The sequence below is a fragment of the uncultured Butyricimonas sp. genome (genome assembly GCF_959596855.1).
Lineage (GTDB): Bacteria > Bacteroidota > Bacteroidia > Bacteroidales > Marinifilaceae > Butyricimonas > Butyricimonas muris.
The window spans coordinates 1-57,671 of sequence record NZ_CAUFYA010000030.1 but is presented as its reverse complement, the minus strand read 5'-3'; the positions used below and the strand labels follow the sequence as shown (position 1 = coordinate 57,671).

Here is a 57,671-nt window from a genome sequence, read left to right as displayed (position 1 = left end):
TGACTTTTTGAAGCGGAAGGCTATTCCAGCTCTCCCTCTGTTTATAGAGGGAGTACGGCGAAGCCGGGAGGGAGTTTTTGTATATCGTGATAAGAACTCCTCCGGCACTCCGTGCCACCTCCTCTATAAACAGAGGAGGAGCTGAAATAGTCTTTGGCTTCGGGAATTTTCTCATTTTCAATTTTCAACTTTCAATTTTCAATTGTTATATCGTTCCCCCGCCGGCGCCTTGCGTGACGCGGATGGTTTTGCGGGCGATATTGCCGCCGGCATCCCGGTAGAGGATGTTGATGTTGGCGGAGCGTTCCGCCCCTCCTGTATTGGTGTCCATGCGGATGCGGCGGACGTATTTTCCGTCGTGTGCCGGGTAGTATTGCATCGTTTCATATAGGGGCACTTCCAGCCAGAGCCAGTCTTGTCCCGGGGTGACGGTGGCGATGAAGCCTTTCTCGTCCGTACTGACAAGCAACAGGGCGTCGGTGTACGAGGGATTGGTTGTGCCGGAGTTGTAGTTGTCTGGGAGCGTGACGGCATCGTCGGTCACGGTAATGCCGCTGAGCGTGGTGCTGTTCACGGTCACTCCGGTCGTGAGGAGGGCGGGATCGAAGTTCCCGGCGGATTGGGTAATCGTGTAGTCTTCGGTGATGATTCCGGAGGTGGCATCGTCCCATACCCGTATGGTCAGCGTGACACTGCGGGGGGAGGAATTTTGGAAGTTATCGTCGGCGTTGAGGTTTACCCTGAGATTTTCTCGTTGGGGGTGGAGCCAAGATTGGTCTTTCAGTATTCCGGCTACCGGGTTTCCGGTATAGTAAAGGTATCCTTTCTGGAAGGGCGGGAGGGTAATCGTCCGGGTGTTTTGGTCGAAGGTGCATCCCGCGGGTACCGCGAAGGTTCCCCGGGCGAGTTGCGTGCTTAGCGTGAATACATTGGGGAATATCCAATCCTGTACTACCCGGTACTCGTGATGTATGTTTTTCCCGTCGGCGTTGGTGACAAGGGTAAGGGTGGTTTCCCGGGGCGGGGTATAGGGCGGGGTGGCTTTATCGTATTTTTTGCTCGTGCTGTATGCTTCGCTTTCGCGTTCAGGATTTTCGGCAACCGCGGTGACCGTGACAGCGTAGCTTCCCCCGTTGGTGTTCTCGCTCGCTTTGTCTGTGACAAGCCATTTCACGTCGTCGGGAATGATGATGCCCACGGGACGCGTGTTGCCCGCTGCACCGCTGATGTTGATGCCCGGGAATGGGTTCGCGTATGAGGTGGCATCATACAATATGGTAATCACGTTGTCTTTTTTACTGATATAGCTGTCGTATCCCTTTCGCGGAATGGAGATGTTGGCTTCCGGGTTGAGCCTGCCGTAGAGGTCGTCGCTGTCGATGTTGCTGTTGGAGTCCGTCCAGTCGGCAAGGGTGATGTTGGCGGAGACGTTGGTACCGGAGTTGATGATGTTGATGACGTAGCGGGTGTTGGCATTTATCCATTCTGTTGTCGCGGTCAGTTCGATGTCTACGCCGTGAAAGGTGCCGTTAATGAAAATGAAGAGCGGATTGCTGCTGCTGTAGTAGCCGTAGGGAAGATACAGTGCCGCCGGGATGAAAGTGGCGTTGGCTAGAGGGTGCTTGTAGAGATACGTCCTGTCCCCCTCCGATATAGAGCCCCCGAACAGGAAGCAGTTCTTGTAGTCGACGTTGGCGGCGTGGATGCCGGTGATGGTAAATCCTGTTGCGGCGGGGTTGCTGATATCGAAGCGTGCCACTCGCCGGGAGAGGGTAACGGTCAGTCCTTTGGCAAGGTCGTTGGCGGAGAATATATCGTGCTCCTTGAAGTAGCCGCCCGTGAGTTCTTCTTTCCAGAAGGCTATGCCGCTGGCGGGAAGGGGTGGGCGTATGGCGTCTGCCTGGTCGGTGGTGGGGAGGATAAGTTTGTCGGTATTTGTTAACAGATTAGAGTGTGTGTGACTCATCTCGTTGCATCTGTCCACGGTGGCGTTTGTCCGGTCGGCGAAGCTGGGGGTACCCGTTTGGTATATCGGGACGGCAACTGCCGAGGCGGGGGCATCGCCGGCGTTCGCCTTGATGTAGAAGCGGCGATAGTACGAGTCCTTTTGCACGGGAATGGCGACGGAGTAGCCGTTGCCGTCGGCGGAGAGGAGCATATCGTTGTTGTCGCTGCCCGCCTTGTAGCGGTACACCCGCTCGAGGGTGAAATCGAATGTATATAATCGACCGTTTTCCGCTGCCGCGGGGTCGTAGGTGCCGCCCTCGGGGTTGATGCCGACGAAGCTGTATATGGTGAGTTCCTCGATGGCGTTCTCGGCAGGGGTAGCCGGTGCGTCGTCGCCTGCGCGTCCGACGGGTACGGCGGTGTTGCCCATGCCGTCGAGACGAATGGACACGAGCTGCTCGCCTTCGCGGAGGTCAATGCCGTTGTCGTCGATGATTTTCTCGGAGGTGCAGGCTATTAGCGCGAGCGCTAATAGCAATTGAAAATTGAAAATTGAAAGTTGAAAATGAAACCGCTTGGTTGTTCCTCGCGTTGTGCCTCTCCCCCTGTGTAAGGGGGAGTTGGAGGGGGTAGTTCCCGTTTCTATATTTTTAGGTCTTTTCATCTCTATGTTTTTAAATCTTTTCATTCTAAATTTCTTTTACATTTCTTCTCCGACATCCGTATCTCTTTCGGGTTCGGGGTGCTGTATGACGCGGTAGGTGGTGGTTACCTGTTTGCCGTCGACGAGGGTGATGATGTCGAAGTATGCTTGGCGGTCAGCCCCCGTGGTGTTCAGCTGGAGTAGGAATTGCCGGAAGAAGCCGGGAGGTGTTTTTTCGTTTTGGGAAATCATTCCGTCCGAAGGGACGTGCCGGGACGGGTAGAATGAAGTCTCGAGTGTAATCCAGTCCACGTCCGGCAGGTTGATGATTACCGGTTTGCCTCCCGGTGTAAGGATGGAGAATGGCGAGAGGTTGTCCGATAATGTTGAGATTCTTGTTGCCGAGGGGCGTATGCCGCCGCCACTGCTCATGTTCGAGTTTACCGGGGGCACGTGGATGGTGTTGTCCTTGATGTACAACTCGTCGGTTTTGTGCCCGCTTTCGAGGCGGATGGTGGCGGATGATGCTATTCGTGCCTCGTCTTCGGCGGTGACGGGGTGCTGTATGACGGTGTAGCGGCGTTCTTCTATGATGGTGTCGGTAGGAGAGTCCGTGTCGTCGTTGACGACGAGAGCCCGGCGGGTGACAAGTTGTGCTTGTCGTTCTTTGCCGGTGAGGTTGTCGCCGACGGCGTAGACGTAAAGCGGGGTGATACCATCCATTAATTCGATATCGGAGGATGAAACGTAGAGCCAGTCTTCGGTGGAGTATGCCGATAATGTTTTCCTGTTACCCTCGGTGGAGGATACACGGATATATTTTCCTGTCGGGATTACGGCGTTGGCGTCGTTGGCGGACGCAAACGCCGGCAGGTAGACGGCGGTGCTGAGCGTCATGTCCGGCTCGGTGATGTCCGTGGTTGTGCCGTTATCGAGTACCTCCACCGTGGGAAAATCGGATACCGGGGTGTCGTTATTACTTAAAATATCGAGCACGAGAGTCCATTCGTCGTATTTGTACGAACCGTCGGCGGAGCGGGTGATAAAGGTGAGGGCGCAGCTTTCAGGGCGTAGTTTTTGCGTACTGACGATGCCTGTCCCTGCTCTCCCGGATATGCCGCTACCGCTCGCGGGGGTGTTCCCGGGCGTTAAACTCACGCTTTGGAGGATGGGAGGCACTCCTCCTCCGCTATCGTCGCTTTGGACTTCACCAAGGGTGGTTTGCCATGCCCCGGACGGGGTGGTGGTGCTTGCCCCGATTTCAATCTTGTCTGCAAATTCGGGTGGGATGACGATGCCCACGGGGGCGGAGTTGCCGTCGGCTCCCGTGATGGTAAGGAAGGACGATGCGTCCGTACCCGAATATACCCGAATAACGCGGGCGGATTGTTCGATGTCGGCGGCTTTGTTATTACGGTTGATGATGGCTCTGTTCACGAGACCGCCACTAACGGCGGGCGCGAGCGTGTACGCCGTGTTGTACTCGCCGGGGAGCGGGGCGTCGATGTCGCTGCCCTCGTTCCACGGCGCCACCTCGATGGTGGCACTGACGTTGTTCCCGTCGTTGCGCACGCGGAGGAGGTAGCGGGTGTTGGGCTTGAGCGTTGCCTCGACGGTGATGGTTTGTAACGTGCCGTTGAGAGTGCCGGTGATGGTGATTTTGTTTTTCTCCTCGCCGGAATAAGGGTAGAGGTAGAGAGCACCCGCGATGTATTCGGCGTTGCTGATATCGGAAGACGTTCCTATTTGCATACCTCGTTTCTCTAACGTGTAGGGAGGAAAAAACATGATGTTGCTTTTGTAACTTCCGTTGATTTGGGTAATCGTGAATCCCGTGGTGGCGGGGTTGCTGATGTCAAGACGCGCGACGAGGCGGTAGAGGGTGATGGGAAGCCCCTCGGCGAGGTACTCGGCGGAGAAGGGTTCGTCCACCTCTGTATAGCTTCCGTCGTTCATGGCAAGGCGTTTGGGGACGGTGCCGGTGGCGGGGAGGTAGGTATCGATACCTGAGTTTGCACCTGTCCATGCCGCTATGTCCGCGTACGGGGTGGCGCTTGTCCGGTCGCTGCCGACGGGGATTGCCGTGTATGTCCTTGCCGTATTGTTGTCGTTTGCCACGGCGAGGAAACGGCGGAGGCGGTCGTCCTTGGGAATGCCGATGGCGGCACGGTAGCCGTCGGCATCGGGAACGAGCGTGAAGTCGTTGCCATTACCGCCGGGGGCGTACTTGTACACGCGTTCGAGGGTATAGTCCGCCTTGGCGGTGGCATCGTTGCCGCCCTGCGCGAGGTTGACGAAGCAGTAGATGTCGAGCGTGTTGACAACGGCTTCGGTTTCAATTATTTTATTGTCCGCCCGGGAGAGAATACCCGCCTCGCTTTTGGCTGTCGCCGCTTTACCCATGCCGCCGAGAGTGAGGGTGACCGCCTGCTCGCCGGGGTTCAGGCGGACGGGCAGGGTGGGATCGGTCGTGTCGAACGGCTTTTCGTCGGTGCAAGCTGCGGCTATTAGCACGAGAAGCAATTGAAAATTGAAAATTGAAAGTTGAAAATGAGGGGTTCGCCAAAGGGTTCGCCTGTGGCGAGTTGCAGGTTGCAGGTTGCCGGGAGGCGCGGGTATGGTAGGGTGTGCTTTCATGGTTGTTTATTTATTTTAGTTTCTATATTTTTGATTCCTTTTATTCTTTTCCTTTCTCTCATTTTCAATTTTCAACTTTCAATTTTCAATTGTTAATTGGCTCCGATGTTTCCTCCCTCTTCCCACCCGGAGGTGTTGGTTTGGAAGATGAGGGTTTGGTCTTTGCCGATTTGTATGGTGAGGTCGAATTCTTGTCGTATGTTGTCGGTGAGCCGTATACCCATTGTCCGGAAATAGGTGCTGAGGTCGACGGGGGTGATGAGTGGCGTGCCGTCACGGGTGAGGTGGACGGTGGGGCGACATTCGTCGGTGAGCCGCAAGGTGGTGAAGTTCGCCTTGACCTTGCCGCCGGCGAAGCCCGCCTGCACGGTGTACGTGCCTTTGCCTGCCTCGTCGTCATGACAGGGAAGGGTATAGTCGCCCCACGGGGAGCCTCCCGTGAAGCGGTAGCCGAGGGGTATGCCCTCGACGCACATGACGGGAGCGCCGTCGCCGCGGGCAATGGCGGGCAGCACCCCGTCCGCCCACTCGACGGTGAGGTTCAGCCGGGCGTGGGCGTGCATAAGCCCCACCCGGAGGCGGGTGACGCCGTGGCGGGGCACGGTGAACGAGGTGTTCCCGTGGTAGAGCCGCCCGACGCAGAGGTGGTGCGGGATGTCGTCGCCGCCGTGGCGGGAGGCGTTGTCCTGCGGTCGGGGATGCAGGTGACTCTCGGGCAGGTGGCTCGTGTCGGGGGTAACGTTCCGGAAGGTGCAACCGTCGGGCAAGGTGTTTGTCCATGTAATGAGGTTGTATTTACCCGGCGGAAGGCGGAACGTTCCCACCCCGGCACGGCATGAGTCACCCGGAAATTCGCCCACCAGCAAGCCGGTGGAGTCGTAAACGAATTGCCGGATGCCCGCCGCGGGAAATTCTCCCGAGGTGATGGATTGCCCGTCACTGCAAGTGTATTCCACCCACACGTTGTAGGGACAGACAGCCAGTTCGGGGTCGAGGGTGCAGCTGGTGAGGAAAAAAATTAATTTTAGATTTATGATTGACGATTTAAGATTAAAAAACCGATTGATTTTAGATTTATGATTTAGAGTCGCCTTCGGCGAGTTACAGGATTCATTCGCCTTCGGCGAGTTACAGGTTGCAAGTTGCATTTGCCTGCGGCAAGTTGCAGGTTGTTTTACCGGTGTTGGGGACGGTATTCCAGCTCCTCCTCTGTTTATAGAGGAGGTGGCAGTGGAGCTGACGGAGGAGTTTGTTGAGGCGGTAGTGCCACAACTCCCTCCCCCTTCCGGGGTGCTCCCTCTATAAACAGAGGGAGAGCTGGAATACTCTTTCGTCTTCGGTAAACTTTTCATCTCTATTATTCTAAATCTTTCTCATTTTCAACTTTCAATTTTCAATTGTTAATTGTTTTCTCCCACTCCACCACGAACTCCGTGCGTCGCAGGCGGGGGAATATATCTTTGAGCATATCGCGGTAAGGGTCGCCGTTGCGGAGGCGGATGAGGCGTGCTTCCCTGCCGTCGAAGATGTTGCATTCGCGGATGATTTGGAGTACTTCTTCCTTGTAGGGTTTGTCGGATTCGTGCAGAAGCCGGACTGTACCCTCCCAGTCTTCGGCGACGGAGTAGGCACGGAATAAGGTTTGGTCTATCGCGGGGTATGCCCGGCAGAGGTGCTTGAGCACGTTTGCCACCCGCAGGGCGGCGAGGCGCGCGTTGTGGTCGTATTTTCCCTCGGGGGAAGCGTAACCCGTGAGCGTGACGGAACGGATGGTGACAGTGGTATCCGCCAACAAGGGACGCAGTACGCTGTCGATGCGGGACAATTCCTGTCGATTGTCGCCGAAATCGGGCAGGAGGGGTGTCCTCCCGACGGGATAGGCGAGATACATGATTCCCCGGCAAGAATGGTCGGCTAGTGCGTCGAGGGAATCGAGTAATCTTTCTTTCAGCACGATGAATTGCCGGATGGTTTCGCGAGCTTGCCGCAGGCTGTCGGATAGTGCCGCGTGGTTATCACGCAACACGGTGTACTCGTCGGTGAGCGACACGTCGGGTATGACTGTCTGTACGCCTAGAATTTCGTCGGCGAGACATTCGCTGGTAAGGTAGCGAATGCCGAGAGCTGCATCGCGCATCCACGGGCTATAGGGTACTGTGACGGTATATTGCAGGGCGATGTCATGTCCCCGACGGAAGCGTAGTTCCCGGTAAATTTTGTCGGGAAGCCGGGTGAGTGCTGTTTCCCGGGCGTCGAGCTTTACCCTGCGCTTGCCGGCGATGATGACGGCGGGAAGGGGATTTTCCTTGCCCTTGCTCACGAGCAGGGGTATAATGGTGACGGATGCTTTCCTCGACAATTGAAGACCGCGCGTAGTTACCGACAGTTGTACCGTGACGCTGTCGTCGGCGAGCGATACCCGTTCGAGAGTCACGCTTACCCGCGGGTGGAAGAATGCGGTGTCCGGCACGGTGGTGTTCGCGGTGGCGGTTTCGGTAACGTTCGCAAGGAATAAGAATAATATAATATAAGGTATTATTTTCATTTTCTCGTGTTTAGTTGATAAAAAACATGAGTGTCACGGCGGCTTTCGTGGGACCGAAGTAGTCGCGTTTGTAGCGAGCTTTGATATCGGCACAACCGGAACATTGGTATTTGTCGTATCGCAGCCGAATGTAGCCCAGTCCGAATGCCGCCTCCACGCCCCACCGTTTGCCGACAACCCAATGGTAGCCGTAAGTGATACCCGCCCCGAAGAGAGGTCCCCGGTAGTGATAGTTTTTCAAGCTCTTGATAAAGGATACGCCCCCGATATCGAACCGTCCGACGAGAGCATGTACCCCGGCGAAGTGTCCCTCGAAAGTGCGGCAGAACCAATAGCGTAGTTCGGGTTGGAACAGGTAATGGCGCAGGGAGGTGTTGCCCTTGAAATCTACAAGGTTGTAGGCTCCCCAAAGATCCACGGTCAGGCGGGGATGGACGGCGAACTCGATACCGAAGTTTGGCGTCGCGGTGGCGGCATGCAGGAGATTGGTTTTTATCGCCACGTGGCGTTGTGCCTGTGTCGTGGTGACGGTTAGTAATAACAGTAAGCCGATACCTACCCATGTCGTGATATGATGGGACGCGTGTTTTTTCATAGTTCGAGGGTTTTAAGAAAAGGATAGAGAAAGTTAGCAATAACTGATCTGGGATAGTACACCCCAAAAATGGTGAATAACTCGTAGTCGTTTGACAGTTCGCGGGTTCTCTTCCTGTATAGCATTTCGACGACGCGCTCGACATACTCGTCAATAGCGGGGCAGGAGTACAAGGGTTGCAGCGTGTGAGTGATATCGTTGCAGAGAGGGAGTAGCGAACGGAAATACAGTTCGCAATAGAAATTATTGAGATCGGCGAATTGTATTTCCAAGGTTTGTCCCGGATTGAGTATTTCCACTTCCCATGCCGTGTTTGCCGGGATGAAAACAAGTTTACCTTTCCCCGCCCGACAACGGTCGAATCCGGGTATAGAAACTATACCGTCTCCGTCCAGAATAATAATCACAAGATTTTTATCTGAAGCCTCTTTTTCTATCCGACAGCTTTTAGGATAAATGTTTGCTGTTAAACACAATCCTCCTGTTCTGTCTTGATATTCAATGTTGCGATCCTCACTTGCACGCATCTTTTCAAGATTGTTTCACGTATTATTAAACGTTCGTTTAATAATATAAAAAAGAGTGTACTAAAATGCCATATTATAGCTATACAGGTAATATATGATTTTATATATTTAATGTAATATTATTGAGTTGATATATAATTGATATCAAGAATGTTAGATGTCAAACTCACGCAAAGGTTTGCGTTTTTTTGAATTTATTTAGTCCATTAACAAAAAAAACAATACCTTTGTATCATAAATTCAACGATTTTTGATATATTTTTAATCTCGTTTTTGGTACTCTATGTTTTTGTAAATCTTTACTTTAGGGGAGAGTAAGTTGTCGTTTTCCTATGCCTTTTATTATGCGAGAAGTATTTTGGACGCTGTAAACGAGTGTTTTGTAAAAATCGCCAGTGTGGAGTACGATTTTAATGTAAAAATCGCCATTTGGAAAAAATACCTATCTTTTATGATTATGGAATACAATTATGGAAACGATAAAACGAATACTTGAAGATCGGATTGTAGAATGGATAACGCCCGGTAAGGCTATATTGATTTTTGGCGCTCGACGTGTGGGTAAGACGATTCTCATGCGTAAGTTGGTAGACAATTATCCCGGACGAGCGATGATGCTGAACGGGGAGGATTTTGACACATTGGCTCTGTTGGAAAATCGTACCATAGCGAACTATCGTCATTTGCTGGAAGGAGTAGAATTGCTTGCTATTGATGAGGCACAGAACATTCCTTATATCGGCAATATACTAAAACTGATCGTGGATGAAGTCGATGGTATCCGTGTGTTGGCAAGTGCGTCATCATCATTTGACTTGCTTAATAAGACCGGGGAGCCATTGGTCGGTCGGGGTACACAGTTTTTGCTTACGCCTTTTTCCCAGCGTGAAATAGCGCAGACGGAAACGGCACTGGATACTCGCCGGAATCTGGAGGCACGCTTGATCTACGGTTCGTATCCGGAGGTAGTGATGGCTGGTAGTTTTGAATGCAAGACAGATTACCTGCGTGATATCGTCAGTGCTTATCTGTTGAAGGATATTCTAACTATTGACGGCTTGAAGAATTCTAATAAAATGAGAGAGTTGCTCCGGCTCGTTGCCTTTCAATTGGGTGCGAAGTTTCTTATGAAGAACTGGGAAAACAACTTGGCATGAGCAAGACTACAGTAGAGAAGTATCTCGATCTGCTGGAAAAAGTGTTTGTCGTGTATCGCTTGGGAGCCTATTCCCGCAATTTGCGCAAGGAAGTGACTAAAGCCGGGAAATGGTACTTTTATGACAATGGTATTCGGAATGCTATTATCGGGAATTTTTCGCCTTTGGCTATCCGGCAGGATGCCGGTGCGCTTTGGGAAAATTACTTGATAGGAGAACGACGAAAGAGAAGTTTGAATGACGGAACAGGGAAAGAGTTCTATTTTTGGCGCACTTATGACAAGCAAGAGATAGATTTAATAGAAGTGCACGCCGAGCAACTTACCGCCTTGGAGATCAAGTGGGGAAACAAAATGCCTCCTGTGCCGAAAGCTTTCGGGGAAGCATACCCTCACGCGGAGTATCACGTGGTGAACAGGGATAATTATTTGGAATTCGTGTAAGCGGTTAAATAATTTGTCTTTTCCAGAGTTTATGCAAAAAATCGGTTGCCGGTAAAATTTCTACACCGTTCATGACGCGTGGGGTGCGATCGAGTGACACGACGATTAGGCGCGCCTCGGGATGTTCCTCGCTAAAAGCTTTTAATCCTTTCAAGTGGCGGGATTGTACTTCTTCCGTGGATTTGATTTCAATAGCAATTTTGGCATCTCCCAGTATCGCGTCCACCTCGTAGCCGGATGTCGTGCGCCAATAAGATAGGGTATTGGTATTGTCAGTGTACCCGAGGTAAGCGATGAGTTCTTGAATGATGAGATGTTCAAAAGCATGCCCGAAATCGACGGAGCCGGGAGCTAGTTCATGACGTTTTGTTAGATAATTGACAATCCCCACGTCGAAATAATAGAATTTTGGAGATTGTATTAATCGTCTTTTGATGGCTTTCGCGTATGCCGGAATCATATATCCCAACATGGTTTCGGATAGAATGGAGAAATATTCTTTTATCGTGGGTGCGCTAACACCTGCATCGGTGGCAATGTTGTTATAATTGACAATTTCCCCGTTTGTAAGAGCTGCAATTTCAAGGAAACGGCTGAATGAATTCAAGTTTCTTGTTAGTGCTTCCGCTCGTATCTCTTCTTGTAAATAGTCGCCAATGTATGCTTGTAGGCGTTTATGCGGGTTTTCTATTAAATAATGTCTGGGAAGCATACCGTTGTTGACAGCGCGTATCAGATTGAAGTCGGGGAGTTCCTCGCTAACAAAGGGGTAGAGTACGTTTCGCACGGCACGTCCCCCTAGTAGATTTGCTCCGCTTCGTTTTAGTTTTCGTGCACTTGACCCGCATAATATGAAACGAATGCCCCGATTGGTGATAAGCCAATGCACTTCATCCAATAGTTCCGGAACTTTCTGTACTTCATCTATAATGACTAAGTCCGATTCTCCGGATAACATAAGTTCCTCCCGTAAAAGTGACGGACGACGGTGTAAACGTTCGAATTCATCTGCTTTTAGCAGGTCGTAATATTTTGCTTCGGGAAATAAACTATTTAGCAATGTACTTTTCCCCGTTTGTCGTGCTCCCCATAGGAAAATGCTTTCTGTTTTAGCATCGTCTAGTTTTAAGTATCTTGTTATCATTGTATAGTGCTTTAGAAAATCATGAAAATCTAAAGTACAACTTTAGAAAATCATGAAAATCTAAAGCACAACTTTTGATTTTCACAAAACAAAGATATGGAATTTTCTATTTTCTGTGGCATTTTCTGTGACATTTATTCGGAATCTTCCTCCGTTTCCTTTTTGGGTTTCCCCTCGACGATGATGATGATTTCGCCTTTTACACCTTTTTCGGTGAAGTGTGTGATCAGTTCTTTGAGAGTACCCCGCTGGAAGTCCTCGAAGAGTTTGCTGATCTCGCGGGCAACACAGGCATGGCGGCTTTCCCCGAAAAATTCAGCCATTTGCTCTAACGCTTTGACAAGGCGGAAAGGGGATTCGTAGAAAATCATCGTGCGGTCTTCCTCGGCGAGGGAGATGAGTTTTTTTTGTCGTCCTTTCTTTTGCGGCAGGAATCCCTCGAAGCAGAAACGGTCGCAGGGAAGCCCCGAATTGACGAGGGCGGGCACGAAGGCAGTTGCCCCGGGCAGACATTCGGTTTCTATACCTTGCTCTATACAGGTACGGACGAGCAGGAAGCCGGGATCGGAGATACCGGGTGTGCCCGCGTCACTGATCAAGGCGACGTCCTCTCCGCGGGCGATGCGTTCGGCGATGCGGCTCACTTGCTGGTGCTCGTTGAACTTGTGGTGCGAGAGCAGAGGGGTGTTGATCTCGTAATGCTTGAGCAATTTCGCGGATGTGCGGGTGTCCTCGGCAAGCACGAGAGGTACTTCTTTTAATATACGGAGTGCTCTTAGCGTGATGTCTTCAAGGTTGCCGACGGGGGTAGGGATAAGGTACAGTTTTGCCATATAATTTGAAAATTGAAAGTTGAAAATTGAAAGTGAGGTTTCAAGATTCAATGATTTAATATCCGCAAAGGTAGGAATATATCTATGATTTTATTCATAATTTGACGATATTTCTCTTTTAGAGAGGAGATGCCCGCCGAGTGTTTGGGGTGATTTACAGAGATTTGGGGACGTAAATATCGCTAAAAGCGTGTGTTAGTGAAAAAAAAATAGTGATTTCTTTGGTTGGAATGAAATTTGCCGTATATTTGCAACCGCTAAAGCAAAATATGGTCCGTTCGTCTAGGGGCTAGGACGCAAGATTCTCATTCTTGTAACACGGGTTCGATTCCCGTACGGACTACAAAGCTGATAATAATCGGCTTAGCGATGGTCCGTTCGTCTAGGGGTTAGGACGCAAGATTTTCATTCTTGTAACACGGGTTCGATTCCCGTACGGACTACCGAGAAGGTAGTGGATATTTAATGGTCCGTTCGTCTAGGGGTTAGGACGCAAGATTTTCATTCTTGTAACACGGGTTCGATTCCCGTACGGACTACAAAGTTGAATTAAATTAATTTGTAGAGATGGCAAATCATCAATCATCAGAAAAAAGAATACGGCAGAGCGAGAAGAGAAAATTACATAATCGTTACTACGCTAAAACTGCTAGAAATGCCGTTAGGAAACTACGTGCGTTGACTGAGAAAGAGGCTGCAGCAGATTTGTTACCGAAAGTTTCATCTATGTTAGATAAGCTTGCGAAAAAGAATATTATCCACAAAAACAAAGCTGCAAACTTGAAATCGAAGTTGGCTTTGCACGTGAATAAGCTGTAATTTCAATAGACATAAGATATTAGGGTAATAGGTCTTGAGCTTGTTACCTTTATTTTTTATGTGTCGGGTAATCTTGAGAATTTATTCTTAAGATTTTTTTTTTATTTTGAAAAAAAATGGTTACATTACCGGCTGTAAAGATAAGGTTATGGCTGGAGAATATATTCCTATTTCCTCGTGGGCGGAGGATGATAAGCCCCGGGAAAAGATGTTGGCGAACGGCGTCGCCACGCTTTCCACAAATGAGTTGCTCGCTATCCTGTTGCGCTCGGGAAGCGGCGGGGAGTCTGCTCTTGATCTTGCCCGGCGTATGCTGGCGGATTGCAATAATGACTTGAATACTTTGGCGCGCTTGTCCGTGACGGATTTCATGAACCGTTACAGGGGAGTGGGCATGGCAAAAGCAGCCTCGATTATCGCCGCGGTGGAGATCGGGCGGCGCAGAGCGTTGGCTGCCGCCCGAGAAGAGCCCGTGCTGACGACAAGCCGGGATCTGTATGACTATCTGCAACCGCTCATCGGGGATTTGGATCACGAGGAGTTCTGGGTGGTTACCCTTTCGAGTGCCTGTCGGATAAAGTCATGTGAACGTTTGTTCTCCGGAGGTATGGAAAACACGATTATCGATATCCGGATGGTGTTCCGGAAAGTGTTGGAAGCCAAAGCGTGTTCTATCGTTATCGCGCACAACCACCCTAGCGGTAACAATCGTCCGAGTCCGCAGGATATTGCTCTGACGAAAAAGATTCAGGAAGCGGGAAGGTTGTTGGATATCATTCTGCTTGATCATATTATCGTTTGCCCCGATCGATATTATAGTTTCGCGGATAATGGGATGTTGTGAATTTTAGATTTGATGATTTTAGATTTTAGATTGAGGGCGTAAATCACTTAATTGTTATATCTTTGTGGCAGCATATTGTGCCACATTGACACTCGTTTTGTTTGTCAATGTGGCATGTTGACTTGTTGGCAGGGATTTTGCTTGAAAAAAGTAGCTTAATTTGTTTATTCATAAAAAAATATATACGATATGTCAGAAGAGAAGAGAGCGACTCACGAGGAAGAACTGGAGGAGTCACAGAATGTTGAGAATGAGGTAGAAAAAAAGTCTCACAAGAAGAAAGAGGATAAATCTTGCAAAAAGGAAGAGAGTAAATTGGAAGAGTTGGGACAAAAGCTGGCGGAGATGAATGACAAATATCTGCGGTTGTCGGCGGAATTTGATAATTACCGGAAACGTACTTTGAAAGAGAAAATGGAATTGACGAAGAGTGCCGGGGAGCAGATATTGACAAATATTCTGCCTGTGGTGGATAACTTCGAGAGAGCCTTGAAGAGTATGAGCGTGTCAAAGGATGTGGCAGCCTTGAAAGAAGGGGTGGATTTGATCTATGCTAATTTCAAGACGTTCCTAACGCAAAACGGTGTAAAGGAGATCGAGACGGACGGGGTGGATTTCAACACGGATATTCACGAGGCTGTGACCACTATTCCCGCACCGACTCCCGAATTGAAGGGGAAAGTGCTGGATTGTATCGAGAAAGGATATTATTTGAACGATAAGGTGATGCGTTTCGCGAAAGTGGTTGTAGGCGAATAAATTAAGATTGCGTGGTAATGGAAAAGAGAGATTATTATGAAGTGTTGGGCGTGTCTAAAAATGCCGATGCTACTGAAATAAAAAAAGCGTATCGCAAACTGGCATTGAAGTATCATCCGGATAAGAACCCGGGTGACAAGGAGGCAGAGGAGAAGTTCAAGGAGGCTGCCGAGGCGTACGATGTGTTGAGCAATGACGATAAAAGGCGCCGTTACGACCAGTTCGGACACGCCGGGATGGGTGGTGCCGGTGGTTTCGGTGGTGGAGGCATGAGCATGGATGATATCTTCTCTCATTTTGGGGATATCTTTAGTGGGATGGGCGGTTTTGGCGGCTTCAGTGGTTTCGGCGGGGGCGGACGTTCAGCCCGTAGGGTGAACCGGGGTACGAATCTGCGGGTGAAGGTGAAATTGAACCTGCAAGAAGTAGCTACCGGAGTTGAAAAGAAAATTAAGGTGAAAAAATACGTGGCTTGCCAGCATTGTAGCGGCACGGGTGCGAAAGACGGGAAGTCTTTCACTACTTGCTCGACCTGTAACGGTTCGGGACAGGTTACCCGAGTGCAGAATACAATTCTCGGTGCCATGCAGACGACTTCCACCTGTCCCACTTGCGAGGGTGAAGGAAAGATTATTAACGAGAAATGTACCTATTGTAACGGAGAGGGCGTGTTGTTGTCGGAAGAGGTGATCACGATTAATATTCCGGCAGGGGTGGCTGAAGGGATGCAGCTGTCATTGGGCGGTAAAGGCAATGCTGCCCGTCGCGGAGGTGTGAATGGAGATTTGATTGTGCTGGTGGAAGAAGACGAGCATCCTGATCTGGTAAGGGACGGCAATGATTTGTTGTATAACGTGTTTATCGGTTACCCCGAAGCGGTTCTGGGAGAAACGGTAGAGATTCCGACGATAGAGGGCAAGGTGAAAGTGAAAATAGAGGCAGGAACTCAACCGGGTAAAATATTGCGCTTGCGCGGAAAAGGTTTGCCGGACGTGAACGGGTACGGGAAAGGTGACCTGTTGGCGAAGGTGAACGTGTGGATTCCGAAGAACTTGTCGAAAGACGAGAAAAAGTTAGTGGAGAAAATGAAAGAAACGACTGGATTCAAGCCCGGAAGTAATGACAAGAAAAGCATATTCTCCAAGATGAAGGATTTTTTTGAATAGAACAAATTTATGATTACACTGACACAACTGGAATATATTGTAGCCGTTGACGAGCATCGGCATTTTGCCACGGCAGCGGATAGTTGCTTCGTGACACAGCCGACGCTGAGTATGCAAATCAAAAAGTTGGAAGACGATCTCGGTGTAATCATTTTTGACAGGAGCCGACAACCGGTGGTGCCCACGGATATCGGGGCAAAACTGATCGCTCAGGCACGGACGGTTTTATCGGCGACACAAAGAATAAAAGAAATTATCAACGAGGAAAAACAGGAGGTGGCAGGCTCTTTGAAGATCGGGATTATTCCCACGTTGGCCCCCTACCTGTTACCTATTTTTATAGGGGATTATATCCGCCGTTATCCAGCCGTGAAGGTCGAGGTTGAGGAGTTGGTATCCGAAGAGATTATCAAGCGATTGAAACGGGACACGTTGGACGCGGGCATTTTTGTTACGCCTTTCCATGACGAGAAGATCGTGGAACGCCCCGTCTTTTATGAAGAAATGATGATCTACGCTCACGCCGGTCATGAACTTTTGAAGAAGAAAGACGTAGAAATACAGGATATCGCCACTCCCGATATATGGATGCTGGGTGACGGTCATTGTTTTCGCGATCAAGTGGTGAACTTGTGCGATATGCACGACACGCAGCACAAGAACCTGCCCTTTGATTTCGAGAGCAATTCGTTGGAAACATTGATGAAGATCGTGGATAGGGAAGGCGGTTTTACTTTAATCCCGGAACTGGCATTGTTGTATATGACGGAGGAGAAAAAAAAGCAAGTTCGTTCGTTCACGACCTATAAGCCTTTGCGGGAGGTGAGCGTCATTTATTCGCGCCACTATACGAAGCAGAAGTTGATAGACCTGCTTTGCGAGGATATCAAACAGGTGGTCCCCCCGGGAATGTTGAAGAAGGAAAGAGGGAGGATCGTCGAATGGAAAAAATAAGATAAATGTAATACCCTAAGAAGATGGATAGTATCAAGAAGAGTTTTTTAGAGGCACAGCAGGTGTTGGCTGATTTTGTGGCGGATGACGAGAAGTTGAAACAGGTCGGGTTGGCAGCCGAGATATTATCCCGGATTCTGAAAAGCGGCGGTAAGGTGATTAGCTGCGGTAATGGCGGTTCCATGAGTGACGCCATGCATTTCGCGGAAGAACTTACAGGACGCTTCAGGGGTGACCGCCCGGCATTGCCTGCCGTGGCGATTTCCGACCCGACGCATTTGACGTGTGTAGCGAATGACTTCGGTTTTGATTATGTGTTTTCCCGGTACGTGGAGGCGCACGGGAAAGCGGGAGATGTCCTGCTGGCTATCAGCACGTCCGGTAATTCGGCAAATGTCGTGAATGCCGTGAATACAGCGCATGATCGGGGAATGCTGGTGATCGGGCTGACAGGTAAGGACGGCGGTAAGATGAAGAATTTATGCGATGTGAATATTTGTGTCCCGTGGAATGGTTATTCCGACCGGATACAGGAGATTCATATCAAGATTATTCACATCTTGATAGAACAGATCGAGTTGCATTTGTTCGGTGAATAGATATAAAGGTGTATGACACATATTTTTTTTAAACGAAATAGTTATGGGAAATAAAATTAATGACCCTATCGCCCGATTGATGGGGTTGAGGTACAAGTCACATCCGTGGCATGGGTTGGATATCGGGCCGGATTTTCCGGCAGTGGTGACAGCATTTATCGAGATGGTGCCTACCGATACGGTGAAGTACGAGTTGGATAAAGTGAGCGGTTATATCAAGATTGACCGTCCGCAGAAGTATTCAAACGTGGTTCCTGCGTTGTACGGTTTTTTGCCGCAGACTTATTGCGGGGATCTGGTTGCTGACTATTGCATGGAGCAAACCCAGCGGGCGGATATACACGGTGACGGCGACCCGTTGGATATTTGCGTGTTGACAGAGAAAACGATATCCCACGGGGATATTATTGCAGAGGCTCGCCCGATCGGGGGATTCCGTATGTTGGACAAGAACGAGGCTGACGATAAGATTATCGCCGTGTTGAAACATGATGCCACGTATAGCGTGTATAACGATATATCCGAGTTGCCACACGTGGTGATCGATCGTTTGAAACACTATTTCCTGACCTACAAGGATCTTCCGGGAGAAGAACGCCGCACGGAAATTACCCACGTGTATAATAAGGAAGAAGCCTACGAGGTGATTCGTAGAAGTGCGGAAGACTACAAAAATCACTTCCAAGGCTTGGAGGATATCTTGAGTCGGGTTTAAACGTGAATTGATTCTGTGATTGTCGATTGATTGATTTCGTGATTCTATAATCACCTAATCGTCAATCATAAAATCACTGAATTTTTTTATCCTCCCCACCCTTCGCGATCGAGGCTGCGATACTGTATGGCTTCGGCGATGTATTCGGGTTTTATTTTTTCACTGTGTTCCAAGTCCGCTATTGTGCGGGATAGTTTTATGATGCGGTCGTATGCTCTGGCTGATAGGCCGAAACGTTGCATAGCGATTTTCAGCAAGGCGGTGCATCTATCATCCAAAAGACAATATTTTTTCAACAGAGGTGACGTCATCTGGGCGTTGCAATATATGCCTTGATGCTCGCGGAATCGGGCAGTCTGTATTTCTCTGGCGGCAATCACCCGCTCGCGAATGGCGGCACTGGGTTCGCTTTCGGTGTTGCTGGTCATTTTATCCAGTTCGACGGGGACGACTTCGATATGTATGTCAATGCGATCAAGCAGAGGACCCGATATTTTGGACAGGTATTTATGCACGGCTCCCGGCGGACAGTTGCACTCTTTGGTGGGGTGATTGTAGTAACCGCAGGGGCAGGGGTTCATGGAAGCGATGAGCATGATATTTGCCGGGTATTCCACGCTGAATTTGGAACGACTGATGGAAATCATCCGGTCTTCCAGCGGTTGGCGTAAAACTTCCAGTACAGATCTCTGAAATTCGGGTAGTTCGTCAAGGAATAATATTCCGTTATGTGCCAGTGAAATCTCCCCGGGTTGAGGCCAAGAGCCGCCACCGACAAGAGCCACGTTCGAGATCGTGTGGTGGGGGGATCGGAAAGGACGGTTGACGATCAGGGAATTGTTGTTTTGTATTTTTCCCGCGACGGAGTGTATCTTGGTTGTTTCGAGAGCTTCTTCCGTGGTCATGGGCGGCAGGATTGTCGGTAATCTTCGGGCGAGCATGGTCTTTCCCGAGCCCGGTGAGCCAATCATGATCATATTGTGTCCGCCCGCGGCGGCGATTTCCATGGCTCTTTTCACGTTCTCTTGTCCCTTAACGTCTTTGAAATCCAATAATTCGTTGTCGGAGTGCTGTTTCATGATTTTCCGGTCGAACACCGCGGGGGAGAATGATTTTTCTTTTTTCAAGAAAGCAATGACCTCGTTGATATGCCGGAAGCCATATACCTCGAAATCTTGAACAACAGCGGCCTCATTGGCATTCTGATGGGGGAGGATGATTCCTTTGAATCCTTCTTTTTTCGCGTGAATGGCAATGGGCAGTACGCCTTTTACGGCTTGCAGGCTTCCGTCAAGGGACAATTCGCCCATGATGACGTAGTGTTCCAAGTCGGCATCAGGAAGTTGTTCATTGGCAGCCAGAATACCGATACCTATCGGGAGATCGTAAGCGGAGCCTTCCTTCTTCACGTCGGCGGGAGCCATATTGATAATAACTCTTTTACCCGGGATTTTAAGTCCTATTTCCCGGAGGGCGGAATCGATGCGTTGTTGACTTTCTTTCACGGCATTGTCCGGTAATCCCACGATGATGAATTTAGCACCCCAGAGGATGTTTACTTCTATTGTAATTGTAATAGCATTGATGCCGTACACGGCACCGCCGAATATTTTGACTAACATAACTGTCGATCTTTATTTCACATACAGGCAGGTAAGTTAGGATTATTTTACACGGAAACAAAATGGATAGGGTTATTTTTTCTCTTCGAGTTTTTCCAGTGAAACTTTTTCTCCGTCGAATTTGGCATACGTGAAATGAGTAATCCAGTCTCCCGTGTTGATATAATAGCTGGATTCCGCCAGTTGCATAAAGATGGGAAGGTGGCGATGACCGAAAATGAAGTAATCGATGTGCCGTTCCTGCAATACTTTCTTGCAATACAGCACGATCTCTTCTTTGTCATCTCCCAAGTATTCTCTTGCGTCTATTTTCCCGTTTCCTTTTAGTCGGGAGTGTGATGACCATCTGTTTGCCAAAGCGATACCCCAGTCGGGATGAATCAGCCGGAAGCATCTTTGCAGGAAACGATTGTGGAAGGCTTTGCTGAGGAAAAGATAGCCTTTGTCATTCGGGTTGAGTCCGTCGCCGTGTCCGATAAGGAAGGATTTCCCGTTCATTTCGATTTCGAACATAGAGGTATGCAGGATCACCCCACATTCCTTTGCCAAGTAGTCGAACGCCCAGATGTCATGATTTCCGGTAAAAAAATGAACTTTTATCCCGCTGTCGGTGAAATTGGCGAGTTCTGCCAGAAAGCGCACGTGTCCTTTGGGAACCACGTGTTTGTATTCGAACCAGAAATCGAACATATCACCCAACAGGTAGAGCTCCGAGCAAACGGGTTTTATCTTTTTCAAAAAATCCACGAGCATCAATTCCCTTTCCCGGTTATTTTTCAATAGTTTGGCACCCAAGTGTGCATCGGAGAGGAAATAAACGTTCTTACCCTGCATGATGATATGTTCGTTCTGTTTTTATTATTTCTTCAATAAAGTGTTCAAACGATCTTCCAGACGACTGCCGTACAAGTTCTTGCCGACAATCTCTTTTTTCTGGTTGATGATATAGTTTGCCGGAATATTTTTGATGTTCCAGCTTGCGGCAGCTCTGCTTTGCAAACCACCTTCATCCCATACGCAAATCCAGTTGATCTTGTTCTGTTTTATGATTTCTTCCCACAGCAATCTGTTTTTATCCAGACAGACCATGTAGATTTCAACGCCCTGTTTCTTGAATTTGTCATATACCGTTTTCATCTCCTTGATGTATTCCTGACTTTCTTTGGCGGTGATTAGCCCGAAGTCGAGCACGATATATTTATCTTTCAGGGAGAGCAATGATACCGGTTTCCCCTCCGTGTTGGGAAGAGTGATGTCCGGCAGAGAACTTTCCGAGTTGTTGATCACGGCTGCCAATTGCTGGTTGCGGATCGCTTGGGATATTTCTTTCAAATGGTTCATGATCGCTTTCGTGTATTGCGATTCCGGGTACAAAGCGGTTAATGACGATGCCACTACCTTGAAATAATGAAGGTCTTCTATCTCGTCCATGATACCGAGATTTCCTCCGATTTTCTGGTACAGGGCGTAGTAGGATGCCGGAGAGGTTGCGTGTTTGATGATAAAATCCCGGGTGAAGTTGATCTGTTTGTTTATAGCCTCCTCCCAAGCTTTGGCGTATTCTTCTCTTTGTTTGTCGTAAGCAGGCTCCTGTGGCAGCGCCTGATAGGATTTTCTCAAGGAGTCGGTCAGCGTGATCGTACGATCGAGTTGGAAGTTTAATAATTTGATCCACAATGAATTTTCCGATCCATCTACCCAATAGTTGTTCTTGATGTCATCGAGTTTTCCACTTATTTCTATTTTTTCTTCCGGAGTGGCGATGATTGTAACCTGCTCGTTATTAGCGAATTTTAGCGCATAGAAGGTCGGTAGGTCAACATTAATCTTGAAAGTAAACTCTCCTTTCTTGTTAATTTTTGTTGAGTCTATAACTTTCCGGGAACTCACGTCAATTTGTTCCAAGTATACTTTCGTGTTGTCCGCGTCTTTGATGGCTCCGGTGATCTCGACATTCGTTTTCTTGCTGCAAGAAGCGATAAGAACTACAAATAGCCCGAATAGTAATATTTTTCTCATAGTTTGTTGGAATGATAAATAATCTACATCTATATTGAAATTCGAAAGTAATACTTTTTTTCGATTTTTTACATCAATAGAGAGAGAATTTGAATAAAAAAACCGTTAATAAATTGTTAATGCTCTGTTTTAGAGTATGTGGATTGAAATAAAGTTTTATTTTTGCAAACGATGAAACAGCAAAAAATGAATATACGCGCCCTTTTGTTATTGGTTGTTTTCCTTTTAGGGACAATCGGGGTAAATGTGAGTAAGGTGTACTGCCATCGTTGTCAGGAAACTTATTCGCGTTTGATATTCATTCCTGCTGATACGCCGTGTCCTTGTACGCACGGTTGTGTTTGTTGTCACTCGTGCCATAATATGCACAAAAAGAATTGTGATAACGCGAAACAACAGCATACATATTATAAGGTCTACGGCGAGTGGGCTGCTTCTCATTTCGAGGTGCAGTTCAGCGATATGGTGATGGAGGTGGATTCTGCCCCTGTCTTTTCCGATCGTGCTACATCTATTGTCAAATCATTTAATCCTGCCTTGACGTACACGGATAATTCTCCGCCATTGGAGTTGCTGTGTACATTCCGTTGTTGATTTATTTCTGTTCCGTGAAGAAGGAATCCCCGCGGGTCCCTTTCAGACTGGTCGTGCGTGTATGCTTGGCCGAGAAGTATTATGTGTGAATTGAAACTAAAATCAAGAGCGAAAGTAATTGTATGAGAAATCTTTTTATTATGGTGTGTTTGTTCGCGTCCTTCGGATTGCAGGCGCAAACAATTAAAGGCCGGGTTATGGAGGAAACAGCCGATGGCGAGGAACCGCTTGCCGGGGCAAACGTGTATTGGGTTGGAACGAGCAAAGGAGCCGTGACGGACGGTAACGGAGAGTTCAAGTTGAAGTGGGAGAAGGTGGGAAAGTTGGTAATCAGCTTTATCGGTTATCGGTCGGATACTATTCAAGTGAAATCGACGGATAAGTTTGTTACCTGTACGTTGCAATCTGGGGAGTTGTTGGATGAAGTGAACGTGCAAGCCCGGAAGCAAAGTACGGTGATGACGACCAATCGTCCGTTGATCGAGCAATTGATTACGGGGGAGGAATTGTGTAAAGCCGCTTGCTGTAACTTGGGCGAAAGTTTCGAGACCAATGCGTCCGTGGATGTTTCTTACGCGGATGCGGTGACGGGAGCAAAACAGATTCAGTTGCTCGGGCTGACGGGAAAATACGTGCAGATGATGACGGAGAATATGCCTAATTTTAGGGGACTTGCTTCTCTGTACGGGTTGACTTATATTCCCGGTCCTTGGATGTCGGCTATTTCCGTGTCTAAAGGTACCGGTTCGGTTATCAACGGCTACGAGTCGATGGCAGGCCAGATCAGCGTGGATTACAAGAAACCCCGTGATCCGGAATTGTTTTCGGCAAACGTGTTTACCAGTAGCGAGGGGATGTACGAGTTTAACTCTAATTTCAGTATCCGTTTCAATGATAAATGGAGCACGATGTTCCTTTTGCACGGGGACTGGATGGAGGAGCCGCACGACGGGAATAAGGACGGTTTTCTGGATATGCCCGAAAAGACACAGTATAACGTGATGAATCGTTGGGCGTACAAGGATGATTCTTGGTTCCTTCAATTCGGTGGAAAGTTTATCGACGAAACTCGTGAGGGGGGACAAACCTCGCACGGGGGACATGCCGAGCCGAATCCGACCTACGGGCTTTACAAGATAGGTATCGATACGCGTCGTTACGAGGGATTCTTGAAGTTAGGGTATCTGATGCCTCAATACGAGAACACGAGTATGGCATTGCTGCTGAATTACACGGATCACACGCAGGATTCGTATTACGGGAAGAAAATATATAATGCGGGACAAAAGAGTTTCTTCGCTAATTATATTTATCAGTCCATATTCGGGAATAATCCGGGACAGATGTACTCGGCAGGTATTAGTTTTACTTATGACAAGTATGACGAGGATTTCCGCGATCAATTGGTCGTGGCGGACGGACTCGAGGGGGTGGATGCTACTTTCAAGCGCGAGGAGCGTGTTCCGGGGGCTTTCTTCCAGTACACGGGAGAGTTTTTGGACGAGCGGTTTGTCGTGATGGCGGGTTTGCGTTATGATTATCACAATATTTTCGGTAGTATCTGGACGCCCCGGGCTCATATCATGTATAAGCCGGATGAGTTCACGAATATAAAAGCTACTTTCGGGCGGGGATTACGCACGGCGAATATTCTCGCGGAGAATAGCTACCTCTTGGCTTCTGCCGCTAATTTTTACGTGGAAGGTAAGTTATTGGCTAAGAATCCTCACTTGTTGGACGAGTTGAAGATGGAAGATTCTTGGAATTTCGGGGCAAACGTGAACCGGAAGTTTACTTTGTTCGGACGCACGTTGAATGTTAATCTTGATTACTATCACACGAAGTTCAACGATCAAGTAGTAGTGGATAACGAAACGACATTCGATCAGGTGAATTTCTATAATCTGGAAGGGAAGTCCTATTCCAATTGCTATCAGGCAGAGGTGAAATACGAATTGATTCCTCGTCTGGAAGCGACGGTGGCATATCGTTATAATGACGTGAAGACCACGATTAAGGGAGAGTTGAGACGTACCCCGTTTACCAGTCGTTACAAAGGTATGGTGAACTTGTCGTATTTCACGAACCTGAAAAAGTGGCAGTTCGATTTCACCACGCAGTTCAACGGTTCCGGTCGTTTACCCGAACAGGGAGGCATTGCTGATGAGTTTCGGGTTGCACCTCGTTTCGATGCATTCCAGATTATGAACGCTCAGGTGACAAAATATTTCCGCTTGTGGAGTGTTTATGCCGGATGCGAGAATATCGGCGATTTCACGCAGAAAAATCCGATCGTGAACGCTCACGATCCTTGGAGCAGTACGTTCGACTCGTCGAAAGTCTGGGGCCCTCTTCATGGACGTAAATTCTATATCGGTTTGCGTTTTGCTTTAGACCGGAAAGGATGAGATAAAAACTAAAAGATAAAAGTTGAAGACTAAAAATTGATAATAAATAAATATTTGAATATGAAAACAATGAAGATTTTATTTACGCTGGTAGTGTTCGTAATGATGGGTTTAACCGTGAATGCGCAAGCAAAAAAAGATACGACTGTTATTTTCAAGGTGGGTATCCATTGTCCTTCTTGTAAAGCGAAGTTAGACAAGAATATGCCTTTCGAGAAAGGGATAAAGGATTACAAGTTGAATATGAAGGATTCTACCGTGTTGGTGACCTATCGTATGGATAAGAACTCCTTGCCGGGATTGAAAGCGGCTATCGAAAGACATGACGTGAAAGTTCTTGCTTTGTGTGACAAAGACGGTAAAGTTATCAAATGCGACAAAGGACACAAATGTTGCAAAGAAGGTGCAAAAGCAGAGTGCAAAGGAGATTGCAGCCAATGTGACCACAAGAGCGGAAAGCATGAATGTGAAGGCAAATGTGATCATCACAAAAAAGATCAAACGTGCAAGGGAGAATGCGGTGACAATTGCTGCTCTAAAACCGGAAAGAAAGAAGATTGCTGCAAAAAGAAATAAGAGGAAGGTGTGTCGAAACACACCTTCTCGTCCGTAAGGTCTGAAAGTCCATAATGTCGTAAGGCCAAATGTACGGGTGATGTATGTATTATGATAGTGTATATCATTGCGTTATGAAATAATGGACTTTATGGACTTTAGGAGCCGAAGGCTCGACTTTATGGACTTTACAGACTAAAATAGGGTGGCAAAGCCACCCTATTTTTTATTGTTCCTGAATGAATTGATTCATTTTCTCGAAGTGACGTTCCATGTCTTGTAGAAGGCGGACTTGCACTTTTGTCCGTTGCAGGTTGTGCTCCGGGTAGGTGATCGGGTAGTAATGATCACCGTCAAGGTAATCCGTCAGGAAACGTACCGCTTGCAAATAGGTCATCAGAATACATCCTTGTGCCAGTGTTTTTTTCTCTCTTAGGGTAAAGAGGTGTTTTGCCTTTTCCATGAATCCGGCAGTGAACGCCTCAAAAAATGCCATGTTGAATACCACTTCATCAAGGTTGCGGGTTTCTTCCCCGGCCGAGTTACAAGCGGAACGGATGGCATCCCCGAAATCATAATGCACGATTCCCGGCATCACGGTATCCAGATCAATCACGCATAGCGGGCGATCGTTGTGGTCGAACAAAAGATTGTTGGCTTTCGTGTCGTTATGTGTCACCCGAAGCGGAAGGAACCCGTCGTCTTTCAGCTGCTGTAATTCGAGCATTTGCTTGTCGAATTTCTTTAAATATTCGAGCAATTCTTTACTTGACTCGATTCTTTCAGGGCTGGCTTTTGCCAGTGCTTCCTTTAATTCTCGCTGGCGTCGGGGAACGTTATGGAATAAAGGAATCGTTTCCGTCAATAATCTGGCGTCAAAATCGGATATCCGGTTTTCGAATTCGCCGAACCCGATACCCACTTGATAAGCGATCTGGGAGTCCGGAATGACGTCGTAACTCTTTGAGCCCTTGATAAACAAGGAGAGAGTCCAGTAGTTCCCTTCGTAATCCTTGTGATACGCGTTTCCTTTGTCCGTGTAGAAATACGTGATGTATTTACGGGTGATATCACTCACCTTGTGCCGGATAAGACGGTTGCGAATGTGTCCGCATACCAGTTCCTTGTTCTTCACGAGTTTTGGAATATCCTTGAATACGTTGCTATTGAGCCGTTGAAGGATATATTCAACATCCTCATCTACCTTGACGAGATAAGTGTCGTTGATGTGCCCGGACCCGTAAGGCGTGGCCGACACGAATCGACCGCTGGATACGAACGTGTCGTATATCTTCTTTAGTTTATCCATGGCGTTGTTTTTTTTATGTTTTCCCGTTGTTTTTTTTATTTCCCCATGTCCGTGTACAGCCCTTCCCCGTCGAATTTTTGTAGGGCATTGTTCACGAGTTCCGTGTCTTCCTTGTAAGTGACACCAAACCATTTTGCGCTGGTGTTCAGTACTTTCACTTTCACGGTCTTCTGCTTGATCAGTTCGTCTACCACGAACGGGATGTATATCTCCGATTTCGGGTTATTGCTGTTGGCATGATAAAAGTCGACAAACTGTTTTTCGATTTCTCCGAAAAGCATAGGCGTGAATCCCCAGAAATTCATGGATACCACATCGTCCTCGTGGAGGATAACACCGGAGTCCATGTCTTTGATAACCGTACCTTCACGTCCGATTTTGGTGCGTTCCGTGATGCTGGTCAGGAAGTTGTCTTTGTCCGCGGTACATACTCCCCGCGATACGGTACCGTTTTCCGACAGCGTGGCTGCTAACCGGTAACCGGCAAGGCTGAAACAGTTTTCGTCCGGATTATTTGCGATGAAATCATGCATCTTCACGAAAGCGTCACGACCGTAGAAGTCATCGGCGTTGATAGCGATAAAAGGTTCGTTGATACTGTCTTTTGCCGACCAGATAGCGTGTGCCGTACCCCACGGTTTCTCCCGTTCGATAGGAGGCATATTCCCGGGCAGCCGATCCATTTCCTGAAAGCAATACACGGTTTCCACCAGACTTTCGGCATATTTCCCCACGGCTTCTTTAAATTCTTCTTCAAAGCTGCGGCGGATGATGAAAACGATCTTGTCAAATCCGGCATGCACGGCGTCATAAATGGAGTAGTGCAATAATGTTTTTTTGTGCGGTCCCAACAACGCGAGTTGTTTCAGACTACCGAACCGGGAACCCATACCGGCTGCCATAATGAGCAGGGTGGTTTTGTTTTTCTTTGTTTCCATAAATATATTTAATTTCTTATGAATAATCTCTTGTTAGGGCAAAACTAATAAAAAGTCGGGAAAGAAGCTAGCAAGATGTATTTGTTTTTATACTTCCTCCGTGATGTCGGGTTCCGGAAGTTGAGTCGGGGCATCTTGGGTGGGCAATGCTTCCACCGAACGCAGGTGGCGTTGTATGGCACGGGTGCGTTTTCCCATGACTTCTTCAAGTTGGTTGTTTGCCGTCTGGAGATTCTTTTGAGCTTTTTCGAGCATCCCGCCGAATTTGTCAAACTCGGTTTTCACGGCGCTCAAGATACGCCATACTTCGCTGCTTCGTTTTTGGATGGCTAAGCTACGGAATCCCATTTGCAGACTGTTGAGAATGGCGGCAAGTGTGGTTGGTCCCGTCACGATGACATGATACTCCTGTTGTAACTGCTCCAACAGCGAGGAATGGCGAATCACTTCCCCGTAAATGCTCTCGAAAGGAAGAAACATGATACCGAAATCGGTCGTGTGTGGCGGGTCGAGGTATTTCTCCCGGATGTCTTTTGCCATACCCCGGATGGTCTGCTCTATATTGCGGGAGGCGGTTTCTACACGTTTCGGGTCACCGCTCTCGTGGGCTTCTAATAGTTGTTCGTAGATATCTTTCGGGAATTTAGCATCCACGGGGAGATAGACGGAGTCTTCGCCGTTGTCTTTTCCCGGTAGTTTTATGGCGAACTCCACCAGTTTGTCCGAGCCTCTCTTCGTTTTGACATTCGTGTCGTATTGTTCCGGTGCAAGGATTTGTTCAAGAAGCATGGAGAGCTGTACTTCTCCTATTGTTCCGCGTATTTTCACGTTGCTGAGTACTCGTTTTAGTCCTCCCACGTCTTGGGCGAGAGTCTGCATTTCTCCTAATCCTTTCTGCACGCTTTCGAGTTGTTTGCTCACGAGTTCGAATGATTGACCGATGCGCTCGTGAAGTGTTTTTTGTAGTTTTTCGTCCACGGTGGCACGCATCTCTTCCAGCCGTTTTTCCGTGTTTTGCAGAAGCTCCTGTTGGCGGGTACTCAGCTCGCCCAGTTTCTCCCGTTGCAGGCGATTCGAGGCGTTCATGCTTTCGGTGAAACTTTTCTGGAACGCTTCTATGGCGGCATTTGTTTGTGTGGTGATATTTTTTAGTGCTTCCCGGTGCTCCGTGCGAAAATTGTTGAGTGATGCGGCAAGTTCTTCTCTATCCTGTCGAGAGCGGTTCTCGTCCGCTTCCCGGTTATAGCGGAATTCCTCCCGGAATGCTTTTTCCACGCGGGCTATACTCTGTTCCAGTTGAACAAAAGATTCCCGGGCATCCGTGCTCTTTCGGGTGCGGAGCAAGATTACGAGCAGTATGATATTGAGGAGTAAAAGTGCTCCCCCGGTGATATACATGAATAATTCCATATTTCTGAGCCTTTAACGGTTCAAAAATATGGAAAATTACTCAGAGTTTGGTGAACTCCTGTCGGATTTGTTCCCGCTCGTGTGGAACGAAAATCAGTGCGGTCGTGTCATACCCCCGTTTCTGTGCCCTGTGTATAAGGTCTTGCAATTTTTGGGGAGGCAGTTTCGGCGTACGGCTCACGATCCAGAGGTGGTCGCATTGTGAACTGCCGATGAGGGCTGCGCTGTAATCCTTTTCAACCTCCAGAATGTGGTAGTCCGTGTTGAAAACCAGAAAAAACGTGACTCTCAGCACCCCGGGGCGAGTGGTGTCCGGGATATGTACTCTCCCGACAATCTCTTTTTTCTCTCCCGATAGACTGTCCCGATAGCCGCATCCGATGACTTCTATGTCGCCGTCGGGTTTGACAACATAGTTGGTTGTTACTCCGACCAGCCCCCGCTCGAAAGGATGGTCAAAACGTGCAATTTCATACCATAGGCCGACATACTTTTTCAAGTCGAGTGAGTCGATTGCCCGGTTGTTAATCGTTCCGTCGGATTGCGCTGTTACTGACGTGATATTGCATCCGACAAGCAATATCGCTACTAATAATGTTTTCATAGTACGAGTTGACAGTAAGGTGTTTAGTTACTCGTGATACGTGAAGCCGGGAGGTGAGGTTAGTTTATAAGGTTTATAAAGTTCATAAAGTTTATAAAGTTTATAAAGTATTCTTTAGCGAGTTCGTAAGGGTGTAAAGCCCATAGAGTCACGGGTGTTAATTGTCCGTTAGTGCTGTTATAAATAAAGTGCCCGCTAGGGTTTATTACTTTATGAACTTTATAAACCTTATAAACTTTATGAACTCATTTATTCTTGTTCGCCAATTGCCCGCAAGCCGCATCTATATCTTTACCTTTGCTGCGGCGGACGTTGACCACGATGTTCTTGCTTTCGAGGAAGCGAACGAATTGATCCCTGTTCGCATCGGGACTGTGGCGGTAGGGTGCGTTGTCGACCTCGTTATATTCGATGATATTGATTTTCACGGGAAATTGACGACAGAATAGCGCCAGTGCTTTGGCATCCTCAAGACTGTCATTTACGCCTTTCAGTAATAGATACTCGAAAGTGGGGCGAGTCCCTGTTTTGTCAACAAAGTATTTTATCGCTTCTGCCAATTCTGGGAGCGGGTATGCTTTGTTAATCGGCATGATTTTATCCCGTGTGGCATTTATCGCAGAGTGTAGAGAAATAGCGAGGTTGAAACGTACGTTGTCATCGGCAAGGCGCCGGATACCTTCCACTATTCCCGAGGTGGATAGCGTGAGGCGTGAGGGCGACATGCCCAATCCGTCATTTCCCGTGATACGGTCTATCGCTTGCAGCACGTTGTCGTAGTTCAATAACGGTTCTCCCATTCCCATGAATACAATATTGGAAAGCGATGTGCCTCTTTCTTCCGCTAGGCGTTTGACGGCAACTACTTGGTCGTATATCTCTTCCGGCAGCAGGTTGCGGGTGAATCCCAATCCTCCCGTGGCACAAAAACTACATTTCAGTTTACATCCCACCTGTGAGGACACGCAAGCTGTCGCTTTATCCCGGCTGGGGATAAGAACAGCCTCGATCAGATTACCGTCGGGCAACGTGAATCCTAACTTTGTAGTACCGTCGCTGCTTTCTTGCCGATGAGTAAGTGTACCGGTCTGTAAAGTGAATAGTGAGGCAAGACGTTCCCGGGTTTCTTTCGACAGGTTCCTCATATCATCAAAGTTCGTAACTCCCTTTTGCCAAAGCCATTGCCATATTTGCTTTGCCCTAAATGCCTTCTCCCCGTGTTGCACGAGGATTTCTGCCAACTCCTTTTGTGTGTATGCCCGTATATTTGTTTTTTCCATGTGTATTTTGCTTGCGGTAACCTTTTATATTTTTTCAATTCCCTTTTCTGTTTGCTGTTGCAATTGGAAAATTTCTTTTTGTCGTTCGATTTCGATTCTCAGTTCTTGTTCTGAAGGCAGATAAGTTAGATACTTGGCAGCAAATAGTTGTGTATTATCATGTAACACGGAATAGCGAGCAATATCTTGACTTGTTTCGGCACAAAGAATCAAACCTATTGTAGGATTATCTCCTTCTGTTCGTTTAAGTTCATCGTACATCCTCACATACATGTCCATTTGTCCCACGTCTTGATGCGATATTTGTGTGGTTTTTAAGTCTATTAATATAAAACATTTAAGTATATAATTATAGAAAACTAAGTCTATAAAATAATCTCCGGCATCAGTACTAATATGTTGTTGACGTGCAACAAAAGCATAACCCTTTCCCATTTCCATGAGGAATTTTTGCAGGTGAGAAAGGATACTGCTTTCGAGTTCTGTTTCGGTAAAATCAATATTTGACGATAGCCCTAAAAACTCGGTAACGATCGGATTTTTGATAAACTCTAGTTTATCTTGTTGGAAAAGCTCTGTTTTTTGTTTCATCTCATCAACAATTGGCTTCTGGTGCTGAGATTGTAATAGACGGTAATAATATTGTGAAGAAATGTTTCTGTCGAGAGTACGTACACTCCATGTTTCATGAATAGCTTCTCGCATATACCAATTTCTTGCATTGATATCTGTTACACTAACCAGTCGTCTACAGTGAGACCATGTCAATTTTCCACACACTGTGTGGAAAATTTCGGGAGAAAATTCTATATAAAACTGTCGACAGTAGTACAACAAACTTTTTGAAAATCCTTTGCCAAATTCATGAGTGAGTTCCTTGGATAACAACTTCAAAAGATAAACACCGTAATCGGCTCGTTCTTTGCCTTCTTGTTCCTGTTCTACAATACGTTTACCAATATTCCAGTAAGTTTCCAACATGGCGGAATTAATCGTTACGTAAGCCTTGTGTTTGCCTTGTTGTACTATCTGTTTTATATCTTCAACAAATTGTTCTTCTAAAGAATTTTCATAATGACTATGCTTGTTTGATACTTCGCTCATTGATTTGTTTTTTCCATGTGTTGTCGTTTTCTACCGCGAAGATAAGGAGAAAACCGGAAAGTAGGAAACTATGCAGTTGTAATAGAAAATAGTTTCCAGTGTCACTGAAAAGTAGTTTCCAACGCTACTGGAAACTATTTTACCCTAAAACTCTATCCAAATATCATTCTCTGAAAAATATTCCCTCAATTTATGAATTGCTCGGCTTTTCAATACTTTGACGGTATTCACGGCAATGCCCAATTCTTCTGCGATCTCTTTCGTGTTGTTCCCGGCGAGGGAAAGGTCCACGATTCGCTTGCATTGAGGAGGAAGGGCATTGATGGCTTCGAGTAACAGTAGATTCGTTTCTTGCTCGATAATCGTGTCCCACACGGAATCTTCTTGTTCATTAATAAACGTTACCTGCTCGTAACGGTTCTTTTCACGGGCGAGTCCCCGGAGATAATTCAGGGATTCGTTGCGCACCATGATAAACAGGTAATTTTCGATGGATTCCAGATTCTCGTGTTGTTTTTTGTTTTCCCAAAATTTGATGATCACCTCTTGAGCTATATCCTGTGCGGCATCCGAATCTCCGGTTATTTTGAATGCAATGGCGCATAAAGATGCGAAGTACTCTCGGATAAAATCTCCCAGATCAAAATGATTGCCCGTGACCTTTTTATTACTTCGCATATAGAAATCTTTTACTAATCCAATGAAGCACCACTACAATATTGGATGAATAAATGTGCAACAAATATACACATTTTTATATGATTCCTGCAATACGTGGTTTTGTCTTTCTTGAAAAATCAAGGAGTACGATTGTGATTGTAAAATATTTTCAAAAAAATTATCCTCTCGTGTAATACCAAACGATAATCAGTGGTGTCTTTAGATAAAATGTAAAAGAATGAAAGAATTTCAGAGTCATCAAATCGCACGGATCATCTTACGCGTAAGATACGGCATCGCAACCGAAGAGGAGAAGCGGGTGTTTGAGGTCTGGATTAAAGGGGGCGAAGGGCGGCAGGCACTTTGTGATAAGATTGTTGCCGACGAGAGTTTGAAGGAACATTTGAATTTGAAATCGGGATACGATCTACAAACGGACTACGGGAAATTGCAGTCCGATATTTTGCGCTCTTTGACGAGGCGGAACAGGCAAAAGCGGGTAAAACGTTATCTCTTGTGGTGCGGTAGTGCCGCGGCAGTCTTCATACTGGGGAGTATGCTCCTTTTCGAGTACGTGCTAGATACCCCGAAAAAGGTACAACTCAAGAAAGTGGAAATTGCCAAGGTGTTGCCTTCCGCGGCGACAGTACAGGATAAGGTAATTCTGGTTTTGGCGGACGGGGAAAAAGTGGGGATGACCAAGATACAACAGGATTCCACACGGGTGGGGACAGCGTTGGTCATGGGACAGGAGGACAAGTTGGTTTACGATTCCGACCGGATGCAAGCAGACTCGGTGATGCCGGATAAGTTGGAGATGAATAAGGTTATCACGACAACCGGGGGCTTCTACTCTTTGGTGTTAAGCGACGGAACCCGGGTTTGGCTCAATTCCGAGAGTGAATTGGAATTTCCCGTTCTTTTCGGCAAGGGCGAAAGGGTGGTACGCTTGGAAGGCGAAGCGTTCTTCGAGGTAACCCCGGATGCCGCACGGCCTTTTATCGTGCGAACCAACGATATTTGCACGAGAGTGTTGGGAACCTCTTTTAATATCAAGGCCTATAAAAACGAGGCTGATGTGATTACCACGCTTTTCACCGGAAAGGTAGACGTGGCGTCATTGGCGGATACCACTGGCAAGGTGGTACTTTCACCCGGTAAGCAGGCAGGTTGGAATCCACAAACCGGGAAATTAAGCGTGTCCGAGGCGAATCTGGATAACGTCATCGCTTGGAAAGAGGGTATGTTCATGTTTAACAAGGAAAATATAGAGGTTGTGACCCGGCAGATAGAGCGTTGGTATGGCGTGAAATTTATTTATGAAACCGGGGCAAAGAAGGATTACACGTTCAACGGTTACTTCAGCAAGGACGAAACGCTGAAGTCTATCTTGGAGGCGTTCACCTTCACGGGGGGACCTGAATTTAAAATCGAGGGAAATGTCGTGTACGTAAGAAATAAATCATAATAAAAAGCAAAATGGAGCAACTTTGCGGGCGCTCCACTTTGACGACCTTGTTCAGCGACAAGGCTAATGTTAAATTTAATATCACAAATCTATGAAAAAAAGGACGAAACCAAAAGTCTTTTCAGGACTTTTATGCACGTACAGAAGAGCGTTTAGTGTTTTTTCACTTTTCGTGGTACTGTTGCTGGGGTCTGCCTCGCTTTTAGCGCAGCAGGCAAATCAGAAAACCATTTCATTTGACTTCAAGGATTTCAGCGTGTTGCGGGCACTGCATGAAATCAACCAACTCGGGGGAAACGTGGTCACCTTCCGGGAAGAGGTCGTGATGAAAGAGGCGAAAAAGATTACTTTGAAACGGGAAAAGATCACTGTGTTCGAGGCGGTAAAGGCTTGCTTGGAGGGAACTGGATTAACCTGTTCACAACAAGCAAATGGTAAAATTCTTGTTGGGCCGAAACAAGAAAGTACTTTAATTCAGGTCAGCGGTCGTATTGTGGATGAAAAGGGAAATCCTATTGCTGGGGCGACAATCATGGTCGTGGGAACAACGCAAGGAGTTGCTTCTGACGCTGAAGGACGCTATACTATTGCCGCTAAGCCGGATGATGTGTTGCGGGTTTCTTTTATTGGTTTTGAAACAAAGATTGTTGATATTAAAGGGAAAGAGAAGTTGAATATTCGTTTGGAATCCACAGAGGAAAATTTGGAAGAGGTAACTGTCGTGGCTTTTGGAGAACAGAAAAAAGAAAGCGTGGTGTCGGCGATTACTACTGTGCGTCCGATGGATTTGAAATCGTCGAATAGTGATTTGACGGCTAGTTTTGCAGGTAAGATTGCGGGTATTGTTGGTTGGCAAACAGGGGGGCTTCCCGGAGCATTAACGGAAGAAGAGATGAACACAAAGTTTTATATTCGCGGAATTACTTCTTTCCAGACGGATGCTAATATTGACCCGTTGATATTAATCGATGGCGTAGAGTCTTCTAAATTGGATCTTTCTCGTATTGCACCAGAAGATATTGAAAGTTTTAGTGTGATGAAAGATGCTTCTGCTACTGCTATGTATGGAGCTCGTGGTGCGAATGGGGTAATTTTGGTAACAACAAAGAAGGGAGAAGCTGGTAGTGTTTATGCTTCTGTTCGTTACGAGGCAGTAGCGTCTATGCCAACGAAAGAGATTGATGTGGTAGATCCGATTACTTATATGAAAATGTATAACAAAGCGTTAGTCGGACGGGATCCGGAGGCAACGCCTAAATATAGTGTGGAAAGAATAAATCGTACCGGTTCCCCCGATTATCCTTCTTGGGTATACCCCGCGAATAATTGGTACGATGTATTGTTTAAAGATTATTCCGTGAACCATCGGTTTGGTTTGAATATTCGAGGTGGTTCTGATATTATCCAGTATTACGTGTCGTTAAATTACAACCGGGATAAGGGTATGTTAAAGACCGATCGTTTGAATGATTTTGACTGTAATATCACGAATTCAACCACTTCTTTTCGGGCTAATTTGAATATTAATTTGAATGCGGGAATCAAACTTGTGGTGAACTCTTCGGCTTCATTGGATAAATATCATGGTCCTTACGAGAGTGCCCAAGAAGCATATGCGTTGGCTTTTGCGGCTTCACCCGTAGATTTTGCACCCATGTACCCAGGGGATGATAATAGTAATTGGCCTCACCTTCGTTTTGGTAGTTCACTGAGTTTACAAAAAAATCCTTATTCGTTGATTCACAGTGGTTATTTGGAAAGAACGAGGTATTCCGTGACAAATAAAGCTGAATATATACATAATTTGTCTAGATTACTGAAAGGTTTGGAGGTACGGGCAAGTATATCGTTGACTCAAACCGGTTATTATTCAACGCCAAATACAACTTCACCTTATTTGTATGCATTGGAAAACTATGATTTTGAAACGGGTAAGCATAAATTGGCTCTTTTAAACTCAATGATTTCCGATAGAACATTGAAACTTGGGCAGACTTCCAGTACGGCAAGCACCCAAACGACGTATGAATTACGCGGTTTGCATACAGCAGCGTGGGGAGATCATCAAACTAGTTTAACTGTGGTTTTGAATGCTTTGGAGTCAACTGCTTCGCCGGCTTCTTCTATTTTGAACGGGATGGAACATCGTAATTTAGGACTTTCCGTGAGAGGAAGTTACGGGTATAAAGACCGTTATTTTGTTGAAGCTAGTTTCGGGTATAATGGATCCGAGCGGTTCGCTAAACAGAATAAGATGGGATTTTTCCCTGCTGCTGGAGGTGCATGGATTGTTTCTAAAGAGCCTTTTATGAGCGCAACTTCAAATTGGTTGTCTTTTATGAAATTTAGAATCTCATACGGGCAGGTTGGTAATGATGGAATTATAAAAGAGCCGCGTTTCGTTTATTTACCTTTATTGGATCGTCAAGTGACAGCATGGAATCCTATGCCGGGAGGAACTGAAATGAAAAGATACCGAATATATTCTTACGCGAACGAGGATATAAAATGGGAGATAGCGGAACAAGTGAATCTTGGATTGGAGATGAAATTGTTTGATGGTTTGTTGGATTTCACGTTGGATGCTTATCAAGAGATTCGCCATAATATTATCGGTAGCAGGACAACGATTCCATCGTCCATGGGATTTGAGATAGCCCCGTTGGCTAACATTGGAAAAGCCAAATCTCAAGGAATAGATTTTTCCGGTAAAGTGCAGCATGCTTTTTCAAATGATTTCTGGATGATCTTGAATGGTACATTGACTTATAATAAAGCAACTTACCTAAAGATTGAGGAAGCGACAAATAAACTGGTATGGCAATTGAAGAAAGGGCATGAACTTTCTCAACAAGTAGGATATATTGCGGAAGGACTATTTCATGATCAAGCTGAAATAGATAACGCTCCGGTTCAAGGAGGAGATGTTATGCCAGGGGATATTCGTTACCGGGATTTGAATAATGATGGAGTGATTGATGTTAATGATGCCACTCATATCGGATTTCCCGAAACTCCGCGTTTGACGTATGGTTTTAGCGGATTCGTGAATTATAAAAACTGGGAATTTAGCTTTTCTTTTCAAGGTTCTGGACGTCGTTCATTCTTTATGAATCCTGCATTAATTTCTCCGTTTGTTGGTGATAATGCCATGTTAACGGCTATTTATAAAGATCATTGGTCGGAAGATAATATGTCGAGAAAACCTTTTTGGCCTCGGTTATCGACTCGGAATCTTGTGACACACAATCCCCAAGAAGATTGGTATAACGAGAATAATAACGAGATTCGTAAAAGTACATATTTTATGCGTGAATGTAGTTTTTTGAGGTGTACGGCTTTGGAACTAGCGTATAATTTACCCGATTTGTTGAAGAATAAATTGAAAATGCAAAACGTGAAGTTTTTTGTTCGAGCAAACAATCCGTTTTTGATTACTAATTTTAAAGTATGGGATGTGGAACTTGGTGAAAGTGGATTTAATTATCCTATTCAAAAAACTTATACTGTTGGCTTAAACTTTAGTTTCTAATTTCAATAACGTTAATTATGAGATATGTTATATATTTAATATTGCCATGTATCTTTCTTTTAGAGGGATGTAAAGATTATTTGGATTTGGTGCCGGAGAAAGATATTGAAACGGTAGAGACCGTATTTGAAAAAAGAGAGAATGCGGATGAATGGTTAAAGACGTGTTATTCTTTTTTAGCGGAGGAACTCGCTTCCTGTAGTGGTAATCCGGCAATATTTGGTTCTGATGAGGTGGTTAGTGGGGAATACGTGAGGGGGTGGCAAACCACTATTGTGGGGTTTAAAATTGCAGATGGATTGCAAATGTCCCAAGAGCCTTATGCGAATGTTTGGACAAAAAATAAATTTTACGCAGCCCTCCGTTATTGTAATATTTTTATCGAGAAAATCGATGGAGTATACAATATGGAAGAATTGGAAAAGAGACAATGGAAAGCAGAAGTAAAAGCCTTGAAAGCTTTATTATATTTTGAGTTAGTTCGTCGCTATGGTCCAATCGTGTTAGTTCCCGAGAATATTGATGTGAAATCATCCATTGATGTAATGCAACAACCTCGTAGTCATGTAGACACTTGCTTTAAAGCGATTGTCAATTTGTTGGATGAGGCATGTAAAGATTTACAACCCTTCGGAAGTAAAGCTCCATCTCGTTATGCTTATTTCAACTTAGAAGCGGCAAAAGCTTTGAAAGCAAAGGCATTGTTGTATGCGGCTTCTCCGCTTTTTAACGGTAATGAATTTTACGTGAATTTCAAGGATAAAAATGGGAATTCGCTTTTTAGTGAACGGTATGATGCCGAGAAGTGGAAGTTTGCGGCTTTAGCGGCCGAGGAGGCTATAGAGATTTGTGAAGCCAACGGTCGAAAATTATACGATGAAGCTTTGTCCGAGAAAACAAAGTTGTTGAACGATATGCAAAATATAGAACATTCTGTATTGGCTCCCAGTTTAATTAATAACGAGGCATTATTATTGATACGGCCGAGAAATTACGGCTATGATGAAATTCATCCTTTTATATTGCCGCGATTTCCGAGTAACGATTGGTCAAATTATAATGCTGCGGCAATGGGTATTGTCGGTCCTAGTATGAAGATGGTGGAGATGTATTATACAGATCATGGTTTACCAATCGATCAAGATAGAACGTGGAATTATGCCGGTCGTTATCAGATGGGAAAAGAGACGGATACAAAATATAATGATGTTGTACCTTTAAATTCTGCCGTGTTGAATTTGCATTTACACCGGGAACCTCGTTTTTATGCTTGTGTCGCGGCTGATCGTTGTTATTGGAAAAGAGGAAGTAATATTTTGGTGAATGCATATAAGGGTGAACAATTAGGAGTGAAAGAGGATATCATCTCTAGTTCTTATCCTCAGAATTTGTGTGGCTACTGGATCAAAAAGTTTTTGGATTCTTCTATTGGAACTGTAAATTATCCCAATGAAATATCAGGTAAAGATATTCCTTATCCGTTTTTGAGAGTGGCTGAACTTTATTTGATGAAAGCAGAGGCTTGGAATGAATATGAAGGTCCTAAAGTTAATAAGGACCACGTGTATGCTCCTCTGAATGTCGTGAGAGCAAGAGCGGGAATTCTAGATGTGGAAACGGCTTGGAGGTCTTATGCCAAGAATCCGGAGAAAGTAGACACCAGGGAAGGTATGCGGGAAATTATTCGTCAGGAAATCAATATCGAGTTTGCATTTGAAGGACATAGATTTTGGAATATTCGTCGTTGGAAAACAGCTCACGAGGAAATGAATGAAAAACTTTACGGGTGGAATGTTTTGGGAGAAACAGCCCAAAAGTTTTATAATAACTTTAACGGTCCTGTTGTTGTTTGGAACAAATTGAAATTCGTGTCGCCTCGGGATTACTTCTTCCCGTTAAGAAGCGAGGAAGTTGTCGTGTCGAATTATGTACAAAATCTAGGATGGTAACTATAAAATAGCGTGGATATGAGAAGAATATATTGTTTTTTTATTCTATTACTTGGAATTGTCGGGTGTTCGAATGACGATAAGGTAGATTTTGATATCTCGATATCGGAAAAAGATATCTCGTTTAAACCGATAGCTGGCGGGGCGGTGATGTATTATAAATTGCCTAATGATAGTGATATTTACACTATTAGAGTAAGCTATAAAGACAATTTTGGTAACGAGATTGTACGGGAAGGATCTTATTTATGTGATTCTCTCGTATTGGATGGTTTCACGGAAGCTTGTAGTAACGTTCCTGCTTCGGTGTCACTTTTGAATTTGGAAGAGAGAAAGTCTACTCCATTGAATATCTTTTTTGATACAAAGGATGCCGTTCCTGTTGCGTTCTTTAAAGGTGCCGATGTTTCTCCTTGTTGGGATGGTTTTCAGCTAACCTACGGTCCGCAAGAGAAGGGGACGGGGTACGCCCATGTGTTTTACGTGGGAATGAATCCGCATACTCAAAAACAAGATACGTTGTTAGTGAAGACATTTCCTATACTACAAAGAGGTGATACACTTACGTTTACCTTGCAACAACAGCAGGATATGAATACTGTCGTGGTGAGGACCGAAGATTTCAGGGGATACAAGGTGAAACAACAAGTATGGGAAAATGTTGAGGCCTATAAGATGGAACAAATGGCTTCATCGGATTTTGAATTTCTAGATCCGCTTAAACTGAATATGGAAGACGAAACGCATGCGGTTGGAGTAAAATATTTATTCGATGGGGATAAAAAGGGAGAACGACGTTTGGGGATTTCTGGTGATAAGTATTATACTTTTTTGTCAAAACCGGATGCCGTGGGTAAATATTGGATTATTGATTTGAAAGAGGGCAAAATTCCGGCATCAGTTCGACTGTACGGGATGTTATTTGTTAATAGTTGGACTTGGATATGGAATTATCAATACGTGAATAAACTTCCGAACGAAGTTACTGTTTACGGTTCAAACGATAAAGATGATGCCACCTCGTGGAAAAAAATAGGCTACTTTTATCAATCTCCCGAGGCGAGAGGTGAAAATGATAAATGGGCTTATAGATGTAATTTATATCCTCAGATAACCGAAGTTCAGGATTTAAACGAGAAACAACCGGCTTACTTGAATGTGGAGATCGGTGTTAGTAGTGATCGTTACCGTTATTTGAAATTAGAAGTGAATAGTGTGTTTAAGAATACTGTTTATGGTGACCTGAACCTTAATAATTATGTGTCATTTCACGAATTAGAAGTTTTTGTAAAAAAGGAATAGTGTATGAGGAAGTTATATTTACTTGGATTGATTTTTATCTCCTTCATGATGACCATGTGTCAAAGTTTGGAGGATACGTATAGTGATTATGCCGGCGACCATGTGATTCGTTACGTGGGAAAATGTTCTGATCTATCGGTGGTGTCTGGTTGGAAACGTCTGTATGTGGAGTGGACAAATGGAGTGGATCCTGTTGTAGAGAATATTAAATTGACTTGGATGACAGCTGGTGAAATTTCTGATACCTTATTGGCTCCTGATGTGACATCTTGTAATTTATTGAATTTACAGGATGGTTCTTATGAAATAACAGTATGTGGTGTAGATAAAGAAGGAAACATGTCTTTGCCTATTACGGCTTACGGTCGCCCGTATACTCCAAGTCATGAAGCTGTTCGGGTATTTACACAAGGAATTACAAAATGTATACCGGTTAAGAATAATTTGATGTTATTTTTTGATACTTGGCAAGATAATATTTCTAAATTGGAAATACATTACACGAATATTGCGGGAGAGAAAAAAATATTCCCGATCACTCGTGAGGTTTGTTTGGAAAATTACACGCTTTTGAAAGATGTAAATTTAGAAAAGGGTGTGTCAGTGGAAAGAGAGGGAAGAATCGGGGAATGTCCAGACTTAATTGTTTTTGAATCTTTGGATCTTTTGGATCGAAAACCAGCATTCACGACGGATTTCACGACATTAGCTCAGCAAAAATATGGAGTAGAAGAAATAACGGATGCTTTCATCAATGATTTGGAAGAATTGGAGATTGATTATTCTATAACTTCATTAGAGGATATCTTGTATTTCCCGAATTTGAAAAAATTAGTATTAGGGAAAAATCGTTATTTATACGAGCCGTATTTGAATACGAATAAATCGGCAAGTACAATTGAGGAAAATCGAAAGAGTTTGTTCGTGCTTGATATCGCTCATGAATTATTGGGAGTAGTGGTGGAGCGTTATAATCAACATTATTTCCCGAATATGAGTTTTTCTTATATGCTCGAAAAGGGAAATCCGGTATTGCCGGAATTAAAATATTTGGATGCAACCGATTGGGAAATCACGAATTCGATTGAAGATAGTAAAGATTATGATTCACATCTTGAGTATTTGTTGGATAATAATCCGAATACTTGTTGGGAAACACAATTGCAATCTGCAAGCATTCGTCTTTATGATTTAGTAATAGATATGAAATCACAACAAGCTGTGTCGGGGTTGAAAATAGTTCAAAAGAATTTTGAGCCATCTTCGGTACAATCAGGTCCTTATTTATTACCTACGAGTGTTCGGGTTCTTGTTTCAAAAGATAAGATAACATGGGATATGCCGATGTATGTTGATTATAATACGTTGGGTAATACAAATGGGGAAATCACTTTGTTGCAGTTTCCTGTTTCTAAAAACATACGTTATATTAAATTACAAATAAGTGATCGAGTTTTTGGGAATAATTTTGGCGTGACATTAGCTGATGTTGCTGTGTTTTGATATCCTTATACGTTCGTCGTTTGACGAGAATAATTGAGTAAAAGAGTATTCAATGAGATTATTTTTGAGGGGGGATAGTGGAATTATTTGAAAAGAGTAAAGAAAAATAATTTGTTAAAGTGTGTGTAAAGAGGGAGTAAGGGATATGTACTTAACTCCCTCTTGTTTTAAATTTTGTATTAACGAGGGAAGGCATTTCTATTTAAGTAATAAATATTGATTTGACAATTATTCTTTGTATGTGAGATAATCGGTCATGCCCGTCGGTGATTTTTTCATGAGGCATAAATTTAATTGTCAATGAAAACAGATTTATCGGGTGTAAGTGCACCTTTGAGGGTGTCACCGCTGGTGGCAGATGGCTTGCTTATTCGTCAGGACGAGTATTACAAGAAGTATTTTTATGCCGAAATCGTTTGGATAGAGGCATCGGGTAATTATTGTTATTTTCATTTTAAAGATAACTCCCGGATTACCGTGGCGTGCCGTTTGGGTAGCGTGGAGTGGCAGCTACTGGACGCCTATCTTGTTCGTGTACACCGTGGTTTTATCCTGAACCTGCGTTATGTCGACACATGGGCGGGCAACTCCTTGCGAGCCGGGGAGAAATGGTTCCCGCTGGGGGACTATTACCGGAAAAACGTGTTGGCTTGTTTTAATATACTGGATACTTCCCGGGAAAACCCGAAAAGGGGGAACGGGGAGTAATCGTGTAATTTAATATTCACCGGTCTCGTGGATAAATTTATCGACGGGCTCCGGTGAATGTTTTATAATATCACATCATAATAATGCATCGTTATGATGATTCTGAAATTTTGGTTGTGTGTTGCGACTATTTTGTCTATACAAAAATGCTTTTTTCCTTTAAACTGACCAAAAATGCAATAATAATTGAATGTTTTTCAAGTTGATATAGAGAATGTCTTCAATAATAAGAATTATTCGTCAGTGTATTGATGAATAATTGTCGATTTTGTTTCAGTATAATGAAAGATTTTTCCCGAGAGAGAGCCGTGAGCGGTTAAAACTGTTTTTACGGGGAAAATGAATCTCGTGTTTTAGGCGTCTGTGTCAGGTTACAGGGTGTTTATACAGTTATTTGGCTGTCTGTGTCATTTCGTTGGTGGGGGGACGTGGGGGAAATATCTTTGTATCGTTGATTTAAAAATAAAAGATGATGAGAATTTTAAAGAACGCGGTACAAGAGGTCGGAGATACCTGAGGAATTCTTCGGGAAGACGGGGAGTAATCCCGGGGAAGACAGGGAACAAAGTCCTTTTAAACTCCTTTCAAAGTCCTTTTAAAGACCTTCGGGAAGGTTTTTGAAAGGAGAGTGATAGGAAAGAGAAACGAACGAGAGTGTTTATTAGTTATTGTTTTCAATTTAATCAGTATGGCTAAAACAGATAAGTTGATATCGGGAAAAGTCGGGAACACGGTTTTTTATCGGGTAGGAGCGGATACCCGGGTGCGGAGTACCCCGGCGGAATACTCGGACGCGAAGACGCCGGAACAGATGGATTGCCGTTCTCAGTTTATGGTGGCGATTCATTTCTATCGGCACATGGTGGTGACACCCTTGCGGGAAGTGTGGCGTGTGGCGACAGGGGGAATGTCCGCGAGCGGTTACAATTTTTTCATGAGGCTGAACATGAAGGTTTTTAAACCGGACGGGAAGATTGCCGATTTTTCACGTTTGCAGTTGGCGGTGGGGATGTTGCAGAAGGTGAATAATCTTCGGGGTGAGGTGGATGACCGGGACGTCGTAACCTTGACGTGGGAGGAAAATGCCGGGTTGGCTCCGGCAAGGATGGGTGATGAGTTAATGGTGGTCGTGTTATACGGTGATCGCTCGTTTACTCCCGTGTTTGAAGAAGTGCGTGCGACGAGGGGTGAGAGAAAGGCGATGATCCAATTGAACCGGAAGCGAGGCATGGCGGCACATTTGTATTGCTTTTTCCGGGCGAAAGAGGGAAAGGCGTATTCGTCGAGTCAATACCTAAGAATTTAGTGATTTACGATTTTAGATTTATGATTTTGCGATCAAGTGATCTCATTTTCAATTTTCAACTTTCAATTAAATAGATATGGCAAAAAAAGGATTTGATGAAAAGAAAAAGATGGAAGATGTTTATTTGGAGATTCTCCAACGTTTGGAAGAGTATCACCGGGATGTACGAATAGCGATCGAGACGGTGACACGGGTGCCACACCGCTTGATGAATACGGAAGAGGTATGCAAGGCGATGGATATTTCTCCTAAAACATTGCGTCGATATGCCCGATGGTTCGGTTTTTCGGTATGTAAGGTAGGAAATCGGAATCTTTATTTCGTGGCAGAGATTAAGAATGCCGTACTTAAAGGGTTGGGCTTTTGGAAGGAGTAAAGGGTGTGGTCAAGGCGGTTGGCGAGGTGGTCGATCGCCTGACTCTCCCGGCGAGGGAGAAACGGCAATTGGAATTGGATTTGCTACAGGTACTTGCGGAATGGGAGCGGACTCGGGTGGAGGCGCAATCGGCGGTATTGGTGGAGGAAGCGAAGGGAAGTTGGTTGCAGCGATCGTGGCGACCGTTGGTGATGTTGGTATTTGCGGTGATCGTGTTGGTCGGAACGTTCACGAACCTGCCGATTCTTGACGATACTTCCCGCTTTTGGGACTTGCTGGAAATCGGTTTGGGCGGTTACGTGGTGGGACGAGGCGGAGAAAAAATTCTGCAAGTCTTCACGCGAAAACGACGTTTTTAATTTTAGATTTATGATTTACGATTTATGAGTTCATTTTCAATTTTCAATTCTCAATTTTCAATTGTCAACCATCGGTTGATGGGCGATCGGGTACGTCATTTGGTTTGCGCGAAGAATACCCGGAAGCTGGTGGGACCGGACATGATTGTCTTGCACTATACCGCCGCGTGGGGAGCCGAGGCTGCCGCGATTTACCTGACAAGACCTGACGTGGGGGCTTCCGCTCATCTGGTAATCGGGCGGGACGGGGAAATCATTCAACTTGTGCCGTTTGACACGGAAGCGTGGCACGCCGGGCGTAGCTGGTACGCGGGGCGGTCGGGATTGAATCGTTATTCCATAGGGATCGAACTGGATAACCTGGGGAAGCTTCGTTTGTCGGGGGGAATGTTCGTTGCCGAGTGCGGGCGGATTGTCCCGGCGGAAGACGTCTTCGCGTACGAATCGGAAGGGAAGTTGACTTACTGGCATCGCTACACGAGGATGCAGGTGCAAACTTTGGCGAAAATTTGTAGCGTGCTGGAGGAGTACTACCCGATCAAAGATGTCGTGGGCCATTCCGCGGTCACGAACCGGAAAATCGATCCGGGGCCGGCGTTGGAGGAAGCGGTTAAAAATTTATGATTTACGATTTATGATTTCATGATTTTTGATTCATGGATTTAAGTGTTTACATTTTCAATTTTCAACTTTCAATTATTATGGCAGAATTTAATTCTTATTTGTTAGGTAAAGCGAGAAAATCAGTAGGTAACATCACGTTGTGTTACACGAGGAGTAAGAACATCGCGAAAGCGAAAGTATTCACGAGGAAGGATAACCCGACACCGGAGATACTGGCACAGCGGGCGAGGATGAAAGTGTTGGTACAGTTGTCCCGGAGTCTTTTACCGGTGATACGAAAAGGCTTCGTGGGGATCGGGAAGGGGTCGACCTCGAATGCTTTCGTGGCGGCGAACATGAAGGCGGTGACGGTGAACGAGAAGAACGAGGCAACCGTTAATTTTGAACAATTGTTGGTGGCTGCCGGGATTATCAATCCGCCGAAGGTGACTGTGACGTACAGCGAGGAAAACCAAAAATTCCTTTTCGAGCAAGAGGGGCAGGAAGAAGAGGACGGGTTCGCGTTGACTGACGACCAAGTGTACGGCGTGTTGTACGAAACGGAACGGGAACGGGCAAGGCTGGTAGTGTTGAGAGCCCGGGGTGAAAGTGGCAGTACCAGTTACGCGCTCCCGGACGAGTGGGATAACACGAAAGTGAAGGTGTATTGCTTCGCCACGTTGAAGAACGGAAAAAGATCGTCGGACAGCTTATTGATTCAGTGATTTCTGATTTATGATTGAGTGATTCCAGCCGCACGGGCTTCGCTCTTGATTTATGATTGGGTAGAGTTTTTCGGCGAATCATAAGTTTTGTTTGACTATCTTTTTTGAAGGGAACCGACTGCACGAGTTCTATTTTGTTGTGGTCGGTTCTATCTCGCTCATTTTCAATTTTCAACTTTCAATTGTATGAATTATTTTGTGATAGGTATGTTTTCGACTTTGAGTTTTAACTCGGTATTGTCGCAGATGGTGGATCATTTGTTTGCCGGGGTTGTTAGTATAGCAGGTGGTATCGTGAGTTCGATCGCCGTGGCTTGGGTGAAACGACGATGGGAGCGACGAAAACAATGAGGGGGGGAACCCTCTCATCGTTTATTTGTGTGTAATATTGAAGGAGATAATTCGGATGACAGAAAGTCTCTAATATAAATATGCTGGATGCCCTCGTAAGAGTTTTCAAAAGAGATTTCCCCAGACACGACAATTTTGGGATAGTTGTCTTTGATTCGGAGTAAATTACCAAATTCTCTTTTAATTGTTTCTTCTTTGGATAGTTCCACGGCAACTTGTACGTATATGGTTTCTCCTTTGCGTTGACACACGAAGTCGATTTCTTCTGACCCGAGAGTCCCGATTTTTACATCATATCCATTATATACCAAATGGTTGTAAACTAAATTCTCCAACCGGATACCCCGGTCTTGTCTTTTGTATCCTGCGATGACATTGCGAATCCCTAGATCTTCAAAATAATATTTTTCCCCTCGTTCAAAAAGACGTTTCCCTATAATATCAAATCTCCCAACTTTTTGAACAATAAAGGCATCTGATAGCGCCGTTGCATATTCTCCCACTACGTAAGGCGATATGTCTATTCGTTGACTTTTTAAAAAGTCACTGATGCTTTTAGAAGAAAATAAATTCCCGATATTATTAGCGAGAAATAAGATTAATTGTTCCAAGAAGGAGGTATTTCGGATATTTTTCCTTTGTATGACATCTTTTAACATAATTGTGGAGTAAATACTTTTAATATATTCTGTGATAACATCTTCTTCCATTGGTAAATGGAAGAGATAGGGTAATCCCCCGTAATGAATGTATTTTTCGAGCGAAATGTCATTGTTTTCTAATTTATGGAAGTCTAAGAATTCTAAGTAAGATAAACTATGGATTGTGAATTCTATATATCGTCCCCCTAATTCATTCGCCAAATCGCTTGAAAATATTTCTGAATTGCTACCAGTTATATAAATATCGTTGTTTTCTTCTAATGCCAAAGAACGGATAGCTAGCCTAAAATCTTGTATTTCTTGAATTTCATCAATGAAAATATAATTCATCCTGTCCGGATTAACTTTGGACTTCACGTAATTGTTTAATTCCATGAATGTTTTTATACTGATGAAATCAACATTTTCCTTATTGATGTAAATAATATTTGCATCAGTTTCTTCTTCTAAAATGAGGTTCATCAATTGATATAGGATGTAACTTTTACCGACACGGCGATGTCCTGTCATTACTTTTACTAAGGATTTCCTCATAAATGGTTTGATCCTAGTGATGTATGAATCCCGTTCTTTAATGATCTTAGGTGTATTCATTTTGTCTAAATATGATTGTAATTCTACGCAAATATACGATTTATTCTAAATACGATTGTAATATTTGGAGGCATATTTTTAGTTAATGAAATTTTTGAATGAAAATTTTTTGGTTAGTTGATTTTTTGGTTTTTATTATATATTTTTATGGAGCATAAAATAACGTTTTTTGTTCCTACGGGATAGAACATTAGGAAAATATATTAATGGTGGGGTGTAATTGATTTATTGTCAGGTGTAATTACGAGAATGGCGTGTAAAGATAACCATTTAATATTTTCGAGTCTTTGAAAGATTGAAGAATCTAGTTTAATGATATGTGCGGAGGAGAAATTATAATCTAAACATTTAAAAATTACAGACTATGAAATTATTTGGTTTTCTCTTATTGGCAAGTGTCTTGTTGAGTTGCGTTCGAAATGTTTCGGAAGAAAGTGTTGATGGACAGGAAATACGTTTTCGTTCTAATATTCAAGACTTGAAACCCGGTAGTTTATCCCGGGTGGATGGATTTCGTAAAGGGGATGAGGTGATTCTTTATATCGTGGAGCGGGAGAGTGCGGATGTTGTTGCTGTTCCTGCAAGTGAAGATCTTTGTAAAATGAACTATGGGCAGGAGGGCGATTTGACTTTTGCGGATGGTAGTGAGCATTATTATCCCGATGGGCGGATAGACGTGTACGGGTATTATTGGGAAAAGGAACATTCGGAACCACAAGAATTGGCCCGAATGAATGTTAGCGTGGAAACAGATCAATCTAACGGTTTGGATAAATCGGATTTTTTGTATGTGAAGGCGGCGGAGGGATATGCAAAAGATGCTGAGCCGATAAAATTGGAGTTTGAACATCTGTTTTCCAAGATCGTGTTGAATGTTGAAACGGAAACTCCGACCACTATTAATTTAGAACAGTTGGTGAATGTGAAATTGCATAGTGTTGTCACGACGGGTGTACTTGACTTGGGAACGGGAGTGTTGACAAATGGCGAGGTTAGTGATGAAGTCGTAATGCCGAAATCTAGCAATTCTTCTGTTATTATTTTGCCACAAGAGATAGAGAACAATAAGAAGTTGTTCTCGTTTCAAATTGCGGGGATTGAGGAGCCGTTTGAAGTAGAAGTTCCTGCCAATAATTTTGAGCAAGGGAAAGAATACACGTATAACGTGAAAGTGAATAAATACCCGGGTATGGGACCTGTTGAAATGCAGTTTTCGGTGTCAGTAAAAGATTGGTACTCGGAAGAGCCTTATGAGATTGTAATCGAAAAAGGAGAGGAAGTTGAAGTTTTGTTGACGGAGGTTGCTGCGGGAGTGGATATTAGTAAAGCAGATCTTTATCTGGCCTCGGGAGAAGTGAAACGGGAATTGAAAGCGATTGCGGTGGTGGATAATAAGATGAAGTTTGTTTTCCCTCGATTGGTGGAAGGAGGAAGTTTACGATTGGAGAAAGCCGTTTTTTACGTGGCGAATGGAGAGGCTTTCGAGTATTATTTTGAGGATAAAGAGTTAAAAGGTAACAATAATGATGAAGTCGCTTTGCCCGCCCCGAAGGTAGGGGATGCTTGGGCAGGAGGAACGATATTTGTAGTTGGAGAGGTTACTGGATACAATGAAACAGATAATGAATTTGAAACGAATATGGAGGGAATTAAGGCTTACAGGGGAAGGATAGTGGCGAACGAGTCGTTGGGAAAGTTGGAATGGTGTGACTTTAAGTCTAAAGGCTATACAAAATCAATAGGTGCGACAGATAAGAATAATGGGGCAATTAATACTGATGTCGTGAGAACCTTTATAGAAAACCAAGGTGAAGATATAACTAAATATCCTGCTTTTAATGCGTGTTTAAATAGAGGTGAAGGGTGGTATTTTCCCGCAATGAATGAAATAAAATATATAGTGTCGCAGTTAATTATATTGAATCCCAATATAGTAAAACAAGGTGGAGATTTGATAGATGATACTACTGTGTATGGAAGTTCTACAGAACAAGGAGAGGGGACTGTATCGGATTATTGGCGTACGGATAGGTTTGATGCTAAAGATAATGCTGCAATAGTTCGAGCCGTCCGAGCCTATTGATAAAACTTTTTGAACTATATGCCGTAATTCTGAAAGAGACCCGTTTGTTCGGTAAAGGATGGATGGGTATCTTTCGGAATTTAAGTTCGCAAACCTTTTAAATTACAGTTTATAAGTCTATATTTGCAAAAAAATTAAAACACAGAACCATGATAATGCATAAAGTTACAACTTTAAATCAATTTATTATTGAGCGGCAGGCAGAGATTTCGGGTGCTACCGGGGAGTTCTCGAGACTTTTACATCATATCGGTATAGCTGCTAAAAAAGTTCATCGTGAGGTGAATAAAGCTGGTTTGGTAGATATATTAGGTAAGGTGGGTTCCATCAATGTCCAGGGTGAGGACCAGCAAAAGTTGGATGTCTATGCCGACAATACTTTTATGGATGAATTAAGGGCAAGTGGTGAGTGTTGCGGGGTTGCAACAGAAGAAAATCAAGATATTGTGGTTTTCGAGGAAGGCTTATGTAGAGATGCCAAGTATGTTATATGTATGGACCCGTTGGACGGCTCGTCGAATATTGACGTGAATGTGTCCGTGGGGACTATTTTTTCAATTTATAAACGTGTTTCTTCACTCGGGGAACCCCTGACAATGGAGGATTTCTTTCAACCCGGGACGCAGCAAGTGGCTGCCGGGTACGTGATTTACGGGTCGTCGACTATGTTGGTGTACACTTCCGGTAACGGGGTGAACGGTTTCACGCTGGATACGTCTATCGGGGAGTTCTGTTTGTCACACCCGAATATGCAGACGCCGGAAAACGGGAAAATCTATTCAATCAACGAGGGGAATTACGTGAATTTTCCCGTGGGAGTGAAGAAATTTATTAAATATTGCCAAGAGAAAGATGATGCAACCAAGCGTCCGTATACTTCTCGTTATATCGGTTCTTTGGTGGCCGATTTCCACCGGAACATGTTGAAAGGGGGAGTATTCCTTTACCCGCAAACCAGCTCGCACCCGACAGGTAAGTTGAGATTGTTGTACGAGTGCAACCCGATGGCATTTATTGCCGAGCAGTCGGGAGGTATGGCGACGGACGGGGAAAGGCGAATCCTTGAGATCGTGCCGGAGGCGCTGCACCAGCGGGTGCCTCTCTATACAGGCTCGAAGAAGATGGTACAGAAGGTTCAAGAGTTTCTGACTTTCTTCAACAATATCTAAGAAACAGAAAGTTCAAATGGATGATGGCACTAGCAATCATCCATTTGAAATTAAAAGAGAAATAAAAATTTATGCTATATGATAACGAAACAGTTAATTGAACCGAAGAGTATCGTGGTCGTGGGCGGCTCGGATGATATACATAAACCGGGCGGAACCGTGTTGAGAAATTTGCAAGACGGTAATTTCAAAGGAGAACTTTACGTGGTAAATCCTAAAATGGATGAAGTGCAAGGTGTGAAGTCTTATCGTGACGTGAAGGATCTTCCGCAAGTGGATTGCGCTATTTTAGCGATTGCCGCTAAATTCTGTCCCGCCGCAGTAGAGGTACTTGCCAAACAAAAAAATACAAAGGCATTTATTATTTTGTCTGCCGGGTTCCACGAGGAGAATGAGGAGGGTGCCAAGTTAGAGCGGCAGATCGTGGATACGATTGATTCCGTGGGTGGAGCATTGATAGGTCCCAATTGTATTGGGGTTTTGACTAACCATTATAGCGGGGTATTTACCAGTCCGATTCCGGAGTTGAACCCGCAAGGGGTGGATTTGATTTCCGGTTCCGGGGCAACGGCCTTGTTTATCATGGATTCGGGAATGCAGAAAGGTATTAAATTCAATAGCATGTATTCTGTCGGAAACTCTGCCCAGATGGGTGTTGAGGAGATTCTGGAATACATGGATGAATCGTTTGATCCGGAAACGAGTTCCCGCGTGAAGTTGTTGTACGTGGAGAGTATCGAGAAGCCGGAGAAGTTGTTGAAGCATGCTTCTTCATTGATTCGTAAAGGTTGCCGTATCGCGGCGGTTAAGTCCGGTGGTTCGGCTGCCGGAAGTCGTGCCGCTTCTTCACACACGGGGGCGTTGGCAAGCTCGGATGTTGCTGTTGAAGCTTTGTTCCGTAAAGCTGGAATCGTGCGTTGTAACGGACGTGACGAGTTGATGACGGTTGCCGGAATCTTTATGCATCCCGAGGTGAAAGGAAAGAATATAGCCGTGGTGACTCACGCGGGAGGTCCTGCCGTGATGTTGACCGATGCGCTCTCCAACGGCGGAATGGATGTGCCGCATATCGAGGGAGAAAAGGCAAAGGAGTTGTTGTCTAAATTATTCGGTGGTTCATCTGTCGGGAATCCGATAGACTTCCTTGCCACGGGTACGGCAGAGCAATTAGGCTTTATTCTGGATGCTTGTGACAAGGATTTTGATAATATCGACGGGATGGCTGTTATTTTCGGGAGCCCGGGATTGTTCCCTGTTTTCGACGTGTACAACGTGCTTGATGAAAAGATGAAGACAAGCAAAAAGCCGATTTTCCCCATCTTCCCGTCATCCAAGATCGTGAAGGCCGAGATCGACGAGTTCGTTTCTAAAGGACGGGTGTATTTCCCTGATGAAGTGTTGTTCGGAAATGCCCTTTGCAAGATATACAAGACTCCCGTGCCTCAACCGGAGCATTTCGATATGCCGGATATGGACGTGAAGAAAATCCGGGAAGTGGTGGATAACGCGCAGAATGGTTATTTGTCACCGGAAGAGATTCACGCTTTGTTGGATGCGGCAGGAGTTGCCAGAGCGAAAGAAGGCGTGTCCGATAACGAGGAGGAAATCGTGAAGATGGCGAAAGAGATCGGGTTCCCGTTGGTAATGAAAGTGGTCGGACCTATTCATAAATCGGATGTCGGCGGAGTCGTGATGAACGTGAACGACGAGGAAACTGTGCGTCGGGAGTTCAAACGGATGATGCAGATCAAAGATACTTACGCTATTATGTTGGCTCAACAGTTGAGCGGTACGCAAGTGTTTATCGGGGCGAAACGCGATGATAAGTTCGGACACATGGTGCTTTGCGGACTTGGCGGAATTTTTATCGAGGTGCTGAAAGACGTGAAAGCAGGGTTGGCTCCGATGTCCAAGTCAGAGGCTCACGGGTTGATTAAAGAACTGAAATCCTACAAGATTATCCAAGGAGTGCGCGGTCAAGAGCCCGTGAACGAAGACAAGTTCGCCGAGGCTGTGATGCGTATTTCCGCGTTGGTAAAAGTAGCCCCGGAAATCTTTGAGATGGACTTGAACCCGCTTCTGGGTAACAAAGACAACGTGGTTGCCGTGGATGCCCGTATTCGGATTGAAAAATAAAGAAATGAGGGTGTGTGTTAATACACCCTCTAGTCCATAAGGTCTATAAAGTCTATAAGGTCGTAAGGTCAGGCGTTATGGACTTTATGGATCTTACGGCTAAATTAATATATAATGAAGAAGAAGGATTTTATTGTTCTGGGGTGTGTGATTTTGTTTCTGCTCCCTTTTTTCGTGTCGGAAACGGTTTATTCCTTTTACAAGACGTTTAATGTCGAGCACGGTATGATTATGAGTTTCCTGAAATTTGGTATTCTGTCGACTTTCGGGGAGTGTATCGGGTTGCGTATCAGCGCGGGCGTTTATAATCGCAAGGGATTCGGGGTGTTGCCGAGAGCTATCGTGTGGGGAATCCTCGGGATGGGAATCAGTATGGCGATGACGATATTCGCGAACGGTGTTCCTGCGTTCTTGAAAACGATGGGGATGGAGAACGCGACGACCGTGATGGGAGAGGCTTTGTCCGGGCAGAAAGTGTTCGTTGCATTCTGTATTTCCGTGGCGATGAATACAATATTTGCTCCCGTGTTTATGACATTGCACAAGATTACCGATACGCATATATTGAGTCATGGCGGTACGTTGGCAGGTCTTTTTACCCCGATACAGATGGGTGAGATTATGGCAAACCTGAATTGGCGGGTACAATGGAATTTCGTGTTCAAGAAGACGATACCTTTTTTCTGGTATCCGGCTCACACGATTACTTTCTTGCTGCCGGGAGATACGCGGGTATTGTTTGCCGCTTTATTGGGTGTCGCTCTCGGAATATTGCTGGCGATCGCCACGCACAAGAAATAAGACGAATATAACTTTTAGACATTTTTGCCGTATAGTTTATAGTTGATACAATAATCACTATAAACTATATTTTTATGGATAAGGTTACAAGGAAAGGTAAAAAGGAGGTCGAAAGACAAGAAGAACCGTTGCGCTTGACTGCTGATCTTGAAGGAAATTATCTTTTGGATGAACGGACAAGTGAAATGAAGTGGTTAGGGATATTTTATTCCCCGGCGGGTGGAAATGTTCATCGGGTGGCTAAAATGCTGAAGAATAAAATCGGTGCCGGTAAAGTGGATATGTTTTGCGTGAATGATGTCCCCGCGGGGAAGTTGTTGGATTACAAGAATATGATTCTGGTTTGTTCTTCTCTTGGCAGAAGTACGTGGGAACGGGAGCAGAGAGATCAATGGGCGAAGTTTTTCCCGCAGATGCGTAAGATTTCGTTAAAAGATCGTTTTGTCGCTCTCGTCGGGCTGGGCGATCATATCACGTATCCCAAGAATTTCGTGGACGGGATGGGATACATGGCAGAGTTGGTAACCGGACTCGGTGCGACTTTAGTGGGTAAAACCACCACGGACGGGTACGTGTACGAGGATTCAACTGCCGTGGTTGATGATCTGTTTGTCGGACTGCCTTTGGATGAGGATTTCGAGCCGGAGAAGACGGATGCCCGGATAAACAAATGGTTGGATATGGTGATGCCGGAGTTTGAGGGGGTATAGGTTTTAAGCTGGAAGTTAAAAACTAAAAAGCTAAAAACTAGAAGTGCGGAAAATACGTCAACTTTTAGTTTTTAGCTTTTAATTTTTAGTTTTCTTTGAACGGTGGGTATTGTTTTCATTAAAAATGTTTACTTTTGAGGCAAATGACTTCATGGTTTATTGGTCTTTACCGTGATGATCGTTATTTGTAAAACGCAAAATATTATTGACATGACGAGATGTATTGTATGGATACTGCTCCTCTTGATTGGGAGTAGTGTGTTTGCCCAAAAGGCTGATTTTAAAGCTTGTTCGAGGTATTCGGAAAAAAATCTAAAAAGTCGTATTCACAGTTCATCGGTTTATCCTTCATGGATAGGGAGGACGGATTTCTTTTGGTATTATTACACAACGGACGAGGGGATAAAGTATTATCTGGTGGATGCCGGGAAAGGGAAAAAGCAGGAATTATTTTCAATAAAGGAGTTTGCCGCTAAATTGGCTGAGTTGACAGGAAAGACGGAAGATGTGAAGAATCTTCGGTTGGCGGGTTTTCAATTTGAGGGAGATAATCCCTATCGTTTTACTTTTTCAAAATACGGGAAGAGTTTCGAGTATAACGTGAAGACCGGAGAGCTGAAGGAATTCCGGAAGGAAGAAGTCAAGAGAGAGTTCGAGAGGAAGATTTATTGGCAAAACTGGTCGCCTGACGGGAAATATATGGTATACGCTTACAAGCATAACGTGTATTTGCAGGAGAAAGACGACACGACGGCTTTTCAATTGACGACGGACGGGGAGCGTTCTTATTCTTACTCTTATCAGCGGGATAAGGATTCGGATAAGAAGGAGAGTGCTGCCATCACGTGGTCGGGAAATTCCAAGGTGTTTTATTGTTTGCGGCAGGATCGCAGAAAAGTTGAGGAGGGATGGTTGATAGATCATCTGGCACAGCCTCGTCCGACATTGAAATCTTATAAATTCCCGATGCCGGGGGAGAAACATGTGTTCACGTATGATTTGCATTTGTTTTACCCGGAGAAGAAATTGCATGTCAAGGTGGATATCGGGAAATATCCGGATCAAGAGGTGAAGATGATACTTTTCGATTTTAAAAAATACCCGGATTATCTTTATTTCACGCGCAAAAGCAGGACGTGTAATCAAATGGATCTTTGCCGGGTGGATGTGAATACAGGAGAGGTGTTCGAGGTGATACATGAAGTGTGTGATCCTCATTTCACGGAACAATTGTTCGAGTGTCGTATTTTGAATGGTGGGGAAGATATTGTATGGTGGTCGGAGCGTTCGGGTTGGGGACAATATTATCTGTATAACAAGGACGGAAAGTTGAAGAATCGGGTTACTTCCGGTGATTTCGTGGCAGCCCGAATTTATGAGATGGATACGACAGGACGGAGTTTTGTTTTTGAAGGCTATGGGCGGGAGGAAAGTATTAATCCTGAGTACAGGCTTTTTTACCGGGTGAATTTTGATGGTTCCGGGTTCACGTTGTTAACCCCGGGTGACGGTTATCATTCAATAGATTTGTCTAAGAACGGCAAGTATCTGGTGGATAATTATTCAAGAGTGGATATGGCTCCGGTTGCAGAATTGAGGGATGCGCGAGGGCGTAAAATCATGGCGCTGGAGAAGACGGATTTGCGATTGTTATATGAAACCGGATGGAAAGAGCCCAAGAGGATAAAAGTGAAGGCTGCCGACGGGATCACGGATCTGTATGGGGTGATGTACCAACCGTTTAAGATGGACTCGACTCGTGGTTATCCTGTCATCGTGAATGTTTATCCCGGGCCACAGGAGAATCTGGTTCCGCAGGCTTTTAGTATTGATGATAACGGCAACGAGACATTGGCTCAGTTGGGGTTTATCGTGGTAAATGTCGGTTTCCGTGGCGGATGTCTCACGAGAGGGCGTAATTTCCATTGTTTCGGTTACGGGAATTTGAGGGATTACGCATTGGCGGATTGTAAGTTTGTTGTCGAGCAGTTGGCTGATAGATATTCTTATATAGATATCGATAAGGTTGGTATTTACGGTCATTCCGGGGGTGGATTTATGGCGGCAGCTTCTATTTTGACTTATCCCGATTTTTATAAAGTTGCCGTGGCTGCTTCGGGGAATCATGATAACAATATATACACGAAATGGTGGGGAGAGACTTATCATGGCGTGAAGATGAACGATAAGAACGTGTTTGAATCCAAGATTCCCACTAATATTGAATTGGCGAAGAATCTGAAAGGGAAGCTGTTGCTGATAACGGGGGACATGGATATAAATGTACACATGGCTCACACGATCCGGTTGGCAGATGCTTTGATAAAAGCGAACAAACGTTTTGATTTGATGATACTTCCGGGGGCGGATCACGGGTTGGCGGGCGATTACTACCTTAATTTGATAAAGTATTATTTCGTGGAGAATCTAATGGGACAGAAAATGGATAATATCAATATGGGGGACGTGGATTGACTATGAATAAACGATCCTTTTTTGAGTTT

At 45.2% G+C, this 57,671-nt stretch carries 50 protein-coding genes, 3 tRNA genes and 2 pseudogenes; 35 read left to right on the top strand and 20 right to left on the bottom strand.

The window, feature by feature from the left end; all coding sequences use genetic code 11:
- Nucleotides 1-205: 205 nt before the first annotated feature.
- Complete coding sequence (locus Q5866_RS13335) at nt 206-1,285, bottom strand: BACON domain-containing carbohydrate-binding protein (protein WP_303180733.1); 1,080 nt, start codon at nt 1,283-1,285, stop codon at nt 206-208.
- A 406-nt stretch (nt 1,286-1,691) separates the two neighbouring features.
- Here Q5866_RS13335 and Q5866_RS13330 point away from each other — a divergent pair, with 406 nt between their 5' ends.
- Both Q5866_RS13330 and Q5866_RS13325 read left to right on the top strand, forming a co-directional pair.
- Entirely contained in the window at nt 1,692-1,832 is a 141-nt protein-coding gene (locus Q5866_RS13330; RefSeq protein WP_303180731.1) for a hypothetical protein, read from the top strand.
- A gap of 125 nt (nt 1,833-1,957) precedes the next feature.
- Nucleotides 1,958-2,224 carry a hypothetical protein gene (locus Q5866_RS13325; protein ID WP_303180729.1) on the top strand — a complete coding sequence of 89 codons (267 nt, stop codon included), beginning with the start codon at nt 1,958-1,960 and terminating at the stop codon, nt 2,222-2,224.
- A gap of 423 nt (nt 2,225-2,647) precedes the next feature.
- Here the strand turns inward: Q5866_RS13325 and Q5866_RS13320 are convergent, their stop codons facing one another.
- The 3 genes from Q5866_RS13320 to Q5866_RS13310 form a co-directional block, all read right to left on the bottom strand.
- On the bottom strand, nt 2,648-5,227 hold the full coding sequence (locus tag Q5866_RS13320) for a hypothetical protein (protein ID WP_303180727.1): 2,580 nt from the start codon (nt 5,225-5,227) through the stop codon (nt 2,648-2,650).
- Nucleotides 5,228-5,319: 92 nt separating this feature from the next.
- Nucleotides 5,320-6,375, bottom strand: coding sequence for a FimB/Mfa2 family fimbrial subunit (locus tag Q5866_RS21100; protein ID WP_368502037.1), 1,056 nt, complete (start codon nt 6,373-6,375; stop codon nt 5,320-5,322).
- A gap of 245 nt (nt 6,376-6,620) precedes the next feature.
- Nucleotides 6,621-7,253 (bottom strand): hypothetical protein, encoded by a 633-nt coding sequence (locus Q5866_RS13310; RefSeq protein WP_303180723.1) that lies wholly within the window; start codon nt 7,251-7,253, stop codon nt 6,621-6,623.
- 190 nt (nt 7,254-7,443) lie between these two features.
- Here Q5866_RS13310 and Q5866_RS13305 point away from each other — a divergent pair, with 190 nt between their 5' ends.
- Nucleotides 7,444-7,590, top strand: coding sequence for a hypothetical protein (locus Q5866_RS13305; protein ID WP_303180722.1), 147 nt, complete (start codon nt 7,444-7,446; stop codon nt 7,588-7,590).
- On the opposite strand, the pseudogene Q5866_RS21095 reads toward Q5866_RS13305, so the two are convergent.
- The 3 genes and pseudogenes from Q5866_RS21095 to Q5866_RS13290 all read right to left on the bottom strand — a co-directional run.
- Nucleotides 7,518-7,772: pseudogene (locus tag Q5866_RS21095) on the bottom strand (hypothetical protein); the annotation flags it as partial. The gene Q5866_RS13305 and the pseudogene Q5866_RS21095 sit on opposite strands and share 73 nt — an antisense overlap.
- 10 nt (nt 7,773-7,782) lie before the next feature.
- Nucleotides 7,783-8,367 (bottom strand): DUF3575 domain-containing protein, encoded by a 585-nt coding sequence (locus Q5866_RS13295; protein WP_303180719.1) that lies wholly within the window; start codon nt 8,365-8,367, stop codon nt 7,783-7,785.
- Nucleotides 8,364-8,894, bottom strand: a complete 531-nt coding sequence (locus Q5866_RS13290; RefSeq protein WP_227217881.1) for a hypothetical protein — start codon at nt 8,892-8,894, stop codon at nt 8,364-8,366. The genes Q5866_RS13295 and Q5866_RS13290 overlap by 4 nt, the downstream gene beginning before the upstream one ends.
- A gap of 470 nt (nt 8,895-9,364) precedes the next feature.
- Between Q5866_RS13290 and Q5866_RS13285 the strand changes: the two are divergent.
- A pseudogene (locus Q5866_RS13285) lies at nt 9,365-10,494 on the top strand (ATP-binding protein).
- A 4-nt stretch (nt 10,495-10,498) separates the two neighbouring features.
- Here the strand turns inward: Q5866_RS13285 and Q5866_RS13280 are convergent.
- On the bottom strand, nt 10,499-11,638 hold the full coding sequence (locus Q5866_RS13280; protein ID WP_186975967.1) for an ATP-binding protein: 1,140 nt from the start codon (nt 11,636-11,638) through the stop codon (nt 10,499-10,501).
- A 134-nt stretch (nt 11,639-11,772) separates the two neighbouring features.
- On the bottom strand, nt 11,773-12,471 hold the full coding sequence (gene rsmI, locus Q5866_RS13275) for a 16S rRNA (cytidine(1402)-2'-O)-methyltransferase (RefSeq protein ID WP_303180717.1): 699 nt from the start codon (nt 12,469-12,471) through the stop codon (nt 11,773-11,775).
- A 271-nt stretch (nt 12,472-12,742) separates the two neighbouring features.
- On the opposite strand from rsmI, the gene Q5866_RS13270 reads away from it, so the two are divergent.
- The 10 genes from Q5866_RS13270 (at nt 12,743) to Q5866_RS13225 (ending at nt 18,327) form a co-directional block, all read left to right on the top strand.
- Nucleotides 12,743-12,814, top strand: a tRNA-Glu gene (locus Q5866_RS13270).
- 28 nt (nt 12,815-12,842) lie between these two features.
- A tRNA-Glu gene (locus Q5866_RS13265) sits at nt 12,843-12,914 on the top strand.
- Nucleotides 12,915-12,938: 24 nt separating this feature from the next.
- Nucleotides 12,939-13,010 (top strand) — tRNA-Glu (locus Q5866_RS13260).
- A 28-nt stretch (nt 13,011-13,038) separates the two neighbouring features.
- The gene (rpsT, locus tag Q5866_RS13255; protein ID WP_099291652.1) at nt 13,039-13,290 is read left to right on the top strand and encodes a 30S ribosomal protein S20; all 252 of its coding nucleotides are present in this window, start codon (nt 13,039-13,041) and stop codon (nt 13,288-13,290) included.
- Between the two features lie 148 nt (nt 13,291-13,438).
- The gene (radC, locus tag Q5866_RS13250) at nt 13,439-14,134 is read left to right on the top strand and encodes a DNA repair protein RadC (protein ID WP_099291653.1); all 696 of its coding nucleotides are present in this window, start codon (nt 13,439-13,441) and stop codon (nt 14,132-14,134) included.
- A gap of 189 nt (nt 14,135-14,323) precedes the next feature.
- Nucleotides 14,324-14,893, top strand: coding sequence for a nucleotide exchange factor GrpE (grpE, locus tag Q5866_RS13245; RefSeq protein ID WP_303180715.1), 570 nt, complete (start codon nt 14,324-14,326; stop codon nt 14,891-14,893).
- Between the two features lie 17 nt (nt 14,894-14,910).
- Nucleotides 14,911-16,059 (top strand): molecular chaperone DnaJ, encoded by a 1,149-nt coding sequence (gene dnaJ / locus Q5866_RS13240; RefSeq protein WP_186975966.1) that lies wholly within the window; start codon nt 14,911-14,913, stop codon nt 16,057-16,059.
- 9 nt (nt 16,060-16,068) lie between these two features.
- Nucleotides 16,069-17,013: a LysR substrate-binding domain-containing protein gene (locus tag Q5866_RS13235; protein WP_099291656.1), complete on the top strand. Its 945-nt coding sequence runs from the start codon at nt 16,069-16,071 to the stop codon at nt 17,011-17,013.
- A 23-nt stretch (nt 17,014-17,036) separates the two neighbouring features.
- A complete protein-coding gene (gene lpcA, locus Q5866_RS13230; protein ID WP_099291657.1) occupies nt 17,037-17,612 on the top strand; it encodes a D-sedoheptulose 7-phosphate isomerase in 576 nt (191 codons plus the stop codon).
- Between the two features lie 43 nt (nt 17,613-17,655).
- Entirely contained in the window at nt 17,656-18,327 is a 672-nt protein-coding gene (locus Q5866_RS13225; protein ID WP_186975965.1) for an inorganic pyrophosphatase, read from the top strand.
- Between the two features lie 86 nt (nt 18,328-18,413).
- Here Q5866_RS13225 and Q5866_RS13220 read toward each other — a convergent pair whose 3' ends face one another.
- From Q5866_RS13220 to Q5866_RS13210, 3 genes are all read right to left on the bottom strand, one after another.
- On the bottom strand, nt 18,414-19,949 hold the full coding sequence (locus Q5866_RS13220) for a YifB family Mg chelatase-like AAA ATPase (RefSeq protein WP_303180711.1): 1,536 nt from the start codon (nt 19,947-19,949) through the stop codon (nt 18,414-18,416).
- A 72-nt stretch (nt 19,950-20,021) separates the two neighbouring features.
- Nucleotides 20,022-20,783 carry a UDP-2,3-diacylglucosamine diphosphatase gene (locus tag Q5866_RS13215; RefSeq protein ID WP_186975963.1) on the bottom strand — a complete coding sequence of 254 codons (762 nt, stop codon included), beginning with the start codon at nt 20,781-20,783 and terminating at the stop codon, nt 20,022-20,024.
- Between the two features lie 24 nt (nt 20,784-20,807).
- The gene (locus Q5866_RS13210) at nt 20,808-21,968 is read right to left on the bottom strand and encodes a TlpA disulfide reductase family protein (RefSeq protein ID WP_099291661.1); all 1,161 of its coding nucleotides are present in this window, start codon (nt 21,966-21,968) and stop codon (nt 20,808-20,810) included.
- A 186-nt stretch (nt 21,969-22,154) separates the two neighbouring features.
- Here Q5866_RS13210 and Q5866_RS13205 point away from each other — a divergent pair, with 186 nt between their 5' ends.
- The 3 genes from Q5866_RS13205 to Q5866_RS13195 all read left to right on the top strand — a co-directional run bounded on the left by Q5866_RS13205 (nt 22,155) and on the right by Q5866_RS13195 (nt 25,546).
- The gene (locus Q5866_RS13205) at nt 22,155-22,562 is read left to right on the top strand and encodes a hypothetical protein (protein WP_141560932.1); all 408 of its coding nucleotides are present in this window, start codon (nt 22,155-22,157) and stop codon (nt 22,560-22,562) included.
- Nucleotides 22,563-22,684: 122 nt separating this feature from the next.
- Nucleotides 22,685-24,970 (top strand): TonB-dependent receptor, encoded by a 2,286-nt coding sequence (locus tag Q5866_RS13200; RefSeq protein ID WP_186975962.1) that lies wholly within the window; start codon nt 22,685-22,687, stop codon nt 24,968-24,970.
- Nucleotides 24,971-25,030: 60 nt separating this feature from the next.
- Nucleotides 25,031-25,546 carry a heavy-metal-associated domain-containing protein gene (locus tag Q5866_RS13195; protein ID WP_099291664.1) on the top strand — a complete coding sequence of 172 codons (516 nt, stop codon included), beginning with the start codon at nt 25,031-25,033 and terminating at the stop codon, nt 25,544-25,546.
- Nucleotides 25,547-25,751: 205 nt separating this feature from the next.
- Here the strand turns inward: Q5866_RS13195 and Q5866_RS13190 are convergent, their stop codons facing one another.
- The 7 genes from Q5866_RS13190 to Q5866_RS13160 all read right to left on the bottom strand — a co-directional run bounded on the left by Q5866_RS13190 (nt 25,752) and on the right by Q5866_RS13160 (nt 32,848).
- Nucleotides 25,752-26,834 carry a phosphotransferase enzyme family protein gene (locus Q5866_RS13190; protein ID WP_227217155.1) on the bottom strand — a complete coding sequence of 361 codons (1,083 nt, stop codon included), beginning with the start codon at nt 26,832-26,834 and terminating at the stop codon, nt 25,752-25,754.
- Between the two features lie 35 nt (nt 26,835-26,869).
- Complete coding sequence (locus Q5866_RS13185; RefSeq protein WP_099291666.1) at nt 26,870-27,772, bottom strand: sugar phosphate nucleotidyltransferase; 903 nt, start codon at nt 27,770-27,772, stop codon at nt 26,870-26,872.
- Nucleotides 27,773-27,859: 87 nt separating this feature from the next.
- A complete protein-coding gene (locus tag Q5866_RS13180) occupies nt 27,860-29,182 on the bottom strand; it encodes a DNA recombination protein RmuC (protein WP_303180706.1) in 1,323 nt (440 codons plus the stop codon).
- A gap of 40 nt (nt 29,183-29,222) precedes the next feature.
- Complete coding sequence (locus tag Q5866_RS13175; RefSeq protein ID WP_227217152.1) at nt 29,223-29,786, bottom strand: lipocalin family protein; 564 nt, start codon at nt 29,784-29,786, stop codon at nt 29,223-29,225.
- A 245-nt stretch (nt 29,787-30,031) separates the two neighbouring features.
- Nucleotides 30,032-31,066 carry a 23S rRNA (adenine(2503)-C(2))-methyltransferase RlmN gene (rlmN, locus tag Q5866_RS13170; RefSeq protein ID WP_303180703.1) on the bottom strand — a complete coding sequence of 345 codons (1,035 nt, stop codon included), beginning with the start codon at nt 31,064-31,066 and terminating at the stop codon, nt 30,032-30,034.
- 24 nt (nt 31,067-31,090) lie between these two features.
- Complete coding sequence (locus Q5866_RS13165) at nt 31,091-32,170, bottom strand: YhcG family protein (RefSeq protein WP_303180702.1); 1,080 nt, start codon at nt 32,168-32,170, stop codon at nt 31,091-31,093.
- 144 nt (nt 32,171-32,314) lie between these two features.
- Entirely contained in the window at nt 32,315-32,848 is a 534-nt protein-coding gene (locus Q5866_RS13160) for an RNA polymerase sigma-70 factor (RefSeq protein WP_303180700.1), read from the bottom strand.
- A 220-nt stretch (nt 32,849-33,068) separates the two neighbouring features.
- On the opposite strand from Q5866_RS13160, the gene Q5866_RS13155 reads away from it, so the two are divergent.
- The 12 genes from Q5866_RS13155 to Q5866_RS13100 all read left to right on the top strand — a co-directional run bounded on the left by Q5866_RS13155 (nt 33,069) and on the right by Q5866_RS13100 (nt 47,012).
- The gene (locus Q5866_RS13155) at nt 33,069-34,298 is read left to right on the top strand and encodes a FecR family protein (RefSeq protein ID WP_303180698.1); all 1,230 of its coding nucleotides are present in this window, start codon (nt 33,069-33,071) and stop codon (nt 34,296-34,298) included.
- Nucleotides 34,299-34,389: 91 nt separating this feature from the next.
- Complete coding sequence (locus Q5866_RS13150; protein WP_303180696.1) at nt 34,390-37,830, top strand: TonB-dependent receptor; 3,441 nt, start codon at nt 34,390-34,392, stop codon at nt 37,828-37,830.
- 17 nt (nt 37,831-37,847) lie between these two features.
- A complete protein-coding gene (locus tag Q5866_RS13145; RefSeq protein ID WP_303180694.1) occupies nt 37,848-39,779 on the top strand; it encodes a RagB/SusD family nutrient uptake outer membrane protein in 1,932 nt (643 codons plus the stop codon).
- 18 nt (nt 39,780-39,797) lie between these two features.
- The gene (locus tag Q5866_RS13140; RefSeq protein WP_303180692.1) at nt 39,798-41,081 is read left to right on the top strand and encodes a DUF4959 domain-containing protein; all 1,284 of its coding nucleotides are present in this window, start codon (nt 39,798-39,800) and stop codon (nt 41,079-41,081) included.
- Between the two features lie 3 nt (nt 41,082-41,084).
- A complete protein-coding gene (locus Q5866_RS13135) occupies nt 41,085-42,584 on the top strand; it encodes a DUF4998 domain-containing protein (protein WP_368502036.1) in 1,500 nt (499 codons plus the stop codon).
- Nucleotides 42,585-42,884: 300 nt separating this feature from the next.
- On the top strand, nt 42,885-43,292 hold the full coding sequence (locus Q5866_RS13130) for a LytTR family DNA-binding domain-containing protein (RefSeq protein ID WP_303180690.1): 408 nt from the start codon (nt 42,885-42,887) through the stop codon (nt 43,290-43,292).
- Between the two features lie 688 nt (nt 43,293-43,980).
- Entirely contained in the window at nt 43,981-44,598 is a 618-nt protein-coding gene (locus Q5866_RS13125) for a DUF6266 family protein (RefSeq protein ID WP_303180688.1), read from the top strand.
- A 76-nt stretch (nt 44,599-44,674) separates the two neighbouring features.
- Nucleotides 44,675-44,974, top strand: coding sequence for a hypothetical protein (locus Q5866_RS13120; protein WP_303180686.1), 300 nt, complete (start codon nt 44,675-44,677; stop codon nt 44,972-44,974).
- Nucleotides 44,962-45,333: a 3TM-type holin gene (locus tag Q5866_RS13115; RefSeq protein ID WP_227217135.1), complete on the top strand. Its 372-nt coding sequence runs from the start codon at nt 44,962-44,964 to the stop codon at nt 45,331-45,333. Before Q5866_RS13120 ends, Q5866_RS13115 begins: the two co-directional genes overlap by 13 nt.
- Nucleotides 45,334-45,357: 24 nt before the next feature.
- A complete protein-coding gene (locus Q5866_RS13110) occupies nt 45,358-45,957 on the top strand; it encodes an N-acetylmuramoyl-L-alanine amidase (protein WP_303180683.1) in 600 nt (199 codons plus the stop codon).
- A gap of 77 nt (nt 45,958-46,034) precedes the next feature.
- Nucleotides 46,035-46,661, top strand: coding sequence for a DUF6266 family protein (locus tag Q5866_RS13105; RefSeq protein ID WP_303180681.1), 627 nt, complete (start codon nt 46,035-46,037; stop codon nt 46,659-46,661).
- A gap of 186 nt (nt 46,662-46,847) precedes the next feature.
- On the top strand, nt 46,848-47,012 hold the full coding sequence (locus Q5866_RS13100) for a hypothetical protein (RefSeq protein WP_227217133.1): 165 nt from the start codon (nt 46,848-46,850) through the stop codon (nt 47,010-47,012).
- Nucleotides 47,013-47,026: 14 nt separating this feature from the next.
- On the opposite strand, the gene Q5866_RS13095 is transcribed toward Q5866_RS13100, so the two are convergent.
- Nucleotides 47,027-48,268: an ATP-binding protein gene (locus tag Q5866_RS13095; protein ID WP_303180678.1), complete on the bottom strand. Its 1,242-nt coding sequence runs from the start codon at nt 48,266-48,268 to the stop codon at nt 47,027-47,029.
- A gap of 364 nt (nt 48,269-48,632) precedes the next feature.
- On the opposite strand from Q5866_RS13095, the gene Q5866_RS13090 reads away from it, so the two are divergent.
- The 6 genes from Q5866_RS13090 (at nt 48,633) to Q5866_RS13065 (ending at nt 57,642) form a co-directional block, all read left to right on the top strand.
- The gene (locus Q5866_RS13090; RefSeq protein ID WP_303180676.1) at nt 48,633-50,351 is read left to right on the top strand and encodes a fimbrillin family protein; all 1,719 of its coding nucleotides are present in this window, start codon (nt 48,633-48,635) and stop codon (nt 50,349-50,351) included.
- A 149-nt stretch (nt 50,352-50,500) separates the two neighbouring features.
- A complete protein-coding gene (gene fbp, locus Q5866_RS13085) occupies nt 50,501-51,520 on the top strand; it encodes a class 1 fructose-bisphosphatase (RefSeq protein WP_303180674.1) in 1,020 nt (339 codons plus the stop codon).
- A 78-nt stretch (nt 51,521-51,598) separates the two neighbouring features.
- Entirely contained in the window at nt 51,599-53,656 is a 2,058-nt protein-coding gene (locus Q5866_RS13080; protein WP_303180673.1) for an acetate--CoA ligase family protein, read from the top strand.
- Nucleotides 53,657-53,770: 114 nt separating this feature from the next.
- Nucleotides 53,771-54,457, top strand: a complete 687-nt coding sequence (locus tag Q5866_RS13075; protein WP_303180672.1) for a hypothetical protein — start codon at nt 53,771-53,773, stop codon at nt 54,455-54,457.
- Nucleotides 54,458-54,531: 74 nt separating this feature from the next.
- A complete protein-coding gene (locus Q5866_RS13070) occupies nt 54,532-55,167 on the top strand; it encodes a flavodoxin domain-containing protein (RefSeq protein ID WP_099291694.1) in 636 nt (211 codons plus the stop codon).
- A 210-nt stretch (nt 55,168-55,377) separates the two neighbouring features.
- Nucleotides 55,378-57,642 carry a DPP IV N-terminal domain-containing protein gene (locus tag Q5866_RS13065; protein ID WP_303180670.1) on the top strand — a complete coding sequence of 755 codons (2,265 nt, stop codon included), beginning with the start codon at nt 55,378-55,380 and terminating at the stop codon, nt 57,640-57,642.
- The last annotated feature ends 29 nt before the right edge of the window (nt 57,643-57,671 follow it).

Excerpts from the sequence above, each read along its gene's own strand:
- Q5866_RS13320 (WP_303180727.1), bottom strand. The coding sequence starts at position 5,227 with ATGAAAGCACACCCTACCATACCCGCGCCTCCCGGCAACCTGCAACCT.
- Q5866_RS21100 (WP_368502037.1), bottom strand. The coding sequence starts at position 6,375 with ATGCAACTTGCAACCTGTAACTCGCCGAAGGCGAATGAATCCTGTAAC.
- Q5866_RS13295 (WP_303180719.1), bottom strand. The coding sequence starts at position 8,367 with ATGAAAAAACACGCGTCCCATCATATCACGACATGGGTAGGTATCGGC.
- Q5866_RS13290 (WP_227217881.1), bottom strand. The coding sequence starts at position 8,894 with ATGCGTGCAAGTGAGGATCGCAACATTGAATATCAAGACAGAACAGGA.
- Q5866_RS13280 (WP_186975967.1), bottom strand. The coding sequence starts at position 11,638 with ATGATAACAAGATACTTAAAACTAGACGATGCTAAAACAGAAAGCATT.
- rsmI (WP_303180717.1), bottom strand. The coding sequence starts at position 12,471 with ATGGCAAAACTGTACCTTATCCCTACCCCCGTCGGCAACCTTGAAGAC.
- rpsT (WP_099291652.1), top strand. The coding sequence starts at position 13,039 with ATGGCAAATCATCAATCATCAGAAAAAAGAATACGGCAGAGCGAGAAG.
- radC (WP_099291653.1), top strand. The coding sequence starts at position 13,439 with ATGGCTGGAGAATATATTCCTATTTCCTCGTGGGCGGAGGATGATAAG.
- grpE (WP_303180715.1), top strand. The coding sequence starts at position 14,324 with ATGTCAGAAGAGAAGAGAGCGACTCACGAGGAAGAACTGGAGGAGTCA.
- dnaJ (WP_186975966.1), top strand. The coding sequence starts at position 14,911 with ATGGAAAAGAGAGATTATTATGAAGTGTTGGGCGTGTCTAAAAATGCC.
- Q5866_RS13235 (WP_099291656.1), top strand. The coding sequence starts at position 16,069 with ATGATTACACTGACACAACTGGAATATATTGTAGCCGTTGACGAGCAT.
- lpcA (WP_099291657.1), top strand. The coding sequence starts at position 17,037 with ATGGATAGTATCAAGAAGAGTTTTTTAGAGGCACAGCAGGTGTTGGCT.
- Q5866_RS13225 (WP_186975965.1), top strand. The coding sequence starts at position 17,656 with ATGGGAAATAAAATTAATGACCCTATCGCCCGATTGATGGGGTTGAGG.
- Q5866_RS13220 (WP_303180711.1), bottom strand. The coding sequence starts at position 19,949 with ATGTTAGTCAAAATATTCGGCGGTGCCGTGTACGGCATCAATGCTATT.
- Q5866_RS13215 (WP_186975963.1), bottom strand. The coding sequence starts at position 20,783 with ATGCAGGGTAAGAACGTTTATTTCCTCTCCGATGCACACTTGGGTGCC.
- Q5866_RS13210 (WP_099291661.1), bottom strand. The coding sequence starts at position 21,968 with ATGAGAAAAATATTACTATTCGGGCTATTTGTAGTTCTTATCGCTTCT.
- Q5866_RS13205 (WP_141560932.1), top strand. The coding sequence starts at position 22,155 with ATGAATATACGCGCCCTTTTGTTATTGGTTGTTTTCCTTTTAGGGACA.
- Q5866_RS13200 (WP_186975962.1), top strand. The coding sequence starts at position 22,685 with ATGAGAAATCTTTTTATTATGGTGTGTTTGTTCGCGTCCTTCGGATTG.
- Q5866_RS13195 (WP_099291664.1), top strand. The coding sequence starts at position 25,031 with ATGAAAACAATGAAGATTTTATTTACGCTGGTAGTGTTCGTAATGATG.
- Q5866_RS13190 (WP_227217155.1), bottom strand. The coding sequence starts at position 26,834 with ATGGATAAACTAAAGAAGATATACGACACGTTCGTATCCAGCGGTCGA.
- Q5866_RS13185 (WP_099291666.1), bottom strand. The coding sequence starts at position 27,772 with ATGGAAACAAAGAAAAACAAAACCACCCTGCTCATTATGGCAGCCGGT.
- Q5866_RS13180 (WP_303180706.1), bottom strand. The coding sequence starts at position 29,182 with ATGGAATTATTCATGTATATCACCGGGGGAGCACTTTTACTCCTCAAT.
- Q5866_RS13175 (WP_227217152.1), bottom strand. The coding sequence starts at position 29,786 with ATGAAAACATTATTAGTAGCGATATTGCTTGTCGGATGCAATATCACG.
- rlmN (WP_303180703.1), bottom strand. The coding sequence starts at position 31,066 with ATGGAAAAAACAAATATACGGGCATACACACAAAAGGAGTTGGCAGAA.
- Q5866_RS13165 (WP_303180702.1), bottom strand. The coding sequence starts at position 32,170 with ATGAGCGAAGTATCAAACAAGCATAGTCATTATGAAAATTCTTTAGAA.
- Q5866_RS13160 (WP_303180700.1), bottom strand. The coding sequence starts at position 32,848 with ATGCGAAGTAATAAAAAGGTCACGGGCAATCATTTTGATCTGGGAGAT.
- Q5866_RS13155 (WP_303180698.1), top strand. The coding sequence starts at position 33,069 with ATGAAAGAATTTCAGAGTCATCAAATCGCACGGATCATCTTACGCGTA.
- Q5866_RS13150 (WP_303180696.1), top strand. The coding sequence starts at position 34,390 with ATGAAAAAAAGGACGAAACCAAAAGTCTTTTCAGGACTTTTATGCACG.
- Q5866_RS13145 (WP_303180694.1), top strand. The coding sequence starts at position 37,848 with ATGAGATATGTTATATATTTAATATTGCCATGTATCTTTCTTTTAGAG.
- Q5866_RS13140 (WP_303180692.1), top strand. The coding sequence starts at position 39,798 with ATGAGAAGAATATATTGTTTTTTTATTCTATTACTTGGAATTGTCGGG.
- Q5866_RS13135 (WP_368502036.1), top strand. The coding sequence starts at position 41,085 with ATGAGGAAGTTATATTTACTTGGATTGATTTTTATCTCCTTCATGATG.
- Q5866_RS13130 (WP_303180690.1), top strand. The coding sequence starts at position 42,885 with ATGAAAACAGATTTATCGGGTGTAAGTGCACCTTTGAGGGTGTCACCG.
- Q5866_RS13125 (WP_303180688.1), top strand. The coding sequence starts at position 43,981 with ATGGCTAAAACAGATAAGTTGATATCGGGAAAAGTCGGGAACACGGTT.
- Q5866_RS13120 (WP_303180686.1), top strand. The coding sequence starts at position 44,675 with ATGGCAAAAAAAGGATTTGATGAAAAGAAAAAGATGGAAGATGTTTAT.
- Q5866_RS13110 (WP_303180683.1), top strand. The coding sequence starts at position 45,358 with ATGAGTTCATTTTCAATTTTCAATTCTCAATTTTCAATTGTCAACCAT.
- Q5866_RS13105 (WP_303180681.1), top strand. The coding sequence starts at position 46,035 with ATGGCAGAATTTAATTCTTATTTGTTAGGTAAAGCGAGAAAATCAGTA.
- Q5866_RS13100 (WP_227217133.1), top strand. The coding sequence starts at position 46,848 with ATGAATTATTTTGTGATAGGTATGTTTTCGACTTTGAGTTTTAACTCG.
- Q5866_RS13095 (WP_303180678.1), bottom strand. The coding sequence starts at position 48,268 with ATGAATACACCTAAGATCATTAAAGAACGGGATTCATACATCACTAGG.
- Q5866_RS13090 (WP_303180676.1), top strand. The coding sequence starts at position 48,633 with ATGAAATTATTTGGTTTTCTCTTATTGGCAAGTGTCTTGTTGAGTTGC.
- fbp (WP_303180674.1), top strand. The coding sequence starts at position 50,501 with ATGATAATGCATAAAGTTACAACTTTAAATCAATTTATTATTGAGCGG.
- Q5866_RS13080 (WP_303180673.1), top strand. The coding sequence starts at position 51,599 with ATGATAACGAAACAGTTAATTGAACCGAAGAGTATCGTGGTCGTGGGC.
- Q5866_RS13075 (WP_303180672.1), top strand. The coding sequence starts at position 53,771 with ATGAAGAAGAAGGATTTTATTGTTCTGGGGTGTGTGATTTTGTTTCTG.
- Q5866_RS13070 (WP_099291694.1), top strand. The coding sequence starts at position 54,532 with ATGGATAAGGTTACAAGGAAAGGTAAAAAGGAGGTCGAAAGACAAGAA.
- Q5866_RS13065 (WP_303180670.1), top strand. The coding sequence starts at position 55,378 with ATGACGAGATGTATTGTATGGATACTGCTCCTCTTGATTGGGAGTAGT.